The organism is Cellulosimicrobium composti (assembly GCF_009711085.1).
Lineage (GTDB): Bacteria > Actinomycetota > Actinomycetes > Actinomycetales > Cellulomonadaceae > Cellulosimicrobium > Cellulosimicrobium composti.
Genome location: NZ_WMKA01000030.1, coordinates 1 through 46,837, shown reverse-complemented (window position 1 = coordinate 46,837; position 46,837 = coordinate 1). Strand labels below are relative to the sequence as shown.

The 46,837-nt window shown below is 75.4% G+C and carries 47 protein-coding genes, 2 tRNA genes, 1 other RNA gene, 1 pseudogene and 1 riboswitch; of the genes and pseudogenes, 29 read left to right on the top strand and 22 right to left on the bottom strand.

Going from position 1 to position 46,837, the window contains the following annotated elements:
• The 6 genes from GJV82_RS12845 to ffs all read right to left on the bottom strand — a co-directional run.
• Window positions 1-1,324 (bottom strand): DNA polymerase III subunit gamma and tau (locus GJV82_RS12845; RefSeq protein WP_318657604.1); only part of this gene is annotated, 1,324 nt, incomplete at its 3' end.
• Window positions 1,325-1,370: 46 nt separating this feature from the next.
• Window positions 1,371-2,033 carry a methionine ABC transporter permease gene (locus GJV82_RS12840; protein ID WP_155099504.1) on the bottom strand — a complete coding sequence of 221 codons (663 nt, stop codon included), beginning with the start codon at window positions 2,031-2,033 and terminating at the stop codon, window positions 1,371-1,373.
• Complete coding sequence (locus GJV82_RS12835; protein ID WP_404812976.1) at window positions 2,030-3,151, bottom strand: methionine ABC transporter ATP-binding protein; 1,122 nt, start codon at window positions 3,149-3,151, stop codon at window positions 2,030-2,032. Before GJV82_RS12835 ends, GJV82_RS12840 begins: the two co-directional genes overlap by 4 nt.
• 157 nt (window positions 3,152-3,308) lie before the next feature.
• Window positions 3,309-4,211 carry a MetQ/NlpA family ABC transporter substrate-binding protein gene (locus GJV82_RS12830; RefSeq protein ID WP_155099502.1) on the bottom strand — a complete coding sequence of 301 codons (903 nt, stop codon included), beginning with the start codon at window positions 4,209-4,211 and terminating at the stop codon, window positions 3,309-3,311.
• A 489-nt stretch (window positions 4,212-4,700) separates the two neighbouring features.
• Window positions 4,701-5,996, bottom strand: a complete 1,296-nt coding sequence (locus GJV82_RS12825) for an ion channel protein (protein WP_318657603.1) — start codon at window positions 5,994-5,996, stop codon at window positions 4,701-4,703.
• 68 nt (window positions 5,997-6,064) lie between these two features.
• Window positions 6,065-6,161, bottom strand: an RNA gene (ffs, locus tag GJV82_RS12820) — signal recognition particle sRNA small type.
• Window positions 6,162-6,292: 131 nt separating this feature from the next.
• Between ffs and GJV82_RS12815 the strand changes: the two genes are divergently transcribed.
• The 8 genes from GJV82_RS12815 to GJV82_RS12780 all read left to right on the top strand — a co-directional run bounded on the left by GJV82_RS12815 (window position 6,293) and on the right by GJV82_RS12780 (window position 12,696).
• Window positions 6,293-6,378: transfer RNA gene (locus GJV82_RS12815), tRNA-Ser, on the top strand.
• Window positions 6,379-6,732: 354 nt separating this feature from the next.
• On the top strand, window positions 6,733-7,434 hold the full coding sequence (locus GJV82_RS12810) for a TetR/AcrR family transcriptional regulator (protein WP_155099500.1): 702 nt from the start codon (window positions 6,733-6,735) through the stop codon (window positions 7,432-7,434).
• Complete coding sequence (locus GJV82_RS12805; protein WP_024841673.1) at window positions 7,431-8,366, top strand: ABC transporter ATP-binding protein; 936 nt, start codon at window positions 7,431-7,433, stop codon at window positions 8,364-8,366. Before GJV82_RS12810 ends, GJV82_RS12805 begins: the two co-directional genes overlap by 4 nt.
• Window positions 8,363-10,036 carry an ABC transporter permease gene (locus GJV82_RS12800; RefSeq protein WP_225873327.1) on the top strand — a complete coding sequence of 558 codons (1,674 nt, stop codon included), beginning with the start codon at window positions 8,363-8,365 and terminating at the stop codon, window positions 10,034-10,036. The genes GJV82_RS12805 and GJV82_RS12800 overlap by 4 nt, the downstream gene beginning before the upstream one ends.
• Before the next feature lie 79 nt (window positions 10,037-10,115).
• Window positions 10,116-10,967: a hypothetical protein gene (locus GJV82_RS12795; RefSeq protein ID WP_155099499.1), complete on the top strand. Its 852-nt coding sequence runs from the start codon at window positions 10,116-10,118 to the stop codon at window positions 10,965-10,967.
• Between the two features lie 96 nt (window positions 10,968-11,063).
• Window positions 11,064-11,360, top strand: a complete 297-nt coding sequence (locus GJV82_RS12790) for a type II toxin-antitoxin system VapB family antitoxin (RefSeq protein WP_024841670.1) — start codon at window positions 11,064-11,066, stop codon at window positions 11,358-11,360.
• A 25-nt stretch (window positions 11,361-11,385) separates the two neighbouring features.
• Window positions 11,386-12,036 (top strand): LytR C-terminal domain-containing protein, encoded by a 651-nt coding sequence (locus tag GJV82_RS12785; RefSeq protein WP_024841669.1) that lies wholly within the window; start codon window positions 11,386-11,388, stop codon window positions 12,034-12,036.
• 51 nt (window positions 12,037-12,087) lie between these two features.
• Complete coding sequence (locus tag GJV82_RS12780) at window positions 12,088-12,696, top strand: GNAT family N-acetyltransferase (RefSeq protein WP_155099498.1); 609 nt, start codon at window positions 12,088-12,090, stop codon at window positions 12,694-12,696.
• Between the two features lie 130 nt (window positions 12,697-12,826).
• Here the strand turns inward: GJV82_RS12780 and GJV82_RS12775 are convergent, their stop codons facing one another.
• The 3 genes from GJV82_RS12775 to GJV82_RS12765 form a co-directional block, all read right to left on the bottom strand.
• Window positions 12,827-14,149 (bottom strand): uracil-xanthine permease family protein, encoded by a 1,323-nt coding sequence (locus GJV82_RS12775; protein ID WP_155099497.1) that lies wholly within the window; start codon window positions 14,147-14,149, stop codon window positions 12,827-12,829.
• Window positions 14,150-14,352: 203 nt separating this feature from the next.
• Window positions 14,353-15,276 carry an LLM class F420-dependent oxidoreductase gene (locus GJV82_RS12770; protein ID WP_318657605.1) on the bottom strand — a complete coding sequence of 308 codons (924 nt, stop codon included), beginning with the start codon at window positions 15,274-15,276 and terminating at the stop codon, window positions 14,353-14,355.
• Window positions 15,277-15,329: 53 nt separating this feature from the next.
• Complete coding sequence (locus GJV82_RS12765) at window positions 15,330-15,629, bottom strand: Dabb family protein (RefSeq protein ID WP_024841665.1); 300 nt, start codon at window positions 15,627-15,629, stop codon at window positions 15,330-15,332.
• A gap of 23 nt (window positions 15,630-15,652) precedes the next feature.
• Here GJV82_RS12765 and GJV82_RS12760 point away from each other — a divergent pair, with 23 nt between their 5' ends.
• Window positions 15,653-16,567: an LLM class flavin-dependent oxidoreductase gene (locus GJV82_RS12760; RefSeq protein WP_155099495.1), complete on the top strand. Its 915-nt coding sequence runs from the start codon at window positions 15,653-15,655 to the stop codon at window positions 16,565-16,567.
• Between the two features lie 114 nt (window positions 16,568-16,681).
• Window positions 16,682-16,888: a DUF2510 domain-containing protein gene (locus GJV82_RS12755; RefSeq protein WP_155099494.1), complete on the top strand. Its 207-nt coding sequence runs from the start codon at window positions 16,682-16,684 to the stop codon at window positions 16,886-16,888.
• Window positions 16,889-16,900: 12 nt separating this feature from the next.
• On the opposite strand, the gene GJV82_RS12750 is transcribed toward GJV82_RS12755, so the two are convergent.
• Window positions 16,901-17,500 carry a dihydrofolate reductase family protein gene (locus GJV82_RS12750; protein ID WP_155099493.1) on the bottom strand — a complete coding sequence of 200 codons (600 nt, stop codon included), beginning with the start codon at window positions 17,498-17,500 and terminating at the stop codon, window positions 16,901-16,903.
• A 200-nt stretch (window positions 17,501-17,700) separates the two neighbouring features.
• Here GJV82_RS12750 and GJV82_RS12745 point away from each other — a divergent pair, with 200 nt between their 5' ends.
• The 4 genes from GJV82_RS12745 (at window position 17,701) to GJV82_RS12730 (ending at window position 19,845) form a co-directional block, all read left to right on the top strand.
• The gene (locus GJV82_RS12745; RefSeq protein ID WP_155099492.1) at window positions 17,701-17,841 is read left to right on the top strand and encodes a hypothetical protein; all 141 of its coding nucleotides are present in this window, start codon (window positions 17,701-17,703) and stop codon (window positions 17,839-17,841) included.
• Window positions 17,838-18,125, top strand: coding sequence for a hypothetical protein (locus GJV82_RS12740; RefSeq protein ID WP_225873326.1), 288 nt, complete (start codon window positions 17,838-17,840; stop codon window positions 18,123-18,125). The genes GJV82_RS12745 and GJV82_RS12740 overlap by 4 nt, the downstream gene beginning before the upstream one ends.
• A 173-nt stretch (window positions 18,126-18,298) precedes the next feature.
• A complete protein-coding gene (locus tag GJV82_RS12735; protein WP_155099491.1) occupies window positions 18,299-18,544 on the top strand; it encodes a hypothetical protein in 246 nt (81 codons plus the stop codon).
• A gap of 128 nt (window positions 18,545-18,672) precedes the next feature.
• Entirely contained in the window at window positions 18,673-19,845 is a 1,173-nt protein-coding gene (locus GJV82_RS12730; RefSeq protein ID WP_155099490.1) for an SAM-dependent methyltransferase, read from the top strand.
• Here GJV82_RS12730 and GJV82_RS12725 read toward each other — a convergent pair.
• Window positions 19,827-20,297: an MOSC domain-containing protein gene (locus GJV82_RS12725; protein WP_155099489.1), complete on the bottom strand. Its 471-nt coding sequence runs from the start codon at window positions 20,295-20,297 to the stop codon at window positions 19,827-19,829. The two genes, GJV82_RS12730 and GJV82_RS12725, sit on opposite strands and share 19 nt — an antisense overlap.
• 81 nt (window positions 20,298-20,378) lie before the next feature.
• Between GJV82_RS12725 and GJV82_RS12720 the strand changes: the two genes are divergently transcribed.
• On the top strand, window positions 20,379-21,140 hold the full coding sequence (locus GJV82_RS12720; RefSeq protein ID WP_155099488.1) for a TetR/AcrR family transcriptional regulator: 762 nt from the start codon (window positions 20,379-20,381) through the stop codon (window positions 21,138-21,140).
• 163 nt (window positions 21,141-21,303) lie between these two features.
• Window positions 21,304-21,427: riboswitch (FMN riboswitch) on the top strand.
• 147 nt (window positions 21,428-21,574) lie between these two features.
• On the top strand, window positions 21,575-22,279 hold the full coding sequence (pnuC, locus tag GJV82_RS12715; RefSeq protein WP_155099487.1) for a nicotinamide riboside transporter PnuC: 705 nt from the start codon (window positions 21,575-21,577) through the stop codon (window positions 22,277-22,279).
• Between the two features lie 4 nt (window positions 22,280-22,283).
• Here pnuC and GJV82_RS12710 read toward each other — a convergent pair whose 3' ends face one another.
• The gene (locus GJV82_RS12710) at window positions 22,284-22,937 is read right to left on the bottom strand and encodes a hypothetical protein (RefSeq protein ID WP_155099486.1); all 654 of its coding nucleotides are present in this window, start codon (window positions 22,935-22,937) and stop codon (window positions 22,284-22,286) included.
• A 172-nt stretch (window positions 22,938-23,109) separates the two neighbouring features.
• On the opposite strand from GJV82_RS12710, the gene GJV82_RS12705 reads away from it, so the two are divergent.
• The 3 genes from GJV82_RS12705 (at window position 23,110) to GJV82_RS20485 (ending at window position 26,006) form a co-directional block, all read left to right on the top strand.
• Window positions 23,110-24,351, top strand: coding sequence for an acyl-CoA dehydrogenase family protein (locus tag GJV82_RS12705; RefSeq protein WP_155099485.1), 1,242 nt, complete (start codon window positions 23,110-23,112; stop codon window positions 24,349-24,351).
• Window positions 24,352-24,460: 109 nt separating this feature from the next.
• Window positions 24,461-25,687, top strand: a complete 1,227-nt coding sequence (locus GJV82_RS12700) for an acetyl-CoA C-acyltransferase (RefSeq protein WP_155099484.1) — start codon at window positions 24,461-24,463, stop codon at window positions 25,685-25,687.
• 190 nt (window positions 25,688-25,877) lie between these two features.
• Window positions 25,878-26,006, top strand: coding sequence for a hypothetical protein (locus tag GJV82_RS20485; protein ID WP_256891154.1), 129 nt, complete (start codon window positions 25,878-25,880; stop codon window positions 26,004-26,006).
• On the opposite strand, the gene GJV82_RS12695 is transcribed toward GJV82_RS20485, so the two are convergent.
• Both GJV82_RS12695 and GJV82_RS12690 read right to left on the bottom strand, forming a co-directional pair.
• Window positions 25,991-26,203, bottom strand: coding sequence for a hypothetical protein (locus tag GJV82_RS12695; protein WP_024841652.1), 213 nt, complete (start codon window positions 26,201-26,203; stop codon window positions 25,991-25,993). The two genes, GJV82_RS20485 and GJV82_RS12695, sit on opposite strands and share 16 nt — an antisense overlap.
• Window positions 26,204-26,284: 81 nt before the next feature.
• Complete coding sequence (locus tag GJV82_RS12690; RefSeq protein WP_318657602.1) at window positions 26,285-26,776, bottom strand: NUDIX domain-containing protein; 492 nt, start codon at window positions 26,774-26,776, stop codon at window positions 26,285-26,287.
• 137 nt (window positions 26,777-26,913) lie between these two features.
• On the opposite strand from GJV82_RS12690, the gene GJV82_RS12685 reads away from it, so the two are divergent.
• The 3 genes from GJV82_RS12685 (at window position 26,914) to GJV82_RS12675 (ending at window position 28,989) form a co-directional block, all read left to right on the top strand.
• A complete protein-coding gene (locus GJV82_RS12685) occupies window positions 26,914-27,309 on the top strand; it encodes a RidA family protein (RefSeq protein WP_155099483.1) in 396 nt (131 codons plus the stop codon).
• Between the two features lie 283 nt (window positions 27,310-27,592).
• The gene (locus GJV82_RS20130) at window positions 27,593-28,282 is read left to right on the top strand and encodes a phosphatase PAP2 family protein (protein WP_318657601.1); all 690 of its coding nucleotides are present in this window, start codon (window positions 27,593-27,595) and stop codon (window positions 28,280-28,282) included.
• Window positions 28,282-28,989: a phosphatase PAP2 family protein gene (locus GJV82_RS12675; protein ID WP_155099482.1), complete on the top strand. Its 708-nt coding sequence runs from the start codon at window positions 28,282-28,284 to the stop codon at window positions 28,987-28,989. The genes GJV82_RS20130 and GJV82_RS12675 overlap by 1 nt, the downstream gene beginning before the upstream one ends.
• Window positions 28,990-29,181: 192 nt before the next feature.
• Here GJV82_RS12675 and GJV82_RS12670 read toward each other — a convergent pair whose 3' ends face one another.
• Entirely contained in the window at window positions 29,182-30,933 is a 1,752-nt protein-coding gene (locus GJV82_RS12670; protein WP_155099481.1) for a glycosyl hydrolase family 18 protein, read from the bottom strand.
• 139 nt (window positions 30,934-31,072) lie between these two features.
• On the opposite strand from GJV82_RS12670, the gene GJV82_RS12665 reads away from it, so the two are divergent.
• Window positions 31,073-32,479 (top strand): DNA polymerase IV, encoded by a 1,407-nt coding sequence (locus tag GJV82_RS12665; RefSeq protein ID WP_318657600.1) that lies wholly within the window; start codon window positions 31,073-31,075, stop codon window positions 32,477-32,479.
• Here the strand turns inward: GJV82_RS12665 and GJV82_RS12660 are convergent.
• The gene (locus GJV82_RS12660) at window positions 32,374-33,660 is read right to left on the bottom strand and encodes a YbfB/YjiJ family MFS transporter (RefSeq protein ID WP_196217241.1); all 1,287 of its coding nucleotides are present in this window, start codon (window positions 33,658-33,660) and stop codon (window positions 32,374-32,376) included. The two genes, GJV82_RS12665 and GJV82_RS12660, sit on opposite strands and share 106 nt — an antisense overlap.
• Window positions 33,661-33,732: 72 nt before the next feature.
• On the opposite strand from GJV82_RS12660, the gene GJV82_RS12655 reads away from it, so the two are divergent.
• Window positions 33,733-34,326, top strand: coding sequence for a TetR/AcrR family transcriptional regulator (locus tag GJV82_RS12655; RefSeq protein ID WP_155099478.1), 594 nt, complete (start codon window positions 33,733-33,735; stop codon window positions 34,324-34,326).
• 36 nt (window positions 34,327-34,362) lie between these two features.
• On the opposite strand, the gene GJV82_RS12650 is transcribed toward GJV82_RS12655, so the two are convergent.
• Window positions 34,363-35,028, bottom strand: coding sequence for a Type 1 glutamine amidotransferase-like domain-containing protein (locus GJV82_RS12650; protein ID WP_155099477.1), 666 nt, complete (start codon window positions 35,026-35,028; stop codon window positions 34,363-34,365).
• A gap of 229 nt (window positions 35,029-35,257) precedes the next feature.
• Here GJV82_RS12650 and GJV82_RS12645 point away from each other — a divergent pair, with 229 nt between their 5' ends.
• Entirely contained in the window at window positions 35,258-35,662 is a 405-nt protein-coding gene (locus tag GJV82_RS12645) for a hypothetical protein (protein ID WP_155099476.1), read from the top strand.
• 120 nt (window positions 35,663-35,782) lie between these two features.
• Here the strand turns inward: GJV82_RS12645 and GJV82_RS12640 are convergent.
• The 3 genes from GJV82_RS12640 to GJV82_RS12630 all read right to left on the bottom strand — a co-directional run bounded on the left by GJV82_RS12640 (window position 35,783) and on the right by GJV82_RS12630 (window position 37,818).
• Window positions 35,783-35,872: transfer RNA gene (locus GJV82_RS12640), tRNA-Ser, on the bottom strand.
• A 96-nt stretch (window positions 35,873-35,968) separates the two neighbouring features.
• Window positions 35,969-36,970, bottom strand: coding sequence for an iron-siderophore ABC transporter substrate-binding protein (locus tag GJV82_RS12635; RefSeq protein WP_155099475.1), 1,002 nt, complete (start codon window positions 36,968-36,970; stop codon window positions 35,969-35,971).
• Window positions 36,971-36,978: 8 nt separating this feature from the next.
• Entirely contained in the window at window positions 36,979-37,818 is an 840-nt protein-coding gene (locus tag GJV82_RS12630) for a siderophore-interacting protein (protein WP_155099474.1), read from the bottom strand.
• Between the two features lie 397 nt (window positions 37,819-38,215).
• Here GJV82_RS12630 and GJV82_RS12625 point away from each other — a divergent pair, with 397 nt between their 5' ends.
• Window positions 38,216-39,019 carry an NAD-dependent protein deacetylase gene (locus GJV82_RS12625; protein ID WP_115943798.1) on the top strand — a complete coding sequence of 268 codons (804 nt, stop codon included), beginning with the start codon at window positions 38,216-38,218 and terminating at the stop codon, window positions 39,017-39,019.
• 146 nt (window positions 39,020-39,165) lie between these two features.
• Here GJV82_RS12625 and GJV82_RS12620 read toward each other — a convergent pair whose 3' ends face one another.
• Entirely contained in the window at window positions 39,166-39,597 is a 432-nt protein-coding gene (locus tag GJV82_RS12620; RefSeq protein WP_155099505.1) for a nucleoside deaminase, read from the bottom strand.
• Window positions 39,598-40,084: 487 nt separating this feature from the next.
• Between GJV82_RS12620 and upp the strand changes: the two genes are divergently transcribed.
• The 3 genes from upp to GJV82_RS12605 all read left to right on the top strand — a co-directional run bounded on the left by upp (window position 40,085) and on the right by GJV82_RS12605 (window position 42,633).
• Window positions 40,085-40,720 (top strand): uracil phosphoribosyltransferase, encoded by a 636-nt coding sequence (upp, locus tag GJV82_RS12615; RefSeq protein WP_024841493.1) that lies wholly within the window; start codon window positions 40,085-40,087, stop codon window positions 40,718-40,720.
• A gap of 328 nt (window positions 40,721-41,048) precedes the next feature.
• Window positions 41,049-41,768: a winged helix-turn-helix domain-containing protein gene (locus GJV82_RS20780; RefSeq protein ID WP_024841494.1), complete on the top strand. Its 720-nt coding sequence runs from the start codon at window positions 41,049-41,051 to the stop codon at window positions 41,766-41,768.
• A 142-nt stretch (window positions 41,769-41,910) separates the two neighbouring features.
• A complete protein-coding gene (locus GJV82_RS12605; RefSeq protein WP_155099473.1) occupies window positions 41,911-42,633 on the top strand; it encodes an NAD(P)-binding oxidoreductase in 723 nt (240 codons plus the stop codon).
• 15 nt (window positions 42,634-42,648) lie between these two features.
• On the opposite strand, the pseudogene GJV82_RS12600 reads toward GJV82_RS12605, so the two are convergent.
• Window positions 42,649-46,837 (bottom strand): annotated as a pseudogene (locus GJV82_RS12600) (hypothetical protein); the annotation flags it as partial.

Genomic DNA, 46,837 nt, shown 5'->3' with positions numbered 1-46,837 from the left:
CCGCGGGTGGCGTGGCCGCACGCGTGGGCCGCAGCGCCGCGCGCACGGCGGCGGGACCGGTGAGCCCCGACGGCGGCGCGGTCGCCGCGGGAGCCGGGGCGGCGGCGTCGGACCCGGTGGGCGTCCCGGCCGCGGGCGGCACGACGACGTTGCCCAGGCCGCCGCGCTCCAGGCGGTCGAGGCGCGCCGCGAACCCGGCGGCGCCGTCGTCCGCGCCCGGGAGGAGCAGGCGCGCCATGAGGAGCTCGAGGTGCAGGCGCGGCGACGTCGCGCCCGTCATCTCGGTGAGCGCCGCGTTGACCAGGTCGGCCGCGCGCGAGAGCTCGGCGACGCCGAGGTGCTGCGCCTGGGCCCGCATGCGCTCGAGCTGGTCGGCGGGCTGGTCGCGCAGCACGGCCTGCGCCTCGTCGCCGGAGACGGCGATGACGATGAGGTCGCGCAGCCGCTCGAGCACGTCCTCGACGAAGCGCCGCGGCTCGTGCCCGGTGGCGATGACGTGGTCCACGACGCGGAAGATGCTCGCGCCGTCGCGCGCGGCGAGCGCGTCCACCACGTCGTCGAGCAGCGTCGCGTGCGTGAAGCCGAGCAGCGCGACCGCGCGCTCGTACTCCACGACCCCGCCCTCGGCGCCCGCGATGAGCTGGTCCATGACGGACAGCGAGTCGCGGACCGAGCCACCCCCGGCGCGCGTCACGAGCGGGACCACGCCGCTGCCGATCGACACGCCCTCGGCCGCGCACAGCTCCTCGAGGTAGGGGCCCAGCACGTCCGGCGGGACGAGGCGGAACGGGTAGTGGTGCGTGCGGGAACGGATGGTCCCGATGACCTTGTCCGGCTCCGTCGTCGCGAACACGAACTTCACGTGCTCGGGCGGCTCCTCGACGAGCTTGAGCAGCGCGTTGAAGCCCTGCGGCGTCACCATGTGCGCCTCGTCGAGGATGAAGATCTTGTACCGGTCGCGGGCCGGGGCGAACGCGGCGCGCTCGCGCAGCTCGCGCGCGTCGTCAACGCCGTTGTGCGACGCCGCGTCGATCTCGACGACGTCGAGGCTGCCCGGGCCGCCGCGCGCGAGCTCGACGCACGAGGGGCAGACGCCGCACGGGGTGTCGAGCGGGTTGTCCGGGGTGTTCTGCGCGCAGTTGAGCGTGCGCGCGAGGATGCGCGCGCTCGTCGTCTTGCCGCACCCGCGCGGGCCGGAGAAGAGGTAGGCGTGGTTTACCCGCCCGCTGCGCAGCGCCTGCATGAGCGGCGCGGTCACGTGGTCCTGACCGATCACCTCGGCGAACGTCTCGGGCCGGTAGCGGCGGTACAGGGCGGTGCTCACCCCGGTCACTCTAGACGTCGCGACCCACACGCACGAGGCCGCGTCCTCAGCGGTGGAGGGCCTTGCGCGCGAGCCAGTTGCCGAGCAGCTGGGCCACCTGCACGATCGCGATGATGACGAGCACCGTCACGACCACGACGCCCCAGTTGTAGCGCTGGTAGCCGTAGACGATCGCGAAGTTGCCCAGCCCGCCGCCGCCGATGATCCCGGCGATCGCCGACATGTCCAGCACCGCGATGAAGAGGAACGTGTAGCCGAGGATGAGGGGCGCGAGCGCCTCCGGCACGAGCACCGTCGTGATGATGCGCCACGACGACGCGCCCATCGCGCGCGCCGCCTCCACCACGCCGGGGTCGATCCCCACGAGGTTCTGCTCGACGATGCGGCTCGTGCCGAACGCCGTCATCACCGACAGCGGGAAGATGAACGCCTCGGTGCCGAGCGTCGTCCCGACCACCTGGAGCGTCACGGGCCCGAGGAGCGTGACGAAGATGATGAACGGGATCGGCCGCACGATGTTGACGAGCACGTTGAGCACGCCGAACACCCAGCGGTTCTCGAGCAGGTTGCCGCGCCGCGTCACGTAGAGGGCGATGCCGAGCGCGAGGCCCGCGAGCCCGCCCGTGAGCAGGGCGACGGACACCATCTGCAGCGTCTGGCCGAACGACTCGACCAGCTTGGGCCACAAGAGCTCCCAGTCCCCGTTCATGAGCGGCCTCCGAGGTCGGCGGCGAGCCGCGCGACGCGCGGGTCGTCGAGCGGGTGCGCCGCCGTCCCGAGGTCCACGACGTCGGCGTGCGCGGCCAGCGCCGCGAGGAACGGCGCGACGCGGTCCTCGGGGGCGTCGAGCTCGACGGTGAGCGACCCGAACGGTCGCTCGCCCACCTCCGAGATGCCGCCGTAGACGACGGACCCGTCGACGTCGTGCTCGCGCAGCAGGCGGAACAGGTCCGTCCCGGTGCTCGCGCCCTCGCGCACGCCGACCGTGACGAGACGGCCGGGGTGGCGCTCGCGCAGGCGAGCCAGGGTCTCGCGCGAGGGCCGGTCGTGCAGCGCGGTGCCGACGAACCGCTGGGCGGCGTCCGCGCTCGGCGCGGAGAAGACGTCGTACACGTCGCCCGTCTCGACGACCTTGCCGTGCTCCATGACCGCGACGCGGTGGCACGTCGAGCGCACGACCTCCATCTCGTGCGTGATGACGACGATGGTGATGCCGAGCTCGGCGTTGACGCGCCGCAGGAGCGCGAGGACCTCGCGCGTCGTCTCGGGGTCGAGCGCGGACGTCGCCTCGTCGGCGAGGAGGATCGTGGGCTGCGCGGCGAGCGCGCGCGCGATCCCGACGCGCTGCTTCTGCCCCCCGGAGAGCTGGCGCGGGTACGCCTTCGCCTTGTCGGCGAGGCCGACGAACGCGAGCAGCTCGGCGACGCGCGCCGCCCGCTTCTCGCGCGACCACCCCGCCACCTTGAGCGGGTACGCCACGTTCCCCGCCACGGTCCGCGACGACAGCAGGTTGAACTGCTGGAACACCATGCCGATGCGCGAGCGCACCTCCCGCACCCGGCGCTCGGGCAGCCCGGTGATGACCTGCCCGTCGACCACGACCTCGCCGCTCGTCACGGTCTCCAGCGCGTTGATCAGCCGCACGAGCGTCGACTTGCCGGCGCCCGAGTAGCCGATGACGCCGAAGATCTCGCCGCGACGCACGGTCAGGGAGACGTCGTCGACCGCGTGCACGGCGCCGTCGCCCTCGCCGAAGGTCTTGCTCACGTGGCGCAGCTCGATCGCGGGCTGCGGGTCGCCGCCCGGGTCGCGGGGGGCCTCGGTCACGTCGGGTTCCTCTCGTCGGAGGCCGGCCCGTGGGGCCGGCCGCCTGGCGCCGTCTGGCTGCCGGTCGGTGAGCCGCTCGCCTGCCATCGTCCTCCCCCCGGGACGACGGCGCGCGGGGGCGGGTGCGGCGTGCGCACCCACCCCCGCGGCGTGCGGGTCAGGAGTTGCGGATGTCGGCCTCGATGCCGGCGAGGATCTCCTGGAGCTCGGCGGGCGAGTTCTCCTTGATGACCGCGGTGCCGCCCGAGGCCTTCTTCTCGGCCTTGACGACCTCCGGGGAGTGCGAGATCTCGGCGAGCTTGAGCAGCGTCTCGTCGTCCTTGTCCTCGGCGCGCGCGACCCACACGTTGATGTAGGGCTTCGCGGCGTCGGAGTCGGGGTCGTCCTGGAACAGCGCCTCCTCGGGCTTGAGGCCCGCGTCCTCGACGAAGTCGTTGTTGATGATCGAGGCGTCGACCGACTGGAGCTGGATCGGGGTCTGCTCCGCGGCGACCGGGGTGACGGTGACCTTCGAGCTCGGGAGCACGTCGAGCTCCGTGGAGATCGAGCTACCGCCGTCCTCGAGCTCGACGAGGCCCGCGTCCTGCAGCACGAGGAGCGCGCGGGCGAGGTTCGTCGGGTCGTTCGGGACGGCGACCTGACCGCCCTCGGGGATGTCCTCGAGCGAGGCGTGCTTGGTCGAGTACAGGCCGAGCGGGTAGACGGCGGTCGCGCCGATGGGCTGCAGGTCGTCGCCCGCGTCCACGTTGTAGCCCGCGAGGAACTGCAGGTGCTGGAACTGGTTGACGTCGAGCTCGCCCTGCGAGAGCGCCGGGTTGGCCTGCGTGTAGTCCTGGAGGTCGACGAGCTCGATCTCGATGCCCTCGGCCTCGGCCTGCTCCTGGAACACGGCCCACTTGTCGTCGGACGCGCCGACGACGCCGATGCGGATCGGGCCCTCGTCGTCGCCGTCGGCAGAGGAGCCGCCGGTGCCGCCACCGCCGCACGCGGTGAGGGTGAGGGCGGCCGTCGCGGCGATCGCGGTCCAGGTGAGGCGCTTGCGGGTGGTCGAGAACGACATGGGGGTTCCTTCCGGTGACGGTCGTGCGGGGTCGGCACGGCCGGGCGCAGGGGACGGTCCTGCAGGAGTGGGGTTCGGGGTTGCTTCCGGCGGGCCATCAGCCTCGCGGCGAGCGGGGGCCGGTCGTCGAGGACGACGCGGCGGGTGCGGCGCAGGTCTCCCTGCGGGTCACGACGGCGTCAGCAGCCGCACATTCGCCCGGTGCGCACGCCACGACAGCACGAGGCGCCGGCGCAGGACGCTGCGCGCGGGGTCGTGGTGTCGACGTGGTGCCGGGTCATGCAGACATCATGTGCACGCGTCGGCGCGCGGCGCCAATCTCCTGGGTAAAACGTCCACGATGCGGACGCCATTTTGATCGCATCGCGGGAAACGCAGTGGACGAACCGGTATCTATCGGACTCCGGCTCCGGTTCCCGCGCTCTTCGGAGCCCCCGCCGAGGAGACGTGCGCCACACCGCCCCGACCGCGGGGGCAACCCACGAAGGCTCAGGACCGCGGCGCGAGCGCGGCGAACTCGGGCGCGCCGCCTGCCGGGGGCTCGACCCGCATCGGGGGCATCACGCGCGCGACCAGCCAGACCGGCAGGATCGCGACGCACAGCACCGGGATGAGCTGCACGTCCCCCACGACGACGGCCGCCATGAACAGCGCGAGCCACCCGTCCCGGCTCACGACGATCGTCGCGCCGAGCACGCCCGCCCCGACCGCGACCGCCGCGGGCACCGCGGGCACGAGCGCGGTGGCGGCGAACCCCACGGCGACCCCGATGAACACCGTGGGGAAGATGCGCCCGCCACGGAAGCCGGCGCTCGTCGCCACGACGAGCGCGCCGGTCTTCACCACGGCCAGGACGAGGATCGCGCCCCACGTCATGGCGTCGGCCTGCTCGGACAGCTCCTTCATCTCCTCCAGGCCCTTGAAGAGCGTGAGCGGGCCGCCGACGACGCCGAGCAGGCCGAGGACGAGGCCGCCCGCGCCGAGCGCGAGGACGGGGTGGCGCATCCCGTGCAGCGCGCGGTGGACCCACGGCAGGGCGAGGACGGCGAGCAGCGCGAGCGCCGCGGCGGCGAGCGCGACGAGCGCCGCTCCGAGCGCGTCCCCGGCGTGGAGCCCGGGCCGGCTGGGCAGGTCGATCGCGAACGTGGGGGCCTCGAGCGCGAGCATCGTCACGGCTCCCGCGCCTGCGGCGACGAGCGACGCGAAGAGCCGGTCGAACAGCGGTCCGCTGCGGTCACCGCGCTCCGCGAAGGTCTCGGTGAGCACGAGCGCGGCCGCGACCGGCGTCGCGAAGAGCGCGCCGATCGTCGCGGCCAGGGCGAGCCCGACCGCGCCCTCGACGGGCACCCCCAGGCGCGGGCGGCACAGGATCCAGGCGGCGAGCGCCACGTTGATCGCGATGATCGGGTTCTCCGGCCCGAGGCTCACGCCGCCCGCCAGGCCGAGCACGAGCGCGACCGCGAGCCCCGGGAGCGCCCGCAGCGGGAGCGGCGCCGTCACGAGGTCCGTCGTCGCGGGGTCGACCCCCGCGTGGCCCGGCGCCCACCGGACGACGACACCGACGAGGAGCCCGGTGACCGTGAGCACGACGACCGTCCACCACGTCGGGGTGGTCCCGAGGCCCCAGGCCGCGGGCAGGCTCTCCCACACGAGGTGCTGGACCCAGGTCGCGAACGACGAGAGCGCGACGAGCGTGACGGCGCAGAGGACGCCGATCACGAGCGCCGGGACGACCCGGCGCAGGAGGTTCGCCGTCGACAGCGGGCTCTGGGTGTCCCCGGTCACACGGGCAGGGAACCACGCCCGGGCGGGCACTGCACGTCGGCCGTGCGGCATCGCGGGCCCCGAGGAACGTGAAGGACCCCCCGCACACCCACCAGAGCTCACCTACCCTTGCTGCCTTCCGGCCCTGGGGGAGTTCGGCGAGATGATGCCGCACGAGGGGTCTGCTCCCAGCCTAGCCCAGGTCCGCGTCCCACCCGAAACCCGCGTCCGCAGGGGGCGATTCGGCCCGGGCGCCGCGGTCCGGTATCCTCGTTGCGCTGCTGTCGGTCCGCCCTGCGCGCCCGGCCGTCGCACCAGGAGGATTCGCCTAGTGGCCTATGGCGCACGCTTGGAAAGCGTGTTGGGTTAACAGCCCTCGGGGGTTCGAATCCCCCATCCTCCGCCGGACCGAAGGGCCCGCCGCACACGCGGCGGGCCCTTCGTCGTCTCCCCACCGGCTCGCCCGACGGGCGGCCGGCGGGAGGGGCCCGACGGGCGGCCGGCGGGCAGGGAGAGCGCCCGCACCGAAAAGGCCCGTCGCACGGGTGCGACGGGCCTCTCGACGTCCCGACGGTCCGACGCGCCGGGACGTGGCGCCGGCGGTGCCGCCGACGGCTCCCCCCAGCCTACGGGTGTCCGGCCCGGAACGGCAGGGGTGCGGGGGCTCGACTCGCGGATCTTCGCCACACCGTCACGTCCCCGCGCGCCGCGCAGCGACCCCTGGACACCCGTTGAACACTTGTTTAGCCTATTGAACATGCGTTCAACCACGTCCTCCTCGTCCGGCCCACGGCGGCCCGCGGCGACGGGCGCCGACGACCTCACGACCCGCGCGCGGATCCGGGACGCGGCGATCGCCCGCTTCGCGCGCGACGGCTTCGGAGCGTCGCTGCGCACGATCGCGGCCGACGCCGGCGTGAGCGCCGGGCTCGTCGTGCACCACTTCGGGTCCAAGGACGGGCTGCGCGCTGCGTGCGACACCTACGTGTTCGAGGCGGTGCGGGACGCGAAGACCGAGGCCGTCTCCCCCGAGAACCCCGACGCGGGCCCCATGTCACTGCTCGCGCAGCTCGCGACGATCGAGGACTACGCACCCGTGTTCGAGTACACGCTGCGCAGCCTCCAGGCGGGCGGCGACCTCGCGCGGTCGTTCGTCGCGCACCTCACCGAGGTCACGCAGGAGTACCTCGCGGCGGGTGTCGCCGCCGGCACGATCCGCCCGAGCCGCGACGAGGCGGCGCGCGCGAGCTACCTCGTGTCGCTCTCGCTCGGCTCGCTGCTCGTCGACGGCGTGCTGCGCGACCGCACCGAGCCGCGCGACCCCGGGGCGGACCTGCGCGAGTACGTCGGGCGCGTGATGCTCCCCGCGCTCGAGGTCTTCACCGAGGGGCTCTTCGTCGAGCCCACGCTGCTCGACGCCTACGTCCAGCACACCACCCACCAGGAGGAGACGCCATGACGAGCACGACCCCCGCCGTCGAGGTGCACGACCTGCGCAAGGCGTTCGGGCACGTGCAGGCGCTCGACGGGCTCGACCTCACCGTCCGCGCGGGCGAGGTCGCCGGGTTCCTCGGACCGAACGGCGCCGGCAAGTCCACGACGATCCGCGTCCTGCTCGGCCTCCTGCGCGCCGACTCGGGCAGCGCGCGGCTCCTCGGCGGCGACCCGTGGCACGACGCGGTCGACCTGCACCGGCGCCTCGCGTACGTGCCCGGCGACGTCAGCCTGTGGCCGAGCCTCACCGGCGGCGAGGCGATCGACCTGCTCACCCGGCTGCGGGGGAACGTCGACCCGCGGCGCAAGGAGCTCCTGCTCGAACGGTTCGAGCTCGACCCGTCGAAGAAGGCGCGCACCTACTCGAAGGGGAACCGGCAGAAGGTCGCGCTCGTCGCGGCGTTCGCGTCCGACGTCGAGCTCCTCGTCCTCGACGAGCCGACGTCCGGCCTCGACCCCCTCATGGAGTCGGTCTTCACGCAGTGCGTGCGCGAGGTGACGGCGGAGGGCCGGTCCGTGCTGCTGTCGAGCCACGTCCTCGCGGAGGTCGAGAAGCTGTGCGACACCGTGACCATCATCCGCGCGGGCCGCACGGTGCAGTCGGGCACGCTCGCCGAGCTGCGGCACCTCACGCGGTCGTCCGTCACCGCCGTCACGCTCCGCGACCCCGCCGCGCTCGCAAGCCTCCCCGGCGTGCACGACCTCGTCGCCGAGCCCGGCGCCGACGGCACGCGCGTGCGGTTCGACGTCGACGACGACCACGTCGAGGCCGTCCTGCGGGCCGTCACCGACCTCGGGCTGCGGTCCGTCGCCGTCACCCCGCCCTCGCTCGAGGAGCTGTTCCTGCGTCACTACGGCGACGAGCTCGCCCTGCTCGACGGCGCGGGGTCGCTGTGAGCCGCGCCGAGACCGCCCCCGCGGCCGCCCCGCCGCGCGGGCGCCGCACCGCCGTCGTGCCGCCCGAGCCGCGCGGGCGCGGGGTCACCGGCTGGACGACGCTCCTGCGGTTCGCGCTGCGCCGCGAGCGGGTGCGGATCCCCGTGTGGACCGCGTCGGTCGCGCTCCTCCTCGCGTACGTCGCCGTCGCGCTCGACGCGCTCTACCCCACCGCGGCGGAGCGCCAGGCGCGCGCGGCGCTCGTGTCGAGCCCGGCGGGCATCATGCTCTCCGGCCCGCAGTACGGGATCGAGGACTACACGCTCGGCGCCATGATCGCGAACGAGATGGCGCTCACGGTGATGGTCGCCGTCGCGATCATGAGCATCTCCCTCGTCGTGCGGCACACGCGCGCCGAGGAGGAGACGGGGCGCGCGGAGCTCGTGCGGGCCGGGGTCGTGGGCCGCCACGCCCCCGGGACCGCCGCGTTCGCCGCCGCCCTCGTCGCGAACGCCGCGATCGCGGTCGCGAGCGGGGCCGTCCTCTCCGCGGCGGGCCTCGCGCCCGTCGACTCGTTCGCGCTCGGCGCCGCCGTCGGCGTCACCGGCCTCGTGTTCGCCGCCGTCGCCACCGTGACGAGCCAGGTGACCGAGCACGCGCGCGCCGCGAGCGGGCTCGCGCTCGCCGTGCTCGGCGTCGCGTTCCTGCTCCGCGCGTTCGGCGACGTCCAGGAGCTGCACGGGAGCTGGGTCTCGTGGCTCTCCCCCGTCGGCTGGGCGCAGCAGATCCGCGCGTACGTGGACCTGCGCTGGTGGCCGCTCGCCCTGTCGCTGGTGCTGGTCGCACTGCTCCTCGTGCTCGGCGCGGCGCTCGCGGCGCGCCGGGACCTCGGGGCGGGTCTCGTGCCGCCGCGCGCGGGCCGGCCCGACGCCGCGGGGTGGCTCGCGAGCCCGCTCGCCCTCGCGTGGCGCCAGCAGCGCGCGTCCGTTCTCGCGTGGGGCGTCGCGGTCGGCCTCACGGCGCTCGCGTGCGGGACGTTCGTCGACTCCGTGGGCACGATGGTCGCGGACAACCCCGAGATCGCCGCGATGCTCGGCGACCCGACCGACCTCGTGAGCGGGTTCGTCGCGGTCATGGCGCTCTTCCTCGGCCTCGGCGCGGGCGGCTTCGCCGTCGCCTCCGTCCAGCGGGCCCGCGGGGAGGAGACGTCGGGCCGGCTCGAGCCCGTTCTCGCGACCGGGGTGGGGCGCGTGCGCTGGCTCGGCGGCCAGCTCGTCGTGACCCTGCTCGGGATGGCGGCGCTGCTCGTCGCGAGCGCGCTCGGGCTGTGGCTCGGCGCCCTCAGCGTCGGCGAGGACACCTTCGGGCTCGCGGACTATCTCGCGGCGTCGTTCGCGTACCTGCCCGCCGTCGCGGTCGTCGCCGGGGTCGGGGCGGCCGCGTTCGGCGGGCGGCCCGGCCTCGCCGGGCTCGCGTGGGCGCTGCTCGCGTACTCGTTCGTCGTGACGATGTTCGGGGGCCTGCTCGACCTGCCGTCGTGGGCCGGCGCGGCCTCCCCGTTCTGGCACGTGCCGCAGCTCCCCGGCGCCGACGTCGAGCCGTGGCCGTTCGTGTGGCTCACGCTCCTGGCCGCCGCGCTCGTCGGGCTCGGCCTCGCCGCGTTCCGCCGCCGCGACGTCCCGCGGCCCTGACCCGGAGGCGGCGTACCGCGAACGGCGGCCCACCTGCGGCTAGGCTCGGTGGACGGTCCCGACCACGGAGGTGACGGTCATGCCCACGCCCGACCGGAGCGACGCGACGCGCTCGGCCAGGGCCGCCCTGCACGAGTGGGTCGCCGCGATCCCGACGCGCGACGGCGCGGACGACGCGGGCGCGCGCGACGCGCGCACCTGGGTCGCCGCGCTCGCGCTCGAGGGGACGTGGCTGGGCCTCTACCAGGACGCGTACGAGCTCACCGAGTCCGAGTGGGACGCGGTGATCGAGGACCTCTCCCGGTACGCCGACGTCCGGCCGCCCGCGAGCGCGGTCGTCTTCCGCGACGTCGACCTCGACGCCGACCCGTTCCGCGACGACGAGCGGCCCCTCGTGGACGCCGTGCTGCGGGTCGCGCTGGAGGAGGGTGTGCACAACGTCACGCTCGCCGCGGTCGCGCGGCGGTGCGACCGCAGCGAGTCCACCCTCCTCGCGATGTTCGGCGACGCGGAGACCCTCGTCGACGACGTCGCGCTCGAGGTCCTGCAGTCCGGCTTCGACGACCTGTCGCCCCTGCGCCTCGACCCGTCCCGCGCGGCGGTCGCGGCGTCCGTCGCAGCGCTCGACGACTCGCGCAAGGCCGCGGCGCTCCTGCGGCTCTACGCGCTGGGCGGGGTCGCGCGCGACGACGTGCCCGAGGGCCAGCACGCCGTGCACGAGCTCGTGCTGCGCGCGTGGCGCGAGGAGGGCGCGCCGACGCCCCTCGTGGTCGCGGCGCTCGCGTGCGACGGCTGGCGCGCGGGCGAGCTCCAGCGCGCGCTCGTGTTCCCCTCCGCGCTGCCGGGCGCGGTCGTGCGCGAGCTCGCGCGCCTGGTCGACGACGCGGCGGGTCCGGGCCCGGCAGGGCCGTCGATGGTCGACCCGGGGTGAGACCGGTCGCTCCTCGTGGGGAGATCGTGACGACTGCGTGACCGGCCCCCGGAAGGGCCCCGCGGGGGCCGGTGCCCGGCCTCTAGGATGTCCCGCATGATCTTCAAGGCCGTCGGTGACGGGCGCCCCTACCCGGACCACGGCCGGGTGACCGCCCGGGACTGGGCCGAGGTGCCCCCGCGCCAGGTGCGCCTCGACGAGCTCGTCACCACCAAGCGAACCCTCGACCTCGACGCCCTGCTCGCCGAGGACTCGACCTTCTTCGGCGACCTGTTCGCCCACGTCGTGGAGTACGAGGGCGTCCTCTACCTGGAGGACGGGCTGCACCGCGCCGTCCGCGCGGCCCTCCAGCAGCGCGCGATCCTGCACGCGCGCGTGCTGACCGTGCGATGAGCACCCGGTCCGGTAGGTTTCTGGCGTGACCACCCGCCCCGACACCGCGCGCGCCGAGCGTCGCCGACGCATGCACGAGCGCCAGGCGGTCGTGTTCGGGCTCCTCATCGCCGCGCTCGCCGTGGTCGGGCTCGGCGCGCTGGCCGTGTACACGGGGGCGATCGACGCCCCGTTCGACCGGCCCCTGTCGTCCCCCGAGGCGGTCGACGACCTCGCGGACGTCGAGGTTCCGTGCCTCGCCGAGGGCACCCTCCCGGTCGCAGCGGGCCAGGTCCAGGTCAACATCTACAACGCGTCGGGCACGGACGAGCCGCTCGGCCGGCTCAACCGGGACATCCTCGAGTCGCGCGGCTTCACCATCCTCACGACGGGCAACGCCCCGGACGTCGACGGCGACGGCGACCCCGACGCGATGACGCGCACGCAGATCCACTTCGGCCTCACGAGCGTGGCCCAGGCGTACACCCTGGCCGCGCACTACGAGAACCCGGGCCTCGTGCTCGACGTGCGCGAGGCCGCGACCGTCGACCTGTACGTGGGTGCGGACTTCGAGAACGTCGTGGACCCGGAGCTCGTGGGGCTGTCGGGGGACGTCCCGCTCGAGAGCCGGCCGGGCTGCGTCCCGATCGAGCAGATCACGCCAAGGCCGCTCCCCGTGCCCGCCACCGAGGGCTGAGCACGTCCCACCCGGCGCCCCGCCGATCCTCACGACCGCCGAACGGTTCCCATGAGCACCCTGCCCCTCCGGCACGCCCGGACCACCGACCCCGCCGAGGTCGACCGCCTCTACGAGATCTGCCTGCGCACCGGCGCGTCCGGGGCTGACGCGACCGCGCTGTATACGGACCCGCGCCTGCTCGGCGAGGTCTACCTCGGCGCGTACCTGGCCCTCGAGCCCGGGCTCGCGTTCGTCGTCGAGGCCGACGGCGTCGCCGCGGGGTACGTGCTCGGGGCCCGGGACACCGCGGCGTTCGAGGCGCGGACCGAGCGCGAGTGGTGGCCCGCGCTGCGCGAGCGCTACCCGCTCGGGAGCTTCCCGGAGGACTCGCGCGACGAGGCCCTCGTCCAGCAGATCCACCGCCCGCACCGCACGCACGCGGCGATCCTCGACGCGTACCCCTCCCACCTGCACGTCGACCTCCTGCCCGCCGCGCAGGGCGGCGGGAACGGCCGGCGACTGCTCGAGACCCTGTTCGACGCGCTGCGCGTCGCGGGCTCCCCCGGCGTCCACCTGGGCGTCGCCGAGGACAACGTCTCCGCGATCGGCTTCTACGAGCACCTCGGGTTCACGCGCCTCGACGTACCCGAGGGCCTCGTGCTGGGGCTGCGGCTCTAGGTCGCGCCCGCCGCGCGTGCCGCGCCACGAACGGACCGGTCCGACGAGCGGGCGCTCCGGGCGGCACGCGGCCCCGGGTCCGGTGCCGTGACGGACCGGGGCCCCGGGGCCGCGTGGTGTCAGCGCTTCCTCAGTGCGCGTCGTGGACGGCGGGCTCGTCGCCGCCGGGGGCCGACGCCGGGCTGGCCGGCTCCTGCGTCGTCCCGCGCCACCGGGCGACGGCGCGCATGAGGTGGTAGATCACGAGCGCCGAGGCGGTGCCGAGCGCGATGCCCTCGAACGTCAGGTCGCCCGCGGACCACGTGAAGTTGGCGATGCCGATGACGAGCGGCACGGCGGCCGTCGTGAGGTTCACCGGGTCGGAGAAGTCGACCTTGTTCTGCACCCAGATGCGGGCGCCGAGGATGCCGATCATGCCGTAGAGCATGGTCGCGGCGCCGCCGAGGACGCCCGCGGGGATCGTGGCGATGAGCGCGCCGAACTTCGGCGACAGCGACAGCACGAGCGCGGTCGCCGCCGCGACCCAGTACGCCGCGGTCGAGTACACGCGCGTGGCGGCCATGACGCCGATGTTCTCGGCGTACGTCGTGGTGCCGGACCCGCCGCCCACGCCCGCGAGCGTCGTCGCGAGGCCGTCGGCGAAGAGCGCGCGGCCGGTGAGGTCGTCGAGGTTCTTGCCGGTCATCGCCGCGACCGACTTCACGTGGCCGACGTTCTCGGCGATCAGCACGAGCACGACGGGGACGAACAGGCCGAGCACGGCGACGTCGAACGTGGGCGTGACGAACTCGGGGAAGCCGATCCACGCAGCCTCGCGCAGCGCGTCGAACGACACCTCGCCCCGGACCACGGCCACGACGTACCCGACGAGCACGCCCACGAGGATCGACAGACGACCGAGGATGCCCTTGAACAGGACGCTCACGAGGATGATCGCGGTCAGCGTGACGACGGCCGTGACCGGCGCCTGCTGGAAGTTGCCCCACGCGGCGGGCGCGAGGTTGAAGCCGATGAGCGCGACGATCGTGCCCGTGACGATCGGCGGCATGACGACGTCGATCCACCGTGCTCCCGCGAGGTGCACGACCAGGCCGACCGCGGCGAGCACGAGGCCCGTGACGAGGATGCCGCCGACCGCGACGGACTGGCCCTGGGACGCCGTGGCCGCGCCGATCGGGGCGATGAACGCGAAGCTCGACCCGAGGTAGCTGGGGAGCCGGTTGCGCGTGATGAGCAGGAAGCCGACCGTGCCGATCGCCGAGAAGAACAGGGTCGTCGCGGGCGAGAACCCGGTGATGAGGGGCACGAGGAACGTCGCGCCGAACATGGCGACGACGTGCTGCATGCCGATCCCGACGGTCCGCGGCCAGCTCAGCCGCTCGTCCGGGTCGACGACGTCCCCCGGCGCGACCGTCTTCCCGTTCCCGTGCACCCGCCATCCGATGGCGCTCATGACTCTCCTGTCCGTGAAGTTCGTGTGACGACCCCCGGAGCAGGGTAGTGCCACCACGTCACGGCGCCGCGTGCCGGTCCGCGCCGTCGGGCGCGGTGCCGGACGCACCGGCCCGGTGCCGCACGCACCGGCCCGGTGCCGCACGCACCGGCCCGGTCACCGTCGCGCGCCGCCGCGCGACGGTGACCGGCGAGAGGATCACGTCAGGGCAGCTGCGGCACGACCTCGCTCGCGATGAGGTCGAGGTGGTCGAGGTCGTGCAGGTCGAGGACCTGGAGGTAGAAGCGCGTCGCGCCCTGCTCGGCCGCGGCGGCGATCTTGTCCGCGACCTCGCTCACCGTGCCCGCGAGGCCGTTGCGGCGCACCTCGTCGGGCTCGCGGCCGATGGCGTCGGCGCGGCGGCGGAACTCCGCCTCGTCCTTGCCGACCGCGACGACGAACGCCGCCGAGTACACGAGCGAGTCGGGGTCACGGTCGGCGTCGAGGCACGCGGCGCGCACGTTCTCGAACCGCTCGGGCAGCACGCCCGGGTCGGGGAACGCCGCGTTGTACTCGCTCGCGAACCGCGCGGCGAGCGCCGGCGTCCGGCGCGGGCCGTGGCCGCCGACGATGACGGGCACGCGCTCCTGCGCGGGCTTCGGCAGCGCCGGCGAGTCGGTGAGGGTGTAGTGCTCGCCGTCGAACGAGAACGTCTCGCCGACCGGCGTCTCCCACAGTCCCGTGATCACCGCGAGCTGCTCCTCGAGGATCCCGAACCGCTTCTCGGGGAACGGGATGCCGTACGCCGCGTGCTCCTGCGCGTACCAGCCGGCCCCCAGGCCGAGCTCGACGCGCCCGCCCGACATCTGGTCGACCTGCGCGACCTGGATCGCGAGCACCCCGGGGTGGCGGAACGTCGCCGACGACACGAGCGTGCCGAGCCGGATGCGGCTCGTCTCGCGCGCGAGGCCGGCGAGGGTCGTCCAGGCGTCCGTCGGGCCGGGGAGCCCGTCGCCGTCGCCCATGACGAGGTAGTGGTCGGAGCGGAAGAAGGCGTCGAAGCCGAGGTCCTCGGTGGCCTTCGCGACGGCGAGGAGGTCGTCGTACGAGGCGCCCTGCTGGGGCTCGGTGAAGATGCGCAGGTCGATCTGGGTCATGCCGTCACCCTGCCACACGCACCGGCCAGGCCCGGGTGCGGCGCTCAGTCGGCGACGGGCACCAGGTCGAGCTCCTGGAACTCCGCGACCTCGGGCACCCAGCGGTCGGCGACGAACGCGCGGTGGTCCGGGTGGGCGTCGTACGCGGCGTACGCGGCGTCGTCGTCGAACACCATGGAGAACTGGAACGTCAGCGGGCTCTTCGGGCTGACCTGGCGCGAGACCGTGAAGTCCCGCACGCCTGGGACCGCGGTGAGCGTGCGGCGCGCGGTGCCGAGGAACTCGGCCTCCTCCGCGCTGCCGGCGGGGTGGACGAGGCGGAAGGCGACGGTGTGCTGGATCACGCCCCCACCCTAGGCTGGCGGCCATGCGCGTGAGCACCGTGATCCTGCCGATCTACCCGTGGCGCGAGGGCCGGGAGGTCTGGCGGGCCGCCGACGACCTCGGGTTCCACGCGGCGTACACGTACGACCACCTGTCGTGGCGGTCGTTCCGCGACGGTCCGTGGTTCGGCGCGGTGCCGACGCTCGCTGCCGCGGCGGGCGTCACCGAGCGGGTGCGGCTGGGCACGCTCGTGTCGTCGCCGAACTTCCGCGAGCCGGTGACGTTCGCGAAGGAGGTCATGACGCTCGACGACCTCTCGGGCGGGCGGGTCACCGTCGGGCTGGGCGCCGGGACGACGGGCTTCGACGCGACCGTCCTCGGCGGCGAGCCGTGGTCCGCCCGCGAGCGCGCCGACCGGCTGCGCGACTTCACGGTCCTGCTCGACCGCCTGCTCACCGAGCCCGCCGTCACGCACGACGAGGGCCACTACCGTGCGCACGAGGCGCGGACGATCCCCGGCCCCGTCCAGTCGCCGCGCGTGCCGTTCGCGATCGCCGCGACGGGCCCGCGCGGCCTGCGGCTCGCGGCACGACACGGGCAGGGCTGGGTCACGACGGGCGACGGCCGCCTCCCCGACGACGCGACGCCGACGCAGTCGCGCGCCGCCGTGCGCGCCCAGGTCGAGCGGCTGGAGGCGGCGTGCGCGGACGCCGGTCGCGACCCCGCCTCCGTCGAGCGGATCCTGCTCACCGGCTTCACGCCCGATCCCGCGCTCGAGTCCGTCGACGCTTTCGTCGAGACCGCTCACGGCTACGCCGAGGCGGGGATCACCGAGATCGTGGTGCACCAGCCGATCCCCGGCACGCAGTTCGCCGCCGACGAGCGCGTCTTCGAGCGGATCGCGACGGACGGCGCCGCGCAGGTCCGCGGCCTCGCGACGGGCACGTCGTCGGCCTGAGCCGACCGCCCCGCGGCGCGGAACCTCCGGGCGTGCTTCCGCGTGAAAGAGACAGGGGCGCCGTGACACAGGTCTCGACGGAGGGGTCGACGGGACCGGACGCGAGGAGGCGACGTGCGCAAGGCAGCGGCGGGGTGGTACGCGGACGCACCGGGCTCGGGGAGCGAGCGCTGGTACGACGGCTCCGCGTGGACCGAGCGGACGCGCGCCCGGGCGTCGGGCGCGCCGCACGACGCCGGACCGTGGCGCCAGGTCCTGGCCGTCGGGTCGGTCGTCGTGCTCGTCGTGGCGGCGCCGCTCCTGCTCGCCGTCGTCGGCTGAGGCGCGGGCCGCTCAGCCGAGCGGTCCCACCACGCGGTACGTCACGTGCGTGACGAGCGACGCGGCGCGTACGGCGACGGTCTCGAGCGCGAGGGGCGGGACGCCGTCGAGCACGCGGTCGCCGAAGCCGAGGACCTGGGGCACGACGTGCAGCCGCAGCTCGTCGAGCAGGCCCGCCGCGAGCGCCTGGTTGATCGTCGCGGCACCGCCCGCGATCGCGACGTCGCGGTCGCCGGCCGCCTCGCGCGCCTGCGCGACGGCGGACCGGATGCCGTCGGTGACGAAGAAGAACGTCGTCCCGCCCTCCATGACAACCGGCTCGCGCGGGTGGTGGGTGAGGACGAAGACGGGCCCGTGGTAGGGCGGCTCCGGGCCCCACCAGCCCGTCCAGTCCAGGTCCCACTCGCCGCGCCCCGGCGTGAACATGTTCCGTCCCATGACGAAGGCGCCGGCCGCGAGGATCGCCTCGAGCTCCGCCGTGTTCTCGTCGGGGGTCTCGAACATCCACCGGTGCAGGTCCACGCCCTCGCCGAACGGGTGCTCCAGGGTCTGGTCCGGCCGGGACGAGAACCCGTCCGCCGACACCGACACGTCGCACGTCACCCTGCCCATGCCGCGCTCCCCTCCGCGGTCGGCACGCCGGCCGCCGTCGTCCACAACCTGACGTCCCTGGGACCGGAGCGGTCCCCCGAACTCATCGGCGGTGGCGCGGACGCGCGGCGACGGGGCGACGCGCGAGCGGGCCGCCGTCCGTGCCTCGCGGCGGTTCCCGGGCGGTGAGGTGCCGGCCGACGGGGGCTATCGTGGGCCGCGTGACGGCACGAACGAGCGCGCGGGAGTCCCTTGCCGCGAGCCCCGGGGCGGCGTCGTCCTCCCTCCCCGCGAGCGACGCCCGCGCCGGCGTGCCCGACGACCGGCCCGGCGTCGCGCCGGCCCCCGAGGAGCGCGCGTGAGCGCCGCACCGGGCCCGGCGCCGCGGCCCGGCGTCGGGGAGCGCCTGCGCCGCTGGTGGCAGCGCGCCGACGACGTCCGCACCGGGGTGCGCTGGGCGAGCGTCGGGACCGTCCTCGGCGGGATCGCCGTCGCGCTCGTGTGCCTCGTGCTCGTGCTGCGGGGCCGCACCTGGGCCTGGTTCCCGCTCCTCGCGGCGGCGGCCGTCGCACTCCGCGAGGTCCGCTACCTGCAGCGCGCCGCGCGCGGCGGGCGTCCCCGCTACCACGAGAACGCGCCCCGCTGACGTCACGTGCCCGGTCGCTCGCCCGGGCCACGCGGCGGCACCGCCGTCATCCGGAGGTCGCACCCCGGTGGACCCCAGGATCCACCGGACGGGCGACGCGCGAGGGGGAGGTCGCGGGGAAGACTGGCGGCACGGCGTCGGGCAGCGGCGTCGCAGACCACCGGAGGCGCACCGTGACGACCCACACCCCCGCCCGGGACGCCGCGCACCCCGACCAGGCCCCCGAGCGCCCCGCCCGTTCCACCGCGCGCGATCGGCGGTCCACCGCGCGCCGGGGCCGCGGCTCCCGGGACGCGAGCCCCCGCCGCACCGGCGTCCCGCCGGTCGAGCGCGCGAACGGGTGGCTCGTCGCGGTCGCCGTCGTGGCCGGCGCGATCCTGTTCTCCGTCCTCGCGATGAACGCGTTCCTCGGCCGCTGACGCGCGGCGACGAGCACCGAGCTTTCAGCCCCTCGACCCGTCGACGCGGCGCCCGCCGAGGTCTACCGTCGAACCACGGGCGCCGCTGCCTCCGGTACGCGCCCGGCCAACGTCAGGCGGAGGCTGCGATGGTGTCCTCGGACGACGACTCCCCGGGTCCGGGCGACCAGCGCGAGAGCGGCCCCGCCCCGTCGGACGCCGACGTGTTCGCGGAGCGACTGTTCTCCGCGACGCTCGGCGCGATCGACGTCCTCGCCGTCTACGTGGGCGACCGCCTCGGGTGGTACCGGGCGCTCGCCGACGGCGGCCCGCTCACGTCCACCGGGCTCGCCGAGCGCACGGGCACCCACGAGCGGTACGCGCGCGAGTGGCTCGAGCAGCAGGCCGCGAGCGGGATCCTCGTCGCCGAGGACCCGGGCGCCGCGCCCGCCGTGGGCGCCGACCCGGCCGTCGTGGGCCGCGAGCGCCTCTACGCCCTGCCCGCCGCGCACGCGGAGGTCCTCACGGACACGTCGTCGCTCGCGTACCTCGCGCCGCTCGCGCGCTTCGTCGGGGCGATCGGGCCGCAGCTCCCCCACCTGCTCGACGCCTACCGCACGGGCGGCGGCGTGTCGTGGGAGCAGCTCGGGGACGACGCGCGCGAGGCCCAGGCGGACGTCAACCGCCCCTGGTTCGAGCGTGAGCTCGCGCCCGCGCTCGCCGGGGTCCCGGAGGTCCACGACGTGCTGAGCCGGCCGGGCGCGCGCGTCGTCGACGTCGGGTGCGGTTTCGGGTGGTCGACGCTCGCGCTCGCGCGCGCCTACCCGGGCGCGGTGGTGCACGGCGTCGACGTGGACCGGCCGTCGGTCGCGGCCGCACGCGCCGCCGCCGAGGAGGCGGGCCTCGCCGACCGGGTGACGTTCCACCTGGCCGACGCCGCGGAGCTCGGGCTCGTCGAGCCCGCCGGGCGCCCGTTCGACGCCGCCTTCGCGTTCGAGTGCGTCCACGACATGCCCCGGCCCGTCGCGGTGCTCGACGCCGTGCGACGCGCGGTCCGGCCCGACGGCGTCGTGGTCGTCATGGACGAGGCCGTCGACGAGGAGTTCACCGCACCCGCCGACGACGTCGACCGCGTCATGTACGGGTACAGCCTGTTCGTGTGCCTGCCCGACGGGCTGTCGTCCCCGCCGTCGGTCGGCACCGGGACCGTGATGCGCCCGGCGACGCTGCGCCGGTACGCGCGCGAGGCGGGTTTCGCGGACGTCGAGGTGCTGCCCGTCGAGGACTTCGCCTTCTTCCGGTTCTACCGGCTCGTGCCCTGAGCGTCGGGCGGGTCGCCCCACACGACGACGTCGCCGGCGCGGATCGTGCCCGACGAGAGCAGCCGGCACACGACCCCGCCGCGCGCGTGCATCGCGCGCATCGCCCCGGGCGCGATCCAGTCGTCGAGGAGCCGGCAGGGCGCGGCGACACGGAGCACCTGGAGCTCCACGTCGCCGATCCGCAGGAACGTGCCCGGCTTCGTGGGCAGGTCGCCGTGGGTGAGCGTGACGTTGCGGCGCGTCAGGCCCGGGTCGATCTCCTGCCCGAGCGCGGCGGACGCGTCGGCGAGGTCGGTGAGCGTCTGGATCGTCACGTGCCGGTGCTTCGAGCCGTGGTAGCGGTCCCCGACGAGGCCCTTGCCCTCCTCCGCCTCGACCTCCTCGACGACGCGGGTCGGCAACCGGCGCGCCTTCGCGACGTGGATGGCGTGCACGCGGGGCTGGTCGGGCATGGTCCCAGCCTCGCACGGGCGCGCGGCGGGCCCGCCGCCCGGGAGGGAGCGAGCGACCGGTACCGGTGTACCGTCCGGTGCATGACCGACGTCCGCAGCCGCACCCACGCCCAGGCCGTCGACGCAGCGATCGAGCTCTTCACCCGCAAGGGGTACGAGCAGACCACCGTCGAGGAGATCGCCGACGCCGCCCAGGTCAGCCGCGCCACCTTCTTCCGCCGCTACGGGTCGAAGGAGGACGTGGTCTTCGCCGACCACGAGCTCCTGCTCGACGAGGTCGTCGTCATGCTCGCGGCGACGCGCCCCGTGCCCGACGCCGAGGGCCGGCTCACGCCCGACCCGTCGGTCGACCCGTACGTGGAGGTCTGCCGCGCGGCGCGGCTCGTGTTCGACCACCACGTCGGTCAGCGCGAGACGTCGCTCGCCCGGTGGCAGCTCCTCCAGCAGGTGCCCGCGCTGCGCGACCGTGAGCTCGTCACGACCCACCGCTACGAGCGCGCGTTCACCGCGTACCTGCGCGACGCGCTCCCGCCCGACGCGCGGCGCTCGACCGCGTCCATCGCGTTCGCGGCGTCCGTCGTCGCGGTGCACAACGCGCTCCTGCGCCGGTGGCTGCGCTCCCCCGACCAGGACCTGCGCCCGCAGCTCGAGGAGGCGTTCGCCGACCTGCGCCGCGCCGCCGTCGGTCGGTACGGGCCGCCCGAGGACGCCGCCGCCGAGCGCGGCTCCGGCGACGGCGTCCCCGCGGCGCGGCGCGTGGTCGTGACGGTGGTCGACGCCGGCGCGGACGCCCAGGCCGTCGCGGACGACGTCGCCCGCGCCGTGCGCGACGCCCTCGCCTAGGCGCGAGATCGGCAGGTCGCGCCGACGTCGGCAGATTCTGCCGAGATCGGTGATCCCGACTGCCGATCTCGCACGCGAGTGCCGATGTCACGACGGACGGACGGCCTCCCCCGGGTGGGGAATGCGCGGGTAGCATCGGCCGTTGCAGAACGCAGTACGCACGAACGTGCTCCGGGGTCGGTGCAATTCCGAGCCGGCGGTGACAGTCCGCGACCCGCGCCCACGCGCGGTTGACCTGGTGGAACTCCGGGACCGACGGTGACAGTCCGGATGGGAGGAAGCACGTGCGGCGCGGCCGTCCTCGGCCGGGCTCCCTCGCGAGCCCGCGCACGGGACGCGTCCCGCCGTGGTGAGCGACGCCGTCGGGTCGGCCCGGCGCGCCGCCCGCCCTCGCCCCGGAGCCCGACGTGCCCGGGAGGACGAGGACACATCCGATGGACCTGATCCACACGCTGTTCGACGCGCAGCTGACGATCGGCGACCAGCACCTGCTGTGGCGCGAGATCGTGGGCAACGGGTTCGGCCTGGCGTCGGCGCTGGGCGGCATGCGACGCAAGGTGTGGGCGTGGCCGGTCGGCATCGTCGGCAACCTGTTGCTGCTCACCGTGTTCCTCGGCGCGGTGTTCGCGACGCCCAACCCCGTGAACCTGCTGGGCCAGGCCGGCCGCCAGGTGATGTTCGTCATCGTGTCGGTCTACGGGTGGGTGCAGTGGCGCCGCACCCGGCAGCGGCTCGACGGCGCGGACGCCGACGCGGACAGCCACGGCGTCGCCGTCGTGCCGCGCTGGGCGTCGTGGCGCCAGCGCGTGTTCCTCGTCGTCGCGCTCGTGGGCGGCACGGCGCTGCTCACGCCCGTGTTCCGCGCGCTGGAGTCGTACGAGCCCGTGTGGGCCGACGCGTGGATCTTCATGGGCTCGCTGCTCGCGACGTACGGCATGGCCAAGGGCTGGGTCGAGTTCTGGCTGATCTGGGTCGCGGTCGACGTCGTGGGCGTCCCGCTGCTCCTGTCCGCCGGGTACTACGCGTCGGCGTTCATGTACGTCTTCTACGGCGCGTTCACGCTCGTCGGGTTCTTCGTGTGGTGGCGCGTGCGTCGTCGCGCGACGGCCGACGAGGAGGCGGCCGCGGCGGTCGCCTGACGGCTCAGTCGTCGAACAGCATCCGGTCCGACGGCGCGACCCGGGTCGCGCGCAGCGCCGGGTCCGCGCACAGGGCCTCGACGACGGCGTCGCTCCCGCCGACGTAGGTCGCCGCCGCGTCGATCTCGGTCCCGACGAACCAGGACCGGTCCTCGGGCCACCACAGGTTCGGGGGCTGGTCGTGTGCACGGAACCCGGCGGCGTCGGCGAGCGTGCCCGTCCACAGGTGGTACTCGCGGTGCGGGAGCAGGAGCATCGGCGCCGCCGGGCGCTCGACGAGCGTCGCCGTGATCCCCGCCCACGCCTCGTCGAGCGCGCGCTCGCGCTCCTGCGGGCTCGGCGGGGGCTCGTCCGGTGACCACGACACGAACGGCGCGACGCCCGACGTCGTGCGCGGGTCGGTGCCGTGGTCGTAGAGGAAGCCGTGCCCCGTCCACAGGGCGAGGTGCACGGGCTGCTCCCCCGTGAACGGCGCGAGCGCCGCCGCGAGCGCGGCGCTCTGCGCCACGAGCGTGCCGTCGTCGTCCCACCCCGGGTGCGCGACGCCCGCGTACGCGGTGTACTCGCGCGGGACGGTGCCGTCGACGGTCGGGCCGAACTCGCCGAGCCGCCGCGCGATCCACACGCCCGCCGAGGCGTCGTCGTCCCAGGTCACCATGTCCCGACCCTACGGCGCGGCTCGCGAGAGACGCCGATACGCCGTCTCAGATTGACTGAGACCGGGTATCGCTGCACTATGGGAGGGACCGCCGCCGACGCCGGGCCCGCACCCCGGGCAACCGCGTCGAGGGCGGTCGACCGACCGCAGCCGCCCTCCCAGGGGAGCACCGATGCCCACCACCCCGATCATGCCCGGCGTCACCGAGCCCACCTACGACCTCGCGACGCCGCTCGACCTCGACTACGCCGGCGCGTTCGCCGACGCGACCGAGGCGGACCGCGCCCACCAGCAGCGCGTCCGGCAGTTCGTCCAGGACGAGGTGCTGCCCGTCATCGACGACTACTGGGAGCGCGCCGAGGTCCCGTTCGACCTCGTCAAGCGCATGGGCGAGCTCGACCTGCTGCGCGACGGCGTCGACGTCGAGGGGCGCCCGCACGTGAGCCTGCTCGCCGCGGGCCTCGCCGCGATGGAGATGTCGCGCGGCGACGGCTCCGTCGCGACGATCTGCGGCGTCCAGGGCGGTCTCGCGCTGCGCAGCATCCAGATGCTCGGCTCCGACGAGCAGCGGGCGAGGTACGCCGAGCCCATGGCGCGCGGGGAGATCCTCGGCGCGTTCGCGCTCACCGAGCCCACCCACGGCTCGGACTCCGTCTCGCTCGAGACGACGGCGCGCAAGGAGACGCGCGACGGCGTCGAGGGCTACGTGCTGAACGGCGAGAAGAAGTGGATCGGCAACGGGTCGTCGGGTCACATCACCGTGGTGTGGGCGCGCCTCGTCGGCGACGACGGCGACGGCCAGGTCCACGGGTTCGTCGTGCCGCAGGACACCCCCGGGTACACGGGCACGACCATCACCGGCAAGGTGTCGCTGCGCGCGATCTGGCAGGCGCACGTCGTGCTCGACGACGTGTTCGTCCCCGCCGAGAACGCCCTGCCGGGGGCGCGGTCGTTCAAGGACACGTCGCGCGTGCTGTTCGCGACGCGCCTCGGGGTGGCGTGGGCCGCCGTCGGGCACGCGGTCGCGTGCTACGAGGCCGCGGTCGCGTACGCGAAGCAGCGCGTCCAGTTCGGGCGCCCGCTCGCCGCGAACCAGATGATCCAGGAGCGCCTCACCCGCATGCTCTCGACGATCACGCAGCTCCAGCTCCTCGTCGCGCAGATGACGCGGCTCGACGAGGCGGGCACGCTCACGGGCCCGCAGGCGTCGCTCGCCAAGTACTCGTGCACCCGCGGGGCCCGCGAGGTCGCGGCGAGCGCGCGCGACCTGCTCGGCGGCAACGGCATCCTGCTCCAGAACCGCGTCGCGCGGCACTTCGCCGACATCGAGGCCCTGCACACGTACGAGGGCACCGAGTCGGTGCAGGCGCTCATCGTCGGCCGCGACATCACGGGCGTCTCCGCGTTCGTCTGACCGCCCCGAGGGCGCACGCCCTCCCCCCGCTCCCCGGCGCCGCTCGCCCCTCCTCGCGGCGCCGGGGCTCCCCGATCCCCGCGTCCCGCCTTCTCCCGGACGGAGCACCATGAGCACCGACACCCTTCCCGACGGCGCAGCCGTCACCGCCGAGGACGAGGTCACCCCGGTCCTCCTGCACGGCGCGCGCACCCCGTTCGCGCGCTTCCGCGGGGCGCTCGCCTCGCTCTCGGCCGCCGAGCTCGGCGCGCACGCGATCCGGGGCGCGCTCGCGGCCGCGGGCGTCGCGCCGGAGCAGGTCGACACGGTGATCGTCGGGCAGGTCGTGCAGGCGGGCGCCAAGCAGGGCCCCGCGCGCCAGGCCGCGATCCTCGCCGGGATCGGCTGGGACGTGCCGACCGTGACGATCAACAAGCTGTGCCTCTCGGGGCTCACCGCGATCATCGACGCGGCGCGCCTGGTCCGCACGGGCGAGGCGAGCGTCGTCGTCGCGGGTGGCCAGGAGTCCATGACGAACGCGCCGCACCTCGTGGTCGGCACGCGCTCCGGCTTCGCGTTCGGCGACGTCACGATGGCCGACTCCCTCACGCACGACGGCCTGAACGACCCGTTCAGCGGCGAGGTCATGGGCGAGCTCACCGACCGCGGCTGCGCGACGCGCGGCATCGGCCGCCCCGAGCAGGACGCGTTCGCGCTGCGCTCGCACCAGCGGGCCGCCGCGGCGCGCGACGCCGGCCGCCTCGCCGAGGAGATCGCGCCCGTCGAGGTGCCGCAGCGCAAGGGCGAGCCGGTCGTCGTCCGGCACGACGAGGGGGTGCGCGCCGACACGACGCTCGAGGCGCTGGAGCGGTTGCGCCCGGCCTTCGTGAAGGACGGGACCATCACCGCCGGGTCGAGCTCGCCGCTGTCCGACGGCGCGGCGGCGGTCGTCGTCGCGAGCCGCGCCTTCGCGAAGCGCAACGGGCTGTCGTGGCTCGCCGAGATCGGCGCCGCCGGCCAGGTCGCCGGGCCGGACAGCTCGCTGCACTCCCAGCCCGCGCGCGCCATCGAGGCCGCCGTGAAGCGCGAGGGGGTCTCCGCCGCTGACCTCGACCTCGTGGAGATCAACGAGGCGTTCGCCGCCGTCGCGCTGCAGTCGATCGCCGACCTCGGCATCGACGCGGACGTCGTCAACACCGACGGCGGCGCGATCGCGCTCGGGCACCCCGTCGGCGCGTCCGGCGCGCGCCTCGCGCTCCACCTCGCGCTCGCGCTGCGGCGCCGCGGGGGCGGCATCGGCGCCGCGGCGCTGTGCGGCGGCGGCGGTCAGGGCGACGCGCTGATCCTGCGCGCCTGACCCTCCGGGCGGCGCCGTCGGGGCTCCGCCGCGCGAACCGACCAACCCTGGTGCACGATGCTGCACCAGGGTTGGCGCGCTTCGGTCGCCGCGGTGTGACGCAGATCGCGCCGAGGTCGGCCGATTTCGCGTCATGGATCGCGTCTGGCGCGGTCTCTCTCCCTGGTACCACCCCGACGAGAGGACCGCCATGACCACCGTGACCGACGCCGCCCGCCGCACCGCGAGCCGCGCGCGCCACTCGCACCTGTCCGCCGTCGCCGTCGTGCTCGTCGGTCTCGCCGCCGGCTTCGCCGCCGCGCCCTACCTGCTGGGCTGACCCGGCCCGCCGTCGTCGTCCCGCGGGCCGGCCCGCCGGAACGAGTCGACGAGCGCCCACACCGCGCCGACCGCGCCGACGAGGCAGAGGACGACGAGCAGCGTGAGCACCGCCGCCCCGGGGACCTCGCCCGCGGCCCAGCCCTCGACCGCACCCCGGACCGCGAACGGGGCGAGCAGCACGCAGAGCAGCAGCACCCCGACGGCGTATGCGCGGCGCCGCCGAGGATTCCCCGGCGGCCGTGACAGACCGTAGTGGTAGAGCGCCACGCCCGGAGCCTACGACCCGGACGCGCGGTCCTCGGCCTCTGCCACGAGCTCCTCCAGGCGGTCGAGCAGCGGCACCTGGCCGGAGACGACGAGCCCGCGGGCGCGCGCGACCGGGAACCACGCCGCACGGTCCAGCTCCGGGAACTCCTGCATCCGCCCCGATCGCGGCGGCCACTCCAGCGCGAACGTGTTGCTCGCGATCGCCGTGACGTCGAGGTCCGCCTCGCGCGCCCACGCCGACACGAGCTTGCCCGCGCGCTGCCGCACGGTGCCCAGGTCGAGGTCCGGCGCCGCCGCGTCCGGCGCGGGGACCCCGAGCTCCTCGGCGAACTCGCGCAGCGCCGCGGCCAGACCGTCCTCTCCCGGTTCGACCTCGCCCTTGGGGATCGTCCAGCCGCCCGCGTCCTTGCGCGCCCACAACGGGCCGCCCATGTGCCCGAGGAGCACCTCGACGACGCCGTCACGGATCCGGTAGAGCACGAGCCCTGCTGACTGCTTCACCCCTCCTTCCTACACAGCGGACGCCGCTCCGGCTTGTCGAGCGCGCGGCCGTCGCCCCGGCGAGCGGTGCGCGCGGGCGTGTCGGAGGTGCGGCGTAGCGTCGACCGCCCGAGGACCGGACCGCAGGAGGGACCACGATGACCACGCCGACCGTCACGCACCTCAACCCGCCCGGGCTGCACCGCAACCCCGCGTTCTCGCAGGGCACGATCGTCGAGACGGGGCGCACCCTGTACGTGGGCGGCCAGAACGGCACCGACGCCGACGGCGCGATCGTCGAGGGCGGCATCGCGGCCCAGACGGCGCAGGCCCTGCGCAACGTGCTCGCCGTCCTCGCCGAGGCGGGCGCCGGCCCGCAGGACGTCGCGCGCCTCGCCGTCTACCTCGACCCCGAGGCCGACCTCATGGAGGGGTTCGCGGCCGTCGGGGAGGTGTGGGGTCCCCACCCCGCCGCCGTGACCGTGCTGCGTGTCGGCCTCGGACGGCCGGGCGCGCTCGTCGAGATCGAGGCGGTCGCCGCCCTCCCCGGCTGACGTCCGACGGGTGGGCGCCCGCTCGCGTCGACGAGGCGTCGTGGTGGAGGGACGACGTGCCGTTCCGTGCGGGCGCGCGTGACGTCGTGATGGCGCTGCGAGCGCGGGCGTGCGAGCGCGGGCACGCGTCCTGGCGTGCGGGCACGGGGCGGATGTCGTCCTGCGTGCGGGCGCGGGGGGATGTCGTCCTGGCGTGCGGGCTCGGGGCGGGTTCGTCCTGACGGGCGCGGGGCGGGTGTCGTCCTGGCGCGCGTGCGCACGGGGGCGCCGCTACTGTCCGGGGGTGCTCGCCGACCGGACCTCGCGCCGCGCGCTCGGACGGGCCGCGTCGTACGGGGTCGCGGCCAGCGTGCCGGTGCTCGCGCTCGGGTGGCTCGTGCGCGCGGAGTCGGGCGCCGTCGCCGAGGCCGACCGTGCGACCGTCGCCGCGGCGACCCGGTTCACGGCCGCGCGCCCGGCGCTGCGTCGCGCGCTGCTCGTCGGGCAGGAGGCGCTCGCCGCGCGGTGGATGAACCTCGCCGCCACGGGTGTGTGCGCGTGGGCCTGGCACCGCCGGGGCCTTGGGGCGCGCGCCGCCTGGGCGGCCGGCACGGTCTGGGGCGCGTGGGCGCTCGGCCTCGCGGCGAAGGGGCTCGTGGGCCGCGCCCGGCCCGTCGTCGAGGACGTCGTGACCACGGTGCCGGGCACGAGCTTCCCGTCCGGTCACGCGATGAACGCGGCCGCCGTCGGGGTGAGCCTCACGGTGCTCGTGCGGCCGCTGCTGCGCCGTCGCGGTCGTGCCGCGGTCGCGACGGCGGCCGTGGTGCTCGCGCTCGTCACCGCCGCCGACCGCGTGCTGCTCGGCGTGCACCACCCGTCCGACGTCGTCGGCGGGCTCCTCCTCGGCGGCGTCGTCGCCGGGGCGTCCGCCGTCGGCTTCCACGGGTGGGCGTCCGCCGCCCCGTCCGGGTCCGCTCCGAGGATCGAGGTCTGATGCGTCCCTTCGTGCACCGCTACGAGCTCGACACGTCCCGACCCACCGCGAAGGAGGTGCTGCGCGACGTCGGCCTCCGCGCGTTCGTGCCCGGCGCGGTGCTGTGGGTGCTCATCGTGGCCACGGGGTTCCTCGTGCGGGGGCCGCTCGGCGACCTGCCGGGCGAGGTCGCGGTGAACCGCTGGTTCGAGGAGCGCCGCACGCCGACCTGGGACGCGGTGACCGACGTGCTGTCCCTCATCGGGACCACCGAGTTCATCATCGGCGGCACGCTGCTCACCGTGCTGCTCGTGTGGTGGCGGACGCGGCAGTGGTGGTTCGCCGTCGTGCCCGCGCTCGCCGTCGCGCTGCAGGCGCTGATCTTCCTCACGTCGTCGATCGTCGTGGGGCGCGAGCGGCCCGACGTCTCACGGCTCGACGAGGCCCCGCCCACGTCGAGCTTCCCGTCGGGCCACACCGGCGCGTCGGCCGCGTTCTACCTGACGCTCATGCTGCTCGCGCAGCGCATCACGCACCCGGTGCTGCGGGTCGTCGTGACGATCCTGTGCTGCCTCGTGCCCCTCGGCGTCGGGGTGTCCCGGCTGTACCGGGGGGCGCACGGCACGGCCGACGTCGTCGCGGGCCTCGTGAACGGCGTCGTCTGCTGCGTGCTCGCGTGGAACTACCTGCAGCGCGACGTGCGCGCCGTGACCCGCGAGCACCGCTGAGCCTCCCGGCGCTCCCGCACCTGACGCGCCTGCCGCGCCTGCCGCGCCCGCCGCGGGCTCTCGCGCCACCGCGCCGACCGCGCCGACCGCCCCAGCCGCGCCGACGCGAACGGCGGGCCCGGTCTCGAGGACCGGGCCCGCCGTCGTCGTGCGGGGTGGTCCGGGCGGCGTACCGCCCGGCCGACCGTCAGGTCACGCGCACAGACCCACCGGGTCCCACGAGCCCCACGTCACGGACCCGGGCAGCTCGCCCTGCGTCCACCACTGGGCGCGGTAGTTCACGCCCGCGCGGGAGGCGGTCTGACCGCCGGTGTACACGGCCTCGCGCGACCACGCCGGGGCGCAGTCCGCGACCTCGACCGCGGGCGCCGTGCCGCACGGGCCGATCTTCTTCCAGGCGTTGCTCGCGCCCGGCTCCTGGTTGCGCGTCCACCACCGGGCCGCGTACTCCGCACCCTCGTGCGACACGACGTCGCCGCCCGTGTAGACGCCCGTGCCGTACCACGGCGCCGCGCACTCGTCCGCGACGCCCGGTCCCGGGGTCGCCGCGCGCAGCGTCGAGCCCAGGGCGTCGCCCAGCTCGTTGCGGTAGTCACCGGAGAGGTCCCACCACATCGCGCCGCCGTAGCCCTGCGTCGCGACGAACTCGGCCTTGGCCGTCACCGACGCCGGGTCGTCGTAGCTCCACCACTCGTCGCCGTCGTAGAGCCAGCTCGCGCCGATCTCCGGGTCGAAGAACGCCTCGCCGTCGAACGAGCGCAGCTCCGCGTACGTCTTGGTGCCCACGTAGCCCGCGGCGGGCTGCCAGCCCTGCGAGCCGTCCTCGACGCCGTACCAGCCGTGGCCGTAGGCGGCGAGGCCCGCGTTGACCTGCGACGGGTCGGCGCCCGCGTTGACGTACATGGCGAGCGCGCCGTCGAGCCCGAGCCCCCAGTTCTGCGTGCCGTCGGGGTGCAGGTTGCCCTGGTGCCCCGTCTGGTTCGGCACCCAGCCGCCGTGGAAGTCGTAGCCCTGCACGTTGAGGAAGTCGACGACGGCGAACAGGCGCGGGTCGAGCCAGCCGCCCTCGCCCGCGTTCCAGCCGCCCGCCGGGGCGAACGCCGTGAGGAGGTACTCCTGCCCGTTCGCCGCGCCGCGCGCGTCGAGCTCGGCGCGGAACTCCTCCATGAGGAGCAGGAAGTTCTCCTTGTCCTCGGGGCGGGCGTTGGCCGTCTCGCCGCCCGTGACCGGCCACTCCCAGTCGATGTCGATGCCGTCGAAGATCCCGGCCGCGGCGCCCGGGCCGCCCTTGCCGTCGACGACGGGCAGGTCGCCGTCGATGTAGAGGTCGAGGCAGGAGTCGACGAGCGCGGTGCGGCCCTCGGGGGTCGACGCCGCCTCCGAGAAGTTGTCGGACCAGGTCCAGCCGCCGAGCGAGATGAGGATCTTCGTCTCGGGGCTGACGGCCTTGAGCTTCTTCAGCTGGTTGAAGTTCCCGGCGAGCACCTGGCCGGGCTCGTCGGCCTTGCCGTCCACGGAGTCCGCGGCGGGGACCTCGGCGACGAAGTCGTTGAGCGGGTCGCCCTCGCCCGGGACGTCGGCGATGTCGCACACGAGGTCGGTCGTGACGTTGCCGAACGCGTAGTTGATGTGGGTGAGGTCCTCGATCGCCCCGGTGCGCACGAGGTCGGCCACGTGGAAGTCGCGGGTCTGGCGCGAGTCGGCCATGACGTAGCCGACGCTGCGGAACCCGTTGATGTCCGACGGCCCGGCGACGGACGCCGTCGGCTTCGCCGCGGGCTGCGGTGCCGCCGCGGCGGGCACGGCGAAGGTGGACGCCGCGAGGGCGAGCGCCCCGACGACGGCGGTGGTCGCGACCGCGCGCGAGCGGGCGGTCGGTGCGTGCGGGGAGGGGGTGGACGAGCGGCCCGAGGAGGCCACGCTGGGTGTCGATCGATCGGTCATGAAGGCCTCGTTGCTCTTCGGCCCGGGCTGGGGATCCCGGGATTTGTTCGGTCTCCTGCAACTTACCTGGCGGCGGCGTGTTTACGCCAGGGTCCGAACGAAAGTCCCCCGTGTCGGTCCGGGCGGGCAGAGTAGGGCGGTGAGCATCGACCGCGCGCCGCACGCCCCGGTGCTGCGCGCGCGCCCGACGATCGTCCACCTCGACGCGGACGCGTTCTTCGCGGCCGTCGAGCAGCACCAGCGCCCGTCGCTGCGCGGGCGTCCCGTGCTCGTCGGCGGGGTGGGTCCGCGCAGCGTCGTCGCGACGGCGTCGTACGAGGCGCGGCAGTACGGCGCGCGCTCCGCGATGCCCATGGAGCAGGCGCGGCGGCTGTGCCCGCCGTCGACGGTCGTCGTCGTGCCACGGTTCGCCGCGTACTCCGCCTACTCGGCACGGATCATGGCGGCGCTGCGCGAGGTCACCGAGCTCGTCGAGCCGGTGAGCATCGACGAGGCGTTCGCGGACGTCGCGGGCGCGGTCGGGCCCGAGACCGACCTTCGCGCGCTCGCGCACCGGATCCGGGAGCGAGCGCGCGAGCTGAGCGGGCTGCCGGTGTCCCTCGGGCTCGGCCGGTCGAAGCTCGTCGCGAAGCTCGCGTCCGAGGCCGCGAAGCCCGGCGGGGTGCGCGTGGTCGGCGCCGACGACGAGGACGCGTTCCTGCTCGACCTGCCCGTGCGGGCGCTGTGGGGCGTCGGACCCGTGTCCGCCGCGCGCCTCGACGAGCTCGGGGTCCGCACGGTCGCGGACCTGCGCCGGCAGCCGCTCGACACGCTGCTCCTCGTCGCGGGCGAGGCGGGCGGCACGAACCTGTACCGGATCGCGCGCGGGTGGGACGACCGGCCGGTCACCACCGTGCGCGAGCGGAAGTCCGCGGGCGCCGAGCACACCTTCGACACCGACCTGCACGGCCGGGCGGCGATCGCCGCCGCCCTCGACCCCGTGGTCGACGCCGCGCTCGCCCGCCTCGAGCGGCACGCCGTCGCTGCGCGCACCGTCGTCGTCAAGGTGCGGCTCGCGTCGTTCACGACGCTCACGCGTTCCGTGACCCTGCCCCGCCCGACCGCCGACGAGGGCGCGCTGCGCGACGCCGCGCACCGCGCGCTGCGCCTCGCCGACGTCACCGAGCCCGTCCGGCTCCTCGGGGTCGCGTTCCACGCGCTGTCCGAGCACGCGCAGCTCATGCTGCCGCTCGGCGACGAGGCCGCAGAGGCCCCCGCGGAGCCCGCCGACGCCGTGCCGTTGCCCGCGCCGTCGCCCTCGGGACCCGTCCGGGCGACGGCCGCGAACGTCGCGCCCGGGCTCGACGTCGCCACAGCCGCCGACGGGCGCGGGTGGGTCGTGCGCGTCGGCGACGACGGCCGCGTCGCCGTGCGCTTCGAGACGGCGCGGACCGGCCCGGGCTACCAGCGCTGGGTCGATCCCGACGCCGAGGACCTCACGCTCGTCGAGCCGCTCGGCCCCGACGGCGAGCCGATACGCCCTGTGCCACCGGACGACGACGCGTAGCCGCCCTCCCCGGTGCCGCCCGCCGTCGTGGTGCTCGGACCGCCCAGGCCGGGGGCCGCCGTCGGGACGATCCCGGCCGCGGCGACGAGGGCCGCCGCCCCCACCCAGAAGGCCGCCTGCGGGCCGACGACGTCGCTCAGCCCGCCCGTGACGAGCGCCCCGGCGGCCTGCCCGGCCGTGAGCGCGACGAAGAGGGCGGCGGTCGCGCGGCCGGCCGCGTGCGGGCGCAGGGCGGCGCCCCACGCGATGAGCACGCCGCTCATCGCGGTGTACGCGCCGCCGAAGACGGCGCCCCCGACTGCCACGACGAGCACGCTGCCGGGAGCGAGCGTCAGGGCCGCGGTGCCGGCGGCCGTCGCCAGCACCGTGACGACCCAGGCGCGGCGCAGGCCGAGCACGCGCACGGCGTCGCCGCTCAGCGCGCCGAGCACCGCGGCCACGCCGAGCAGGCACCACAGCGCGGCGGAGGTGCGCCCGGGCAGACCGCCCGTGACCGTCACGAGGTCGCGGCCGAACGTCCACACGGCGGCGCTGCCGACGCCCGCGACCGCGGCGGCGACGCCGGCACGCACGAACGGTCCGCGAGGGCGTGCGCCGGCCTGCCGCCCGGGAGGGCCGGCGTCGTCCGTCGGCGGCGAGCCCTCGGGGCCCGACGGCCAGCGTGCGCTCCGGTCGACGACGGCGGCCGTGACGAGCGCACCCGCCGCGGCGCCGAACCACACGGGCCGCCAGGCGTCGGGCGCGGCGAGGGTCGCGGCGCCGACCAGGGCGACCCCGACGCCCGTCCCGGCGTTGACCACGGCCTGCGCCCGGCCGGCGCGCCGCGCGTCGACCGTGGACGCGACGGCGGCGACGAGCGCGGGCGAGGCGGCGCCCGCGGCACTGCCGGCGACGAGCACGCCCGCCGCGAGGCTCCACGCCGACCAGGACGCGCCGACCAGGAGCGCGCCCGACGCCGCGAGAGCCGCCGCGACCCGGACGACGGCCCGCGGCGCCCGTCGTGCCATGGCCCGCTGCGCCCACAGCGCGGCCGCGCAGTACGCGGCGAAGCTCCCCGCCGCGATCGCGCCCGCGAGCGCCGAGGACAGACCGAGCTCGCTCGTCAGCGCGGGCAGCTGGAGCCCGTAGCCGTAGCGCACGACGCCGTAGGTCACCGCGATCAGGCCCGTCCCCGCGGCCACGAGACGGCCCGGCGACGTCGCACGGCAAAGGTGTAACGATCGTTTCATCATAATGATCGTTACAGTAGTCCCATGCCTCGGGCCCACGCACGCGGGACGGCGCGCGACCGTCTGCTCGACGCCGCGGAGGAACTGTTCGTCGAGCGCGGGATCGCCGCGACCGGCGTCGACGCCGTGCTCGGCCGCGCGGAGGTCTCCCCCGCGACGCTCTACGCGCACTTCCCCGGCAAGGACCACCTCGTCGCGGGCTACCTCGAGCGCCGCCACGAGCGGTGGCGCGCCACGTGGGACGCCGCCCTCGAACGCTGCGGCGACGACCCCGACGCCCGCGTCCTCGCGATCTTCGACGCCCTCGACGACTTCCCCACTGCGACGAGCACGCGCGGGTGCGCGTTCCTCGCCGCCGCGGTCGAGGTCACCGAGCCCGAGCACCCCGCGTACCGCTGGCTCGCCGCCGACACCCACCTGCTCGTCGAGCGGCTGCGCAGCCTCGCCGCCGAGAGCGGCGCCGCCGAACCCGACGCCCTCGCCGCCGAGATCCTCGGCCTGTACGACGCCGCGCTCGCCTCGCGGACGCGGCGCACCGTCGCGGGTGACGGCGGACCCGCCGCGCTCCCCTGCCGCGCGCTCGCCGCGGCCGCAGTCGCGCGCCACCGCGCCGGATAGTCGCCCAAGGCCCGCGCGAACGGGCCGCCGGCGGGGTCACGCCAGCCGGCGCCAGCTCCCCTCCGAGACGACCTCGACGCCGCCGTCGACCACGAGGGCCGTCTCGTCGTCGATCGCGTAGGCGGGCCCGCCCAGGGACGCCGCCCACCGCTCCGCCGCCGCCGAGGTGTTGTCCGGGAGGTCGGGGTGGTCGAGGTGCGGGAACAACGAGAAGTCGACGAGCCCGAGGGGCGACACCGCCTCGCCGTCGGGCGGCGCCCACCCGACGAACTCCCGCCCGATCCGCGGCGTCAACGCCATGCTCCCGCCGCTCATCCCGACATAGACCGTCCCGGTGAGCGTCGGGACGAGGTCGGCCAGACCCGAGCGGCGCATCCAGTACGCGAGGTAGAGGGCGTCACCCCCCGCGGCCAGCAGCACGTCGGTCTCCTGGACGAGCGGCACCCAGCGCCCCGCGGGGATGCTCGGCAGCGCCGTCAGCTCCAGCACCCCGACCGATTCCCACCCCAGACCGGCCATGTGGTCCGACTCCCCGGTGATGAAGTCCCGGGCGTTCTTCCCCGGGCCCACCCACGGGTGGCCGTACAGCGCCGTGGGGATGCACAGCGCCGAGCACTCACCGATCGGCCGACCCAGCAGCCCGACGAGCGCCGTCTCGATGGTCGGGTTGGTGACTCCCCCTGACGTGAGCAACAGCTTCATCCCACCCTCCGGGTCTTGGCGGTATGCGCGGCAGACCGGGACGAGGTCCGGAAGTCATCGCCTGCACCGCCGCACGGCCTGCGAATCGTGCGGCGACCGGCCGTCGTCTGGTCCGGGTAGGTCCTCGTCGCTCGCTACAGTGCGGTCACCGGCGGCGGTCGCCGGTCGGACAGCCGACGAGGAGAGTGCCGTGCGACCGGTGTCAGACCAACACCCCCGACTGGCCCGGATGGACGCGTGGACCTGGAAGCTCCGACTGTGGGCCCCTCCGCTGATGGGTCCGCCGTTCCTCGTGTCCGCTGTGCTCGTCCCGTTCCCGCCGGGAATGACCGCCTTTCTATTAGCGGCTTTCACCCCTGGCACGGTCGTCCTGATGTGGGAGCAAGCGCGGACCCGCCGATGGCATCCCCTGGCGGACGAGAAGACGCCCCGACGGATAGCAGCCGGCGCCGTCGCGGTGGTGGCTGCAGTCGTGGCGGCCTACTACGCCATGCGGATGTGGGACGGCGTGGGCTGCGTGCTGGGAGCGATCGCCTGGTACGGCGCGATGTGGGCCACCGCACGGCACATCGCGGCGCAGCTGCACGCTGTGCAGGAACGACGGGCAGCGGCACAGTCGACGACCGTGGAGTGACGAACAACGGAGTGCGGGCGCGCCCGGGCCGGGGCGCCTTCGCAACCGAGAGGGCGACGGCTGCCTTTGCATGACGAAGGGCCCCACAGCCGCGAATTCTCGCGGGTGGGGCCCTTCGGGTGGCGGTAGCGGTGGGATTTGAACCCACGGTGGACTTTCACCCACACACGCTTTCGAGGCGTGCTCCTTAGGCCGCTCGGACACGCTACCTCGCCGGGATACCCGGCCCAGGAAGGATACCTGGTCACACCCCCGGACACCGAATCGGCCGGTCAGACCGGCCGATCGGCCGTCGGAAGCCCACCGTCACGACCCGCTGAGCGCGTCCGCGAACAGCGGCACGACGTTGTCGATCGCGTAGATCACGGCGGTGGGCGTGCCGAGCGAGAACGCGTTGGAGAGGTCGGCGTCGTCGAGCACGACGTAGCGGCCGTCGGCGACGGACGGGACGGTCCGGAAGATGGGTTGCGCCTCGACGTCTGCGGCGGTGAACCCGATGGGCTGGATGACGGTGAGGTCGGCGTCGAGCAGGTCGACGTTCTCGGTGCCGAGGGTGACGGAGAACGCGTCGCCGGCCGCCTCGTCGATCTCGGGCTTGGTCTCGAACCCGAGGGCCTGCATGAACTCGCCGCGGCTGGACGACGACACGTACGCGCCGAAGCCTTCGGCCCAGTACGACCCGATGACGGCGGTCCTGCCCGCGAAGTCGGGGTGCTCGTCGCGCGCGGCGGCGAACGCGTCGTCGACCTCGGCGAGCAGCTGCTCGCCCTCCTCGCTGCGCCCGAGCGCGGCGGCGATCATCGTCACCTGGTCCTCCATGGGCGTGAGGTAGGCCTCGCCGCCCTCGGGGATCGCGACGGTGGGCGCGATCTCGGTGAGCCGCTCGTACCGCTCGGGGTCGCCGGACGACTTCACGTCGAGGATGACGTCGGGGTCGAGCACGGCGATCTGCTCGTACGAGGGTTCGAGCGTGCCGATGATCTCGGGCGACTCGTCGTAGGCGTCGTCGAGCCAGGGGCCGACGCCGTCGCCGCCGAACGCGAGCCAGTCGCTCGCCCCGACGGGCTGGACGCCGAGCGCGAGGGCGGTCTCGGCGTCGCCCCACCCGAGGGCGACGACGCGCGTCGGCTGCTCGTCGATCTCGACGTCGCCGAACGCGGTGGCGACGGTCACGGGAAACGCCCCGTCGCCGCTCGTGCCGCCCGTCGGCGCGTCGTCCTCGCCGCCGGACGAGCACGCGGCGAGCGCGACGACGGCGAGCGCGGACGCGGCCGCGAGCGCCCGGCGGGACGTGGTGGTGCGGTGCATGGGACTCCTCAGTCCTCGAAGATCTTGCCGACGGGCTCGCGCTTCTCCGCCTGGAAGCGGTCTTCTGCGCGGCCGTAGGCCCAGTAGCCGGAGAGCGACAGGTCGGCGCGGGGGACGCCGCGCTCGGCGAACACGCGGCGCAGGGCCTTCATGGCCTCGCGCTCGCCGTGGGCGAAGACGTGCACGCGGCCGTCGCGCCACGAGAGGTCGGCGACGGCGTCGGGCAGGAGGGTCGTCGTCCCGGCGGGTGCGTCGCCGCGCAGCACCCAGGTGACCTGGACGCCGTCGGGCGCTTCGAGCGGGAGGCGGTCCGCCTCGGTGCCGACCTCGATCACGGCGTGCCCGACGGCGTCGCGCGGCATGGCCTCGAGCGCGGCGGCGATCGCGGGCAGGGCCGAGTCGTCGCCGGCGAGCAGGTGCCAGTCGGCGGCGGGATCGGGCGCGTACCCGCCGCCGGGGCCGGAGAGGACGAGGCGGTCGCCGGGCGTCGCGCGCGCGGCCCACGGCCCGGCCAGTCCCTCGTCGCCGTGCACGACGAAGTCGATCGCGAGCCGCTGCGCCGCCACGTCGACCCACCGCACGGTGTACGTGCGGGTGACGGGCACGTCGTCGGGGGCGAGGGTCTCGCGCAGGGCCGCGACGTCGTAGGGCGGTTCGAGGCCGAGCTCGGGCTTGGCGAAGTAGATCTTGACGTACTTGTCGGTGTGCTCGTTCGTGGTGAACGCGGCGAAGCCGTCGCCTCCTGCCACGACCCGCACGAGGTGCGGGGAGAGCCACGTCGTCTCGACGACCTCGAGGACCGTCTGCGGGCGGGCGCGCCGCGGTGCGGGCGCGGTGGTGGTCGGCATGAGAACCTCTCGTCGATGACTTAGGCGAGCCTAACAGCGCCTGGCAACGCCCGGCCGTGACCCCGATCACCCGCGCCCACCCGACCCACCAACCCGCCGACCCCGCCGAGCATGTGGTTGTGGCCCGTCCGGTCGCCGGGACGGGAGATAGCCGCATGTTCGCGGCGGGCGCAGGTGACCCTGACGTGACCCCGCGTGACGCCGCGCGCCGCGTCGTACCGTGGGAGACGTGCCCAGCGAGTCCCTCCCCCCGACCTCCTCCCCCGCCCACGTCGCGACGTCGTCGGCCGACCTGCCGTCGGCCGTCCCCACCCTGACCTCGCGGCTCGCGTGGCGCCCGAGCCAGCCGCCGACGGGCGCGGAGCCGGCGCCCCGCACGGGAACGGTCGACGACGCGGTGGAGCTGCTCCGCGGCCTGCGGGTCACGGCGCTCACGGGCGCGGGCGTCTCGACGGACTCGGGCATCCCGGACTACCGCGGCCCGGACTCTCCGCCGCGCAACCCGATGACGTACCAGCAGTTCGTGCAGGACGAGGCATTCCGCCGCCACTACTGGGCGCGCAACCACGTCGGCTGGCAGCACGTGCACCGCACGCACCCGAACGCAGGTCACCGCGCGCTCGCACGCCTGGAGGACGCGGGCGTGCTCGTGGGGCTCATCACGCAGAACGTGGACCTGCTGCACGAGGACGCGGGCAGCCGGAACGTCATCGACCTGCACGGCCGCTACGACCGCGTCATCTGCCTGCAGTGCGGGCGCGTCATCTCGCGCGAGCACCTCGCGGAGCGGCTCACCGCGCTCAACCCGGGCTTCGTCGAGAGCATCGGCGACGTCGAGGACGTCGAGATCGCGCCGGACGCGGACGCCGTGATCGAGCAGACGTCGCACTTCCGGCCCGCGCCGTGCGAGTTCTGCGGCGGGGTGCTCAAGCCCGAGATCGTGTACTTCGGCGAGAACGTGCCGCGCGAGCGGGTCGAGCGCGCGTACGCGATGGTCGACGACGGCGACGCGCTGCTCGTCGCGGGGTCGTCGCTCACGGTCATGAGCGGCCTGCGGTTCGTGCGGCACGCGGCGAAGCAGGAGAAGCCGGTCGTCATCGTCAACCGCGGCTGGACGCGCGGCGACCCGCTCGCCACGCTCAAGGTCGAGGCCGGCACCACCGAGACCCTCACCGCTCTCGCCGAGGCGCTCGCGCGCTGAGCGGGCCACCGACGAGCGGTGGGGTGGAAGGACGGCGCCGGGTCGTGGCGGGCCTGGCGGGAGGCGCCGAGGAACGAGGCGCCGGATGGAAGACCCGGCGTCGTCGTCCCTCCCCACCGCGCAGGCCACCTCGGTCGCGTGACCGCTCAGCGTTGCGCGGCGAAGAAGTCGCGCAGGAGATGGCCGCACTCGTCCTCGCGGACGCCGCCGACGACCTCGACCGCGTGGTTGGCGCGCTGGTCGCGCACGAGGTCCCACACCGACCCGGTCGCACCGGCCTTCGGGTCCCACGCGCCGAGGACGAGCCGTTGCACGCGCGCGAGCACGAGCGCCCCCGCGCACATGACGCACGGTTCGAGGGTGACGACGAGCGTGCAGCCCTCCAGCCGCCACTCCCCGACCGTCGCGGCCGCCTGACGCAGCGCGAGGACCTCGGCGTGCGCGGTCGGGTCGCCGGTCTCCTCGCGCCGGTTGCGCCCGACGCCCAGCAGCCGCCCGTCCGGCCCGACGACGAGCGCCCCCACGGGCACGTCGTCGCTCGCGAGCGCGTGGGTCGCCTCGTGCAGCGCGAGCCCCATGAGGGCGTCCCACACGTGCCGGCGGCCCGCCACCGTGCCCGGCGGGAACGTCCCCTCCGCCCAGGGCAGGTCGAGCCCGCGCGGCCCGGGAGCGTCCGGCGTCGGGGCGTCACGGGGCTCCGGCTCGTCGCCCGGGTCGGGAACACCGGAGTCGGATACGCCTGACNGGATACGCCTGACGCCGGCGCGTCCGAGGCCGGCGCGTCCGAGGCCGGCGCGTCCGAGGCCGGCGCATCCGGGGTCGGCGCGGTGCCCGACGTCGGCCCCGCACCCGGGTGCGCGGGGTCGCCGGGGTGGGCGGCGTCGTCGGGCACGGGACCTCCGGGGGCGAGGAGCGGGCGTACCGGCACGGGACCGGTCCGGCGCCGCGCGGGCGCGCGGCGGACGGCCCCACCAGGCTATAGAGCGCCGGGACGGCGACAACTCGCGGCCCGGCCACGGTTACCGGGCGGTACGGGAGGCCGTGCGGTCGGATACCGTTGTCGCCATGCGCCTGCACGTCGCCGACCACCCGCTCGTGGCCCACAAGCTCACCGTCCTGCGGAACAAGGAGACGGCGTCCGCCACGTTCCGGCTCCTCGTCGACGAGCTCGTGACGCTGCTCGCCTACGAGGCCACGCGCGACGTGCGCGTCGAGCCCCACGAGATCGAGACGCCCGTGACGACGACGATCGGCGTGCGCCTCGCGGAGCCGCGGCCGCTCGTCGTGCCGATCCTGCGTGCGGGTCTCGGCATGCTCGAGGGCATGACGCGCCTGCTGCCGACGGCGGAGGTCGGGTTCCTCGGGATGCAGCGCGACGAGGAGACGCTCGAGGCCGTCACGTACGCGAACCGGCTCCCCGACGACCTCACGGGCCGGCACGTGTTCCTGCTCGACCCGATGCTGGCGACGGGCGGCACGCTCGTCGCGGCGATCGACTACGTGTTCGCGCGCGGCGCGCGCGACGTCACGGCGGTGTGCCTGCTCGCGGCACCCGAGGGCATCCAGGTGCTGGAGAACGCCGTGGGCGACCGCGTCGACGTCCAGCTCGTGGTCGCGGCGGTGGACGAGCGCCTCAACGAGAAGGCGTACATCGTGCCCGGGCTCGGCGACGCCGGGGACCGCCTGTACGGCGTCGTCTGACCCGTCCCACCTGCGCCGACGCTCCGGACGCACCCGGCGCGGCCCCCGCGCCGCCGCACCTCGCCGACCGCAACGCGAGACCCGAAGCGTCCGCATGCTGAGAAGTTCCGTCGCACCTCTTGGCGCGCCACGTCGCGCGCTGCCATGCTCGCTCCCGTGAGCACCTCGACCCGTCCCGCCAGCGCGCCGTCCGGCGCGCTCCTGGGCGCGGTCATGTGCGTCTGTTGTCAGGCCTGAACCTTCTCCCGCACCTCGGTTCAGACCTCGACCCCTGCCGACCCGCCGGTCCTCCGGCGCTGCCGTCGGCCCGACGCACCCGGAGCCACCCATGACGCTCACCGCCACCCGCCCTGCCCGCCGCACCGCACCCGCCCGCGCCGCGGCACCCCGCGCTGCCGCACCGCAGCGCGGCGCCGCACCGCAGCGACCCGCCGCCCCGCAGCGCCCGGCGGCACCCCGTGCCGCGGTGCCCACCCGCACGACGGCGGAGCCCGCAGCGCCGCGCCGCACCCCCGGGTTCGTCCTCTACGTCGGCGTCGACGCGGCGGAGGTCGAGCAGCCCCAGGCGCAGCTCGTCGAGCTCGCCGAGGCGCTCGGCGAGCTCGCGCGCGACTGGCTGCCCAGCGCGGAGACCTACACCGCGCTCGCCCTCGCCGAGCCGACGACCGCGACCGCGTCGCCGGTCCAGGACATCGCCGCGTTCCGCGAGCGGCTCGCGACCCTCTCCCCCGTGCCGCGCGTCGTCATCGACCCCGCGGGTCGCACGGTCACGGTCGAGAACCGGACCGCGCACCTGACGTTCCGCGAGCTCGAGCTGCTGTCGTACCTCGCGCGCACGGCGCACCGCGTCGTGACGCGCGCCGAGCTGCTCGAGACGGTGTGGGCCGACCACGAGGTCGCCGCGGGCAGCCGCACCATCGACGTCCACGTGCGACGCCTGCGCGAGAAGCTCGGGCTGGAGCACGTCATCACCACGGTCCGCGGGCTCGGTTACCGGTTCGACCCGCAGACCCCCGTCGTCCTCGGCGGCACGGGGGACGCCGCCTGAGGACTCGCGCTGCCGGGCCGCGGTCACGTGGGGGTACGTGGGGGGACCCCGCGCCCGGCAGCGCACCCCCGACCCGCGCCTCCCTGCGGGCGCGGCCGCTGCTCGCCAGGCGCGCACGGGCGGGCGGCGATACGTTCGCCCCATGCGCACAGTCATCGCGGGAGGTCACGGCCAGGTCGGCCGTCGCCTGGCCCGGGCCCTGGTGGAGCGGGGCGACGACGTCGTCGCCTTCGTGCGGTCCGCCGCGCAGATCACCGACGTCACCGAGCTCGGCGCGCAGGTCGCGCTGATCGACCTCGAGAAGGACGACGCGGTCGCGGTGTCCTTCGAGCTCGAGGGGGCGGACGCCGTCGTGTTCGCCGCGGGCGCCGGACCGGGCAGCGGCGCGCCCCGCAAGGACAGTGTCGACCGCGCGGGCGCGGCCCTGCTCGCCGACGCCGCCGAGCGCGCGGGCGTCGGCCGCTACGTGCTCGTCTCGTCCCGCGGCGTCGAGGCGGCGCGCGCCGACGAGCGGCCCGAGGGCGTCGACGACGTCTTCTGGTCCTACCTGCGGGCGAAGGCCGCCGCGGAGGACGACCTGCGCGCGCGGGACGGGCTGCAGTGGACGATCGTGCGGCCCGGTCGGCTCACCGACGACCCCGGCGTCGGCCTCGTCGCCCTCGCCCCCGTGGGCGACGGCGACAAGCCGCGCGGCAAGCGGCGCAAGCCGGGTGCGGCGGTCGGCGAGCGGGAGGACGTGACGCGCGACGACGTCGCGCTCGTGCTCGCGGCGGTCCTCCACGAGCCGCGGTCGGCCGGTCTGGTGCTCGACCTCGTCGCGGGCGACCGCCCCGTCGACGAGGCGCTCGCCGACGTCCTGCCGTAGACCGGCCGGAGCCGCTCAGCCCTCGCCGCAGGCCACCCCGCGGTCCCAGAACACCCAGCCCAGCACGGGGTCGTCCGGGCGCACCAGCACGGTGCCGCTGCGCGCGGTGTAGTTCCAGCCGCGGTAGGAGACCTGGTCGCCGCGGTCGTACCAGGTGCTGCGCTCCCACTCGTCGAAGCACGCGGGCGCCGCGGAGAAGCTCTCGACCCTGAGCTGCTGCGACCACGAGCCGGCGTGCACGACGTACGTCGCGCCGGACCCCGGCGCCTCGCCGAGCGTCTCGGTGCGGCGCTCGCCGGCCGCGAGCGTCCACTCGCCCTTGGCGTGGCCCGTGACGCGGAACGTCACCGGGACGTTCGAGCCGGAGTTGTCGAGCAGCACCGACACGGCGCGGTACGAGTGCCCGCGCTGCGCGTCGTAGTACGGGTCGCCGAGCACGAGGCTCGCCGCGGGCTTCGTCACCGCGCAGTCGAGCGCGGCGTACCGCTCCGTCACGGTGTGCGTGTGCACGACCCCGAGCACCGTGCGCGAGAGCACGAGGTCGACCTTGCCGGTCTTGACCGCGAGCGCCCCCGCGGGGACGTCCGCGCTCGCGCTCGCGCCCGGCGCGAGGTCGCCGAGGTCGCGCTCGCCGAACGGGGTGCGCACGACGACGTGCGTGGCCCCGGACGCGTCGTTGCGCACGCCCACGCTGAGCACCACGCCGTCCGGCGCGCACTGCGCGGTGACGGTCGGGGTGACGGACCAGTCGGGCTGGTACGTCGCGCCCTGGTGCTTCGCGGTGAGGCCCGCGTCGGTGAAGGTCGTGCCGAGCACGGTGCGCGACTGGGCGAACGTGACGGCGCCGTGCTTGACGTCGAGCGCGCGCGTGTCGACCGTGAACGTCTCCGTCGCGCCCGGCGCGACGGGGCGCGCGGGGCCGGAGTCGCCGTGGGCGCCGGCCCTCATGACGACGTCGACCGTCTCGGGCGAGTCGTTGGTGACGGTGCCGACGAGTTTGACCGACCCGTCCTGCCATCGCGCCTCGACGGACGCGGTGCGAGCCCACTGCGGGGCGTACGCCACGGCGCCGTACGCGGCCTCGACGGTCCGCGACCCGGGCCCGGCGGGCGTCGCGCGCTCGACCGTGAACGTCGCCGTGCCGGCGGGGACGGTCAGCGCGCGGGCGTCCACGGAGAGCGTCACGTCGGCGCCGGGCGCGACCTCGACGGGCGCGGCGTCGCCGTGCGGGGTCGACATCCCGACGCGCAGCGTCGTCGCGGCGTACGGGTTGTGGAAGGTGCCGGTCACGACCGACGTCCCGACACCGGCGCCCGACGGCACGACCCACGCGGCCCTCGCGCTCGCCGTGCCCGCCACCCGGTCCCAGGCGAAGCAGTCGACGCCGGGGACGACGTGGCTCGCGAGCGGCGTGCCGTCGGCCCGGACCGCGAGCGTCAGCGGCTGAGCACCCACGCCGCCCGGCACGGCGACCGTCACGACGGCACCGCCCGCGACCGTCCGTGTCAGGTCGTCGCGGCCGTCGACGGAGAACACGACGGGCACGGTGGACCGGGCGTTGTCGTAGCGCAGCGTGACGGACGCCGAGGAGACCTCGGTCCGCGGGTCGAGCACGCACTGCCCGACGCTCGGCGCGCCGACCGTCGGGGCGTGCCGCACCGCGTCGTACGCGGCCGTGACGACGTGCGACCCGGCACCGCCGACCCGCGCGACCCGGAAGGTGACCTCGCCCGCGTCGACGTCGCGCGAGCCCGTCCCGACGGTGAGCGAGACTTCCTCGCCCGGCCCGACCTCGACGGGCTCGGTGGCCCCCCACGCGCCGGCGTCCATGACGACGGCGAGGCGCGTCGCCGTGTGGCCGTTGCGGAACGTGCCGGTCACGGCGACCGAGCGCTCGTCGGCGAGCCAGCCCGCCTCCGCGGTGGCGTCCACGTCCCACGTGAAGCAGTCGGCGCCCGGCACCGTCGGCGACGCGAGCGGCGCGCCGTCGGCGAGGACGGGGAACGTCGTGGCCTGCCCGCCCACGACGGCGGTGACGGACCGGGCCACGCCGCCCCGGACCTCGACCGGCTCGGTCACGCCCGGCACGGAGAACGTCACGGGGAGCGTCGACGCGGAGTTGTCGAGGCGCAGCGTCACCGGCGCGCTGGACGTGTCGGTGCGCGGGTCGAACGTGCACCGCCCGACGGTGGGTTCGGGGACGGCCGGGGCGATCCGGTGCTCGTCGAGCAGCACGGGCAGGAGCGACTGGTAGCCCTTGCCGTCGCCGTCGGCGTCCACGTGCCAGCGGTACTGGCGCAGCACCGCGTTCGCGCGCGTCGTCTCGCGCAGCCCGGTCGCGAGCACGAGGTCGCCCGTGCGGCCGTCGGCGAGGGGCGCGATCGCGGCGGAGTCCGCGACGCCGGACCACGTGCCGCCGGTCGGCGCGAGGAGGCGGACGTCGACGCCTGCGCCCGTGCCGTTCGTGACCGTCGCCGTGTACCGGACGGTCCCCCGGTCGTTGTCCGCGGCGACGCGCACGTCCGCGGCCGTGAGCCACGACGGCGGGGTCCAGCAGTCGAGCGCGTCGAACGCGCCCGCGTCGAGCCGGTGCTCGAAGCTCTGCGCGAACTCGCCGTCGCCGAACGTCGTCGTGAGCACGAGCGTCGCGCTGCCGGCCGGGAAGCGCACGCCGTCGTCGACCCGGACCGTCGCCCGGTCCCCGGCGGGGACCGTCGTCGTGGCGCTCGACCCGGCCGCCTCGAGCGTCACGTCGAGGTCGTCGTACGGGGTGGTGTTCGTGTAGCTCGCGACGAGCGACGCGACGTCCTGGCCGTCGCGCGCGGTGCACCGCGGGACGACGCCCAGCCGCTGCCCGTCGTCGCCGAGAAGGCCCGCCTCGGCGTCGGCCCAGGGCTCGTCGACGTCGACCGGGACGCCCGTGCTGCCCGGGTGCGCGCCGTCGGCGGTGCCGCGCAGGCTGACGGTCGCGTCCAGCGGCCCCTCGCTGTCCGCGAGCAGCGCGAGCGGGACCTCCACCGCCGCCTGGGGCGCGAGCGTGGTGCCCGGCGGCGACGCGCACGTCACGGTCCGGTCGTCCGCCGTGCAGGACCACGTGCCGGCCGTGTCGTCGAGGAGGCGCAGCCCCGCGGGGAGCACGGCGGTGACGCTCGGCTCGACCGCGGGCTGGTCGCCGCTGTTGCGGACGGTCACGCGCAGCACCCCGTCGCCGGGGTTGTCGAACGACGGGGCCGTCGTCGACACCCGGATCTCCGGGCCGTAGTGGCGCACGGGCGTCGGTGCGAACGTGCGCCGGACCGGCTCGACGCCCTTCGCGCGCAGGTCGGCGGCGAACGCGTACTCGCCGCCCGACTGCGCGACGACCTGCACCAGGAGGTCCTGCGACGCGCCGGGAGACAGGACGCCGACCGAGCACGTGACGAGGCTCGTGCCGTCCGGCTGCCCGGTCGCGCTGCCGCACGGGAGCGCGGCCGCGGCGAGCGGGCCCGCGACGGCGGTGCCGCGCGCGACGAGCGTCGAGCTCGGCGCCGAGACGCCCGCCGGCAGTGTCAGGTCGACGACGACCTCCTCCGCGGAACGTCCTCCCGTGTTCGCCGCCGTCATGAGCAGGTCGGCCGGCTCGCGCGCGGCGAGCGTGACCGGCGCGAGCGACAGGTCGAGCGCGGGGGGCGCCGGAGCGGGCGTGGGGTCGGGCGTCGGGTCGGGCGTCGGGGCGGTCGGGGTGTCCGTCGAGGTCCCCGACCCGGGGTCGGCCGGCACGTCCGTGCTGGTCCCGGGGTCGGTCGTCCCGCCGGTCGTCGGCGCCTCGGGCGTGGACCCGACAGGCGCGGGCTCGCCGGTCGCCGTCGTCCCCGTGTCCGTGGCGGGAGGCGCGCTCTCGTCGACCGGCTCCGTCGGGATGTTCGACGGCGACGTCGGGTCCGTGCCGGTGTCCGACGGCGTGGTCGAGGTCCCGCCGTCCGACGACGGATCAGGAGAGGTGGACCCGGTCGGGGAGGACTCCGCTGCGGGCGGCGGCTCGGGCGAGAACACGCCGAGCGCGCCCGCGACGCCCAGGCCCGCGACGGCGAGCACGCCGACCGTGACGGCCGCCGCGGCGAGCGGCGCCGAGGTGACGAGCGCGACGAGACCGCCCGCACCGGCGGCGGCGAGGGCCCCGCCGCTCGCGGCGGCACCTCCCGCGGCCGCCGCACCACCGACGGTC

Bases quoted from the DNA above. Each gene is read 5' to 3' on its own strand.
- GJV82_RS12840 (WP_155099504.1), bottom strand. From the start codon at position 2,033: ATGAACGGGGACTGGGAGCTCTTGTGGCCCAAGCTGGTCGAGTCGTTC.
- GJV82_RS12830 (WP_155099502.1), bottom strand. From the start codon at position 4,211: ATGTCGTTCTCGACCACCCGCAAGCGCCTCACCTGGACCGCGATCGCC.
- GJV82_RS12810 (WP_155099500.1), top strand. From the start codon at position 6,733: ATGCGTTCAACCACGTCCTCCTCGTCCGGCCCACGGCGGCCCGCGGCG.
- GJV82_RS12805 (WP_024841673.1), top strand. From the start codon at position 7,431: ATGACGAGCACGACCCCCGCCGTCGAGGTGCACGACCTGCGCAAGGCG.
- GJV82_RS12795 (WP_155099499.1), top strand. From the start codon at position 10,116: ATGCCCACGCCCGACCGGAGCGACGCGACGCGCTCGGCCAGGGCCGCC.
- GJV82_RS12790 (WP_024841670.1), top strand. From the start codon at position 11,064: ATGATCTTCAAGGCCGTCGGTGACGGGCGCCCCTACCCGGACCACGGC.
- GJV82_RS12780 (WP_155099498.1), top strand. From the start codon at position 12,088: ATGAGCACCCTGCCCCTCCGGCACGCCCGGACCACCGACCCCGCCGAG.
- GJV82_RS12775 (WP_155099497.1), bottom strand. From the start codon at position 14,149: ATGAGCGCCATCGGATGGCGGGTGCACGGGAACGGGAAGACGGTCGCG.
- GJV82_RS12760 (WP_155099495.1), top strand. From the start codon at position 15,653: ATGCGCGTGAGCACCGTGATCCTGCCGATCTACCCGTGGCGCGAGGGC.
- GJV82_RS12750 (WP_155099493.1), bottom strand. From the start codon at position 17,500: ATGGGCAGGGTGACGTGCGACGTGTCGGTGTCGGCGGACGGGTTCTCG.
- GJV82_RS12730 (WP_155099490.1), top strand. From the start codon at position 18,673: ATGGTGTCCTCGGACGACGACTCCCCGGGTCCGGGCGACCAGCGCGAG.
- GJV82_RS12725 (WP_155099489.1), bottom strand. From the start codon at position 20,297: ATGCCCGACCAGCCCCGCGTGCACGCCATCCACGTCGCGAAGGCGCGC.
- GJV82_RS12720 (WP_155099488.1), top strand. From the start codon at position 20,379: ATGACCGACGTCCGCAGCCGCACCCACGCCCAGGCCGTCGACGCAGCG.
- pnuC (WP_155099487.1), top strand. From the start codon at position 21,575: ATGGACCTGATCCACACGCTGTTCGACGCGCAGCTGACGATCGGCGAC.
- GJV82_RS12710 (WP_155099486.1), bottom strand. From the start codon at position 22,937: ATGGTGACCTGGGACGACGACGCCTCGGCGGGCGTGTGGATCGCGCGG.
- GJV82_RS12705 (WP_155099485.1), top strand. From the start codon at position 23,110: ATGCCCACCACCCCGATCATGCCCGGCGTCACCGAGCCCACCTACGAC.
- GJV82_RS12700 (WP_155099484.1), top strand. From the start codon at position 24,461: ATGAGCACCGACACCCTTCCCGACGGCGCAGCCGTCACCGCCGAGGAC.
- GJV82_RS20485 (WP_256891154.1), top strand. From the start codon at position 25,878: ATGACCACCGTGACCGACGCCGCCCGCCGCACCGCGAGCCGCGCGCGC.
- GJV82_RS12685 (WP_155099483.1), top strand. From the start codon at position 26,914: ATGACCACGCCGACCGTCACGCACCTCAACCCGCCCGGGCTGCACCGC.
- GJV82_RS12675 (WP_155099482.1), top strand. From the start codon at position 28,282: ATGCGTCCCTTCGTGCACCGCTACGAGCTCGACACGTCCCGACCCACC.
- GJV82_RS12670 (WP_155099481.1), bottom strand. From the start codon at position 30,933: ATGACCGATCGATCGACACCCAGCGTGGCCTCCTCGGGCCGCTCGTCC.
- GJV82_RS12655 (WP_155099478.1), top strand. From the start codon at position 33,733: ATGCCTCGGGCCCACGCACGCGGGACGGCGCGCGACCGTCTGCTCGAC.
- GJV82_RS12650 (WP_155099477.1), bottom strand. From the start codon at position 35,028: ATGAAGCTGTTGCTCACGTCAGGGGGAGTCACCAACCCGACCATCGAG.
- GJV82_RS12645 (WP_155099476.1), top strand. From the start codon at position 35,258: ATGGACGCGTGGACCTGGAAGCTCCGACTGTGGGCCCCTCCGCTGATG.
- GJV82_RS12635 (WP_155099475.1), bottom strand. From the start codon at position 36,970: ATGCACCGCACCACCACGTCCCGCCGGGCGCTCGCGGCCGCGTCCGCG.
- GJV82_RS12630 (WP_155099474.1), bottom strand. From the start codon at position 37,818: ATGCCGACCACCACCGCGCCCGCACCGCGGCGCGCCCGCCCGCAGACG.
- GJV82_RS12620 (WP_155099505.1), bottom strand. From the start codon at position 39,597: ATGGGGCTCGCGCTGCACGAGGCGACCCACGCGCTCGCGAGCGACGAC.
- upp (WP_024841493.1), top strand. From the start codon at position 40,085: ATGCGCCTGCACGTCGCCGACCACCCGCTCGTGGCCCACAAGCTCACC.
- GJV82_RS20780 (WP_024841494.1), top strand. From the start codon at position 41,049: ATGACGCTCACCGCCACCCGCCCTGCCCGCCGCACCGCACCCGCCCGC.
- GJV82_RS12605 (WP_155099473.1), top strand. From the start codon at position 41,911: ATGCGCACAGTCATCGCGGGAGGTCACGGCCAGGTCGGCCGTCGCCTG.